Here is a 44,849-nt window from a genome sequence, read left to right on the forward strand (position 1 = left end):
ACCGACGATAAGCCGTTCCTGCATCGCCGGGGGCGTTACTACTATCTGTCCTGGGGATCCTATTACGCGATCGGGGAATCGCCCTATGGCCCGTTTGAGTGCAAGGGGCCGTTGTTCTTCGCGGAAAATGCCGATCCCGAATTCCTCGACGATTCCGCCGTCGTGCAACTGGAGGCCGCTTACAGGCCGCGTGACTGGCTGAATTTCGACCGTCACGGCTCATTCTTTGAATTTCGCGGCCAGTGGTATTTTGCCTGCAACGACCAGTCGCAGCCGGGAAGCGGTCCGTTTTTCCGCAATTCGGTGATCTGTCATGTACATTACCGCGATAACGGCGAGATCATGCCGCTCCGGCTTACGCGCGTCGGGGTGGGCCAGGACCATGCCCGGCGCGGTATCGCGGCGTGTGACTTTTTCGAGGCGGACTTGGCACGCGTGGAGGAGTGCGGCGATGCTCTGTGCGTTCGCTTTCAGGCCGGCGGATACGCCTGCTATCCCAACACGCGGTGTCTAGCAGCGGCGGCAACAGCGGTGGCGATCCTGCCTGGCGAGCATGGCAGTTCTGGCACACTGGAAATTCGCCGTGCACGGCCTGACGGCCCCTTGCTGGGCTCAATCGCCCTGAGTGATCGCGGTATCGCGCCGGACGGATATCGCACCCGGCTGTCTTCGGTGCGGGAGAACGAGGATTTGTGTCTGGTTCTGCAGGGCGCCGACGGCGTTGAAGCTGCCATCGAAAAGATCGTGTTCTTTTGAACGGCGTTCTGCAGAAACGTCTGTATCCGATTGATATAAAATTAGAATAAATTCCTGGAGTGCAACATCATGTCAGACTTCCAAATGTCCCGGCGCAGTTCGCTTATGGCGGTTGGTTTGGCCGGGGCGTGGATGGCCAGTCCGCTGCGCGCTGCGATGCGGTCCCATGATTCAGCCGCAGCGCCTGCCTTTATTGATGCATTGATCGCCAGGATGACGCTGGAGGAAAAGGCGGGCCAGCTCACACTCAATCCCGCAGCCATGCGGGTCGATGCTGCAGCTGCAGCGAACCCGAAAGAAGCGCAGCAGAAGTTCGAGGTGCAGCTGGCCGAGGCCGTGGCGGGCAAGCTGACCGGCGTTTTCAACGGCAGCGGCGCGGTCATGGCGAAGCGGATGCAAACCGCCGTCATGCGCGACTCCCGGCTGAAGATTCCGCTGATTTTCGCAGCTGACGTCATACACGGCTATCGAACCGTATTTCCTGTCCCGGTGGGGGAGGCGGCGAGCTTCGAACCGTCCCTCGCCGAGCGAACCGCGCGGGCGACAGCGGTTGAGGCTGCCGCTGCGGGCCTCGACTGGACCTTCGCCCCGATGGTCGACATTGCCCGAGACCAGCGCTGGGGCAGGGTCATGGAAGGCGCCGGAGAGGACGTGCGGCTCGGCTGCCTGTTCGCGGCAGCGCGTGTTCGCGGGTTCCAGGGCGACGATCTCACAGCCGATAATGCGATGCTGGCCTGCGCGAAGCATTTCGCCGCCTACGGCGCGCCCGAAGGCGGCCTCGACTATAATGGCGCCGATATCTCGGAGCGCACGCTGCGCGAAATCTACCTGCCGCCGTTTCGCGCGGCCTTCGACGCCGGCGCCCTGACGGCGATGTCGTCGTTCAACGCGATCGGCGGGGTGCCGGCGAGTGCGAACAAATGGTTGTTGACCGATTTGCTGCGCGGGGAATGGCACTTTCCCGGCATCGTCGTGTCTGACTACAAGAGTGACGAGGAACTGATTGTCCACGGTGTGGCGAAAGATGGGAAGGATGCCGCCCGCCTCGCGTTTCTGGCCGGTGTCGACATGAGCATGGCCAGCAATCTCTATGCTCTCCACCTTCCGGATCTTGTGCGCGAAGGTGCGGTCCCTGCAGACCTGCTCGATGCTTCGGTGCGGCGCGTGCTGATGCTCAAGGCCAGGATCGGCCTGTTCGACGATCCCTTCCGGCGCATCGACCCGGCCCGCGAAAAGGCGCGTTCCCGCTTGCCCGGCGCGATGGCGCTGGCGCGCGAGGCGGGTTGCAAGTCCATCGTGATGCTCAAGAACGACGGCGGCACGCTGCCGCTGAAGAAATCCGCCAGGGTGGCGCTGATCGGACCGTTCGCCTCAGGCGCACACGATCTGATCGGTGGATGGGCTGTTTTTGCCAGCGATGGCGAGGCGGTGGATCTGGCAACCGGAATGCGCGCCGCGGGCGGCAATATCACCGTTGTGGAAGGGTGCGGTGTAAACGAGGTCCGGCCCGGCCAGTTGGAGGAGGCCCTGGACGTCGCCAGGGATGCGGAAGTTGTCGTCCTGTCCCTTGGCGAGAACCAGAGCATGTCCGGAGAGGCCGCCTCGCGCACGGAGATAGTGCTACCGGCCGCGCAGCAGGAGCTTGCACAGGCCGTTGCCGCGCTTGGCAAGCCGACCGTCGTGGTATTGCGGAATGGGCGCGCCCTGGCGCTCGAAGGCGCGGTCCTCGATGTCCAGGCCATTCTGGTAAGCTGGTTTCTGGGAACGCAAAGCGGACACAGCATTGCCGATGTCCTCTATGGCAGCCATGGTCCCGCAGGCCGTCTGCCGATGAGTTTCCCGTTCAGGAGCGGGCAGGAGCCTTACCACTACGATCATGCCAGCACGGGGCGGCCTCAGCCGGAAGGGCCGATCAGAAAGCATCGGACGAACTATCTGGATACACCGCATGCTGCGCTCTTCCCGTTTGGCCATGGCCTGACCTTCGGGGCACCGGTCTATTCCGATTTTGCGATGGATGGTCCGGTGCTGTCGTGGCACGGAATGCTGCAGGTATCGGCGAAGATCACGAACACGGGCGGCAGAGCCTGCGAGGAAGTGGTACAGTGTTATGTCCACGATAATGTCGCGCGCGTTACACCGCCCGTCCGCAAGCTGATCGGTTTCCAGAAGGTGGCTCTCGGGCCCGGCGAGAGCAGGACCGTTCGGTTCGATCTGCAGCGGAACCAGCTCGAATATGTTGGCCCGGACAACACGATCGCCATCGAGCCGGGAGAATTCCGTGTCTGGATCGCCCCATCCGCCCAGGATGATGGTGCCAGCGGCACCTTTACGCTCACCACACCAGGCTGAGGGCAGGTTCCTGTCTTTCCTGCCCTTTCCGGTTTCGAACGAGGTCAATGAAGGTCGTACTGAAAGGCGAACGACAACAATGAAAACGCCCCGCCATCGAATGTCTCGATAGCGGGGCGTTCTCGTGGGAGAGGACAGAGTTCAGGTCAGAATTTCGTCCTGAGGCCAACCCTGACGAGGCGGCCGAGGGTTCCGGCAGCGGGGTAGCCGCTGGTGCCCTGCGCCGAGTTCCATGGCGGAGACACGTCGAACACATTGTCGACACCGAACTCCAGCTGGTTGCTTTCGTTACCGGCGATGCTGCCCAGATCAAGCGTGCCGGACAGGTTGAACACCGTGAAGGAGCCGATCTTGGTCTGGCCCACCGTGCCTGGCGGGATATCGTAGCCGCCGCTGTAGGTCATCGACACGCGCACCGTGGCAGGACCCGCAGTCGCGCCTGCGCTGGCCCGGAAGCCAAAGGGTGACGTCTGGGGATTGACAACCTTGCCGTCCAGATAGTCCACGAAGGGGGCCGTCGGTGTGGGTGCAATCTTCTTTTCCAGAATGTAGCTGCCGCCGATTTCGGCAAAGACTGTGCCGAACGAGACGAAGCGGTTGTAGCTCACCTGGAAGTCGAGGCCGCTGATCTTCTCTACGCCGAAATTGCCGCGGCGGGCGTCGATCAGAGTGGAGATGACGGTGCCCGACGAGAAGATGTCGGCGACACTGTTGATGCCTGCGCCGGGCTGGAAGTTGCCCGCTCCGAGCGTGTCCTGGATCATCTGGACTTGGGACTGGGTGCAGGCGCCATTGGCCGATGCCGAATACTGCGCATAGCCGACGCCGCAAAGCGCGTAAGGCGTGGCCGAGGCAAATGCACTGCCGCCGTATGCGGCGAGGGCCTGGCTGATGATGTTCGTCAACTTGGTGTGCCAGTAGGTGGCGCTGACTGCCAGGCCGGAAACGGCCTTGGGCGTCCAGTCGAAGCCGAGCGAGTAGGTCTTGCCCTTCATCGGCTTCAGATTGAGACCGGTGCCTGCCACGTACATCTTGATCACGCCTGGTGCGACCGGAATGACCTGCAGGATGTTCGCGTTGAGGCCGCTGTCGGCGAGGCTGGCCGCCGTGAACGTGGTCTGGTAGTTGGCCCGCAGAAGCAGGTCGTTGACCGGGCGGTAATTCACGCCGAAGCGCGGATTGAAGGTGCTGCCGAAGTCGCTGTAGTGGTCATAACGGCCGGCGATGGCGATATCGAGCGACCTCAGGCCGGGCTGGGCGTTGTCTGCCCCGAAGATCGGGATGTAGAGTTCGCCATAGAGGGCTTCGACTTTCCGCGAGCTGTCGAGATAGGTCGTCGAGGACGTGCCGATCGGGCCGCGCCGCGTTTCGGTTTCCAGCTTCTGACGCAGCAGTTCGCCGCCAACCGCGAGCTTCACATCGCCGCCGGGCAGGGTGAACAGCGACCCGTCCGCAGAAACCTGTGCGCTCTTCAGCGTGTTCACGCCGTAGTAGTTGTTCTCGAAATTGGCCACCGAGCCGATCAGCGCGGATGACATCTGCGCTGTGTCGTAGGGATTGACATTGGTCGGGGTGATCAGGGCCGTAGAGACCACGTTGCGGGAATGAATATCCGCACGACTGTACCCGTAAATGAAGTTGGTGCTGACCTTCCAGTTGCCATCAACGTCGTAGGACAGGCCCGGCGAGACCTGCCAGCTCGTCAGCTCCTGCGGGCTTTCGCGGTTCAGGCCAAGCGCGTTGGCATAGCTGAAAGCCACTGTCTGCGACGTTTCGCCATCGACAGGGTGGAAATACGGGTTGGTCGCGTCGATCGTGACCTGCGTGCCCAGGGCGTTCAGATCGGTGTAGAACGACGATTCACGGCGGGAATAGAAGCCATCGACGGTGAATTTCAGGCTCGGCGTGATTTCCTGTTCGATATAGCTGAACACGTTTACGCGGCGCTGCTTGGGCACCAGGCTGCTGTTGGCGTTCGGCTCGCACTTCGGCCGTTCGCTGAGGGCCGAGAAATCGGGTGCGGCGTAGGCGGTTCCGTTCACCGTGAACGAGCCGTAGGGGCAGAACGCCTGACGGTAGTCGGCGCCGCCGAAGCGTGTGTAATCGACGCTGGTCCACGACCTGTGCTTGTTCAGCAGGGCATTGTTGTTCGAGAAGTTGACGCTGACCAGCGCGCTGCCCGTATCCCAGGTCTTGCCAGCGGTGATCGTGGCGACGTTCGCGTGATAGTGATCGGCCTGGTTGGTCTGCAGGTGCACTTCGAGACCGTCGAAACGCTTTTTCGTCACGAAGTTGATCACGCCGCCGACGGCGTCCGAACCATAAGCGGAAGAGCCGCCGTCAGGCATGACCTGAACCGAACCGATGATGTCGGAGGGAATGGAGTTGGGATCGACGTCGGACGAGCCATAGCCGGTGAACACGACCCGGTGGCCGTTGAACAGGACCAGCGTGGCGGTGCCGCCCGAAGCGTTGCCGGCCGAGTTGCCGAAGCCGCGCAGGCCAAGGCGCGGTACCGTATTGACTTCACCACCCGAGCCAACCGCGAGTGTGTTGAACGTAGGCAGCTGCGAAATGGTCTGGTTCAGCAGTTGCGTGGCGTCGGTCGCGCCTGTCGCCTTGATCTGCTCGTCGGATACGGTGACGAGGTTGCTTCCTGTCGGCGCGGCCAGTCCGCGAATGCGCGTGCCCGTGACGATGATATCCGAGGTGTCGGCCTTCGCAGGCTGACGATCGGTTTTCTGATCGCCAGAAGTGGATTGATCCTCGCTCGCCTGCGCGAAGGCAGGTCCGGCCAGGCCGACCGCCAAAATCCCGGTCAAAGCTGTCGTGAACAACGCCCGATTGCGATGTGAAACCTTGCGTATGCAACTCTTCATAGCACCCTCCCAAATGAATTCTCATGGGGTGCGTTCGGCCCCCCTTGGGGAGGGGCGCTATCCCTGTGTAACCGTCTCGTCAACTTTTATATGATAAATTGAGTGATTGGAGATGATTGAGTATGACGCTATATAATTACGACAAAAATCACTTAAATGACATTATTACAACTAGTTATGTGATGCTGTGGGGGTGGTTGTGATTGAAGTGTGATTGAAACGTATTGCTTCTTGTGTCGTGTCTGCCTTGGTCGGAATCGACCGGTCGAGCAGGAGTCGGGGCTTCGTAGACTCGAGGCATCGGCACACATTGCAGCAGGGGTGTCGATCCATTCAGGCGGCTCTTTCGAGCTGTCATTTTTGGGAACTGCCGGATGCCGGAGCGCGGCATCAACGGGCTCGATTGCGTCCTTCCGCCAAGAATCTGGATCTGCACCCGGATCAGATCGACCTGACCCGGGTGCAGGCAGCACGCGACTACGTTGTGATGCGGCCAGGAGGCCGCAACCGAGCAAGTTCAGGCAAGTTGCGCGGTTTGTGCTCCGTCGATCGGAATGATCGCACCGCTGATGAACTTTGCGCGGTCCGAAACGAGGAATGCCGCCAGTTCGGCCACTTCCTCTGTGTGTCCGAAACGGCCCGCAGGAATGGAGGCCATGAGCTGGCTGGAAAGCTCTTGAGGCATTTGCGCGAAAGCCTCTGTTCTGATTGTCCCTGGAGCAATGACGTTGGCGCGAATGCCGCTGAGAGCGTTTTCAAGCGCCGCAGCCTTCGTGATCGCGACAACCCCGGCTTTTCCAGCGGAATACAGTCCCCAGTTTCGCGTTGCGCCGAAGGCAGCAACGGAGGCCCAGTTGAGGATCACACCGCCGCCGCTTGCGGTCATGGCGCGAATGGCGTGCTTGGTGCCATGGATGACTCCGCGCAGGTCGACGTCCAGCATGGCATCGTAGTCCGTCATTTCGGCATCGGCGAGAAGGCCGGGAATGCCAAAGCCCGCCACATTGAGGACGGCGTCGAGACGCCCGAAGTGTGCGGCCGCTTTCGCGATCATGGCCTCTACCTGGATCTCGTCGCGCACGTCGCAGCGATAGGGCAGGACGGCGTCCGGGAACAAATCTGCAAGTTCCGCCTCGGCTCCGCTGATGTCTGCTGCCACGACTTTCGCGCCGCGGCTGGCGAACAGGCTGGCCGTCGCGCGGCCCATTCCCGCGCCGGCACCGGTTATAACGGCAACCTTGCCGCTCAATTCGTTCATACCCGTCCTTCCAAGCTTGCTTTGCCGGCCGGCGTGATGCGCTCTGGTAAGGATCACGGATCGCTATGCGCCGGGGGCCTTACACTTGTCCGGCGCATCGACCGGATTTCCCCACTCTTACCAGCGCGCGCCGGCGCCGCCGATCACGTAAGGCCGATGATACGAGAGATCCTCGCGATCGCGCGTTCCCTTCAGGAAGCCCTTGACCGGGGGCCTGTGAAGCCAGGAGGCGTCGCCTTCCATGGCGGTCTCGACCGTCGACCGGCGCCACAGGATGCGCCATACACCGTCACGCTTTTCCAGTTGGTCGAGGTAGCGGCCTGCCGCCATCGTGCAAACCGAGCCGTCATGAGAGAGCATCGTGCCCACGACGTAGGTCTCGCAATAGGCGGTGTCCCCGTCGATTTCGCAGCTGTGATTGGCGAGGTTGTGCTGGTTGACCGAGAAAGCCCCGGCATGGCCCTTGTTGGCGATGTCTGGGTATTCGGTAGCCGGGAAGGGGACGGGGCCATGCTCATCCGCACCTTCGGGCCAATAGCAACTCGCGATCAATTCGCTGTCGTGGCGGTCGCGTCCGCGGGATTCGCGGACGATCACGTCGAGAATATCTTGCCTGTCCTGCAAGTGCCGCAGCTGGGCGCGCAGCGCCTCCAGTTCCTTTTTCACGTCTTCGTCCACGTCCTTCTCCCTCATCTTGGCGCTGCGGCACCCTGCTAATCAAACGACGAACGGCGTTCAAGCGGGGCGATCGCGCATATCAGCCTCGCGCTTTTATTGGGTGTGGCGGGACTCATGTCTGGCCGTTGTCCCGCCAAGGATAAGCGATTGCTCTGTTACAACGACATCCCGCCGCTGATTTCGATGTTCTGGCCGGTGACGTAGTTCATTTGCGGCGACACCAGAGAACGAACGACGCCTGAGAATTCAGACGGAACGCCGATGCGACCCAGCGGTGTAATCGACATCAGGTGCTGCTTGAGCTGTTCGTTTTCGCGCAGATCGGCATTGGCATCCGATTCGATCATTCCGGGCGTGATGCAGTTCACCGTGATGTTGCGCGGCCCGAGTTCCTTGGCCACGACTTTGGTGAGCGTCTCGATCGCGGACTTCGCACAGGCATAGATCACATAGTCCGGCAGGGCATTGCGCGCGCCGAGCGAGCTTACGAAGATGACGCGGCCGCCATCGCGCAGGCGCGGTTTAAGGACCTTCGTGGCGAAAAACGCGCCGCTGAAATTGGTCGAAAGGACCTGGTTGAAGATTTCCGGCGTGGTGGTGTCCAGGGAGTGGACGGGGCCGCCGCCGGCATTGTTGACAAGGATGTCCAGGCCATTGCTGCCAGTGCGCTTTGTCAGTTCTTCATCAAGCGCGGCGGCCATTTCCTCCGCTGCCTCGAAGCTGCCCTGCGGGCTCTTGATCAGGAATGCCTTGCCGCCGGCGGATTCGATCGCCTGCAGCGTATCCTGCGCAGCCTTGTCGTTGCTCGCGTAGTTGATCGCGACCAGCGCACCGCAAGCCGCCAGGTCTTCGGCCGTGGCCCGGCCCAATCCGCGCGAGGCGCCGGTGACGAGGGCTGTCTTGCCTTCCAGAAATTTTTCCATCTCAGGTCCTTGTTGATTTGTGCAAGCGGTCGAATGAGCGCGTTCTCAGACGTCGTAGGATTCGCCCTTCTCGACGTCGCCGGGAACGGCCTGGAGATAGACGTCTAGGTGCCGCAGCTTGCCTTCGTCGTTGTACTCGTAGATTGAGACCGAATTGACGGCGTTCCAATGTCCGTCGTGCTGCACGCGTTCCTCGAGTTCGAGGATCACGACGTTGTCATGTTCGGTGACGCGCTTGAACGAACCTTCCCATGCCGAGGTCGGGGCCCATGCTTGCAGGAAGGCGATCATCTGGTCGATCGTCATGACTTCCTTGAAGTTGCCGATCCTCTCGAAATCGTCGGTGACCAGGTCCTTCAGCCCCAGCCATTCGTCGGGCGAGTAGTCGGGAACCTGTGCGACCGCCCGGTCCATCAGGCGCTTCTGGAAACGGCCATAATCGATCGCCTTGCGGGCGAGGCCGCTGTAGCGCTCAGCTGCTTCGTCAATGTTCTCGAATACCTTGGCAACCATGTTTATTCTCCGCGTTCAATTGTCTTGGGGGCTTGTGATTGTTGTGCAGATCGGGGACGATCAGCTGCGTATTACCGTTCCGCCGTCCACGTTGATGACCTGTCCGGTGATGTAGCTGCCCTCGTCGGACATCAGCAGCGTACCGGCCGCTGCGATATCCCCGGGCACGCCGACGCGCGACTTGATGCAGGCTTTCGATTTGGCCGATTCTATCATTGTGGACGGAACCATATCGGCGATCCCTGGATGCAGCGTGAGGGCAGGGGCAATCGTGTTGGCACGCACCCCATCGGGGCCGAAGCGCCGTGCGACATGGCGCATCAGCGCCTGTCCTGCCGCCTTGCTCATGGCATAGGCGACCTGCCCTCCGCCAGAGTCGTATGCCGCCGCCGAGCTGGTATAGACGATGGAACCGCCACCGCGATCAATCAGGGCGGGCAAGGCGGCGCGGGTGCAGACGAAAAAGCCGCGCGCGTTGACGCGCTGGACCTCGTCGAAGATGTCGAAGGGCAGGTCGATGACGCTGAGCTGGGGATTGCTGTCGGCAAGGCTGGCGAAATTGGCATGGACGCCATCCAGCCCGCCATAAGTATCCCGGCAAAACGCGACCGCTTCCAGCGCCGAGGCTTCGTCGGTGCCGTCGAGGCGGATGGCCGCCGCTTCTCCGCCGCCGTCACGAATCTGTGTAACGACGCGCTCGGCGGCGGACTGATCGATGTCGCCGAGAACAACGTGCGCGCCTTCATCGGCATAGCGCTGGGCCAGACCTGCGCCGATCCCGCCGGCGCCCGCGATCAGAATGACCTTTTTTTCAAGCTTTCCCAAGGTTTCCAACCTCCTGCTGCGAGAATTTCCGGGAAAGCCTCAGGCCTTCGAAAATGTCACGTGGATGTTGCGAAGGGCGCGCTGCGTGTAGTTTGGTTCGTAATCGTACCGGCGGCCGCCTGCAGCGCCGTGAACCGTCTCGTCGATACGGATGTCCTTCACCCGGTCCAGCAGCTTGTTGAGCGCCAGCTTGGCTTCGACGCGGGCGAGCGGCGAGCCGATACAGGCGTGTATGCCAAGGCCGAACGAGACATTCTCGCGCGCGTTCTTGCGGTCGATCTTGAACGTGTTGGGGTCTTCGAATTTCCGGGGGTCGCGATTCATCGCGGCTTGCACCAGCATGACGATCTGGCCCGGCGCAATCTCCTTGTCGCCGACCCTGGCATGGCGTCTCGCCAGCCTGAAAACCGCCTTCGTCGGACCATCGAGCCGCAGCACTTCCTCGACGAAGTTGGGAATGAGGCTGCGGTCGTTGCGGATGGCTTCCTGAAGCTCGGGATTTTCGCCCAGGGTTTTCAGCATCGCCGCGATAAGGCGCACTGTCGTATCCTGTCCGGCACCGAAAAGGAGAGCCGCCAGTCCCGTGGTCGTCTGGATATCCGGCAGGTCGCCTTCCGGATAAGTCGCGTTGGCGAGAATGGACATGACGTCATTGCGCGGATTGCGCCGCCGGTCCTCGATGTATTCATAGAACAGCATACCGATCTGGGCGAGCGGGTTGCTGGACATGTCTTCATCTCCGCCGAGCCGTCCGGGCAAGGTGCCGAACAGGGGGAGGATCTTTTCATGCGCTTCTTCCGGCACGCCCATCAGGTCGGCGATCGCCAGAGTGGCAAAGGGGTGCGAGTAATCGCCGATGACTTCGATGCCGCCACGGTCGATGAATTTGTCGATCAGGCGATCGGCCAGCCCGTCCATGAACCCTTCGTTTTCGCGGAAGCGCTGCTGGGTCAGCAGGCCCATCAGCAGGCTCCGCGTGCGCGTGTGTTCGGGCTGATCCATCGCCACGAGCATCGAGCCGTAGGGCATCGTGGGGCGATGCTCCTCAAGCTGGGCGGAGATATCTTCCTCGTCGGGGACAAAGGGAAGCGGCGGAAAGGGGCCCTTGGCCGTGACAATCGACGAAAAGGTCTTGTGGTCCCGGTAGACCTCGAAGCCTTCCTTGTAGCCGGTCACGGCCAGGATGTTGTGCACGGGCAGGAGCGTTACGGGGTTTTGATTTCTGAGGTATTCGAAATAGGGATGGGGGTTCGGGATCAGATCGTAGCTGTTGAAGTAATCCACGCTGGCGAAATCCGTCATGCCAATTCTCCCGTAACTATATTCCGGCCCGGACCGGCCGCAGTCGATGACGGCGGAGGGGGTGGTTAAATGCGGTAGCACCAGGATAGTTTGCGGGCGCTGGTTGTGCGCGGTGCAAATTTCCTGGTGCTACAAGTAAGGTGTTACAATAAAACTTGAATTAGGTGCCAAAGTGCCAGCGAACCCGCACGCCGTACATGCGCGGTTGTCCGTAAAGCGCGGTTTCGTAGCCGTTTGACGCGTAGAGGCTGCCGACGCCGACACGATAGATTTCGTTCGTCACGTTCGTTGCGAAGGCTGCCAGATCGAAGCTGGATCCGCCGACGTTCTTCCAGTCGAAATTCAGATTCAGCAGGTTCCTGGCCGGCAGCACGCCAAGCGGCGATGTCACATCGGCAATCTGCTTGGCGGTATAGTTGTAGGTCGCGCCGAACGACACGGTGCCGAGGCTTTCATCGATCGGGAGCGTGTAGGTCGCCGAAACCGTCAGCCGGTGCTTGGGCGACAGGGCCAGCGGATCGCCAACGTTCGTTTGCGGGACAAGGGCTTCGAATGGACTGTCTGCGGGCAGGGTGGGAAGGTTGAATGCCTTCACTTCCGTGTGAAGGTAGGTGTAGCCCAGAGACAGGGCGAGGCTGTCGAACAGCGTTGCCGCCGCATCGACCTCTACGCCGTAGATCTCGGTCTTGCCCGCATTGGCGATGACGTTGCCGCCCGCAAGCCCGCTGCCCTCCTTGGCGATCGACCGGGTGATGACCTGTTGATCGGTGAAGTCATTGTAGAAGGCGGCAATGTTGAAATAGCCGGGGACCGCGCCACGGAAGGTCGCCTTCGCGCCGGCTTCATAGCTGTCCAGCTTTTCCGGCCCGAACGTTTCAAGGCCGGGATTGGTGAAGACGATGCCGCCCTGCCGGTAGCCCCGCGCCCACTTGGCGTAGAACATGAGATCCGGCGTGGGCTTGTATTCCAGATTGATCAGCCAGGTCGGCTTCTTCGAGGATTCCACCAGCTTGTAGTTGCACTTCGACAGGTCGTGGCTGCCGTCGCCGCCGGCGACCTGGCCAATGCCCGGGAAGATGATCGGATCGGAGATATCGACGCCGGCCCGAGGACCCGATTGTTCGTTGCACACCTGGCTTACAATTGTGGTGCCCAGGCCTGGGATCGGCGCGAAGGTGTAGCGCGTGCTTTCATCCTCGCCCCGGATCTTGTCATAAGTGTAGCGGATGCCGCCGGTGATGGCGAACTCGTCCGTCAGATTGTACGTGGCCTGGGCAAAGATACCCTTGTCGTCGAAATCAAACCTGTTTCGCGATTGCGATATGATGGCAAAGCCCAGCGGAGTGTTGCAGGTGAGGGTGCCCGGGTTGCTGCAGTCGCTGTAAACGGCGGTCCGGCCGCTGTTATAGCTGATTGGCCGGCTGAATTCCAGGTAGCCGCCGATCACATATCTCAGGCGGCCGTCCGGCGTGTTGCCTTGCAGCTGGAGCTCTTCCGTGAATGTCGATTCGCCCGCGGCCGGGTAGCCAGGGTAGCCATGAAAGTAGACGAAATTTAGGGGGGCGCCCGGCGTGACTCCGGGTACGCCGGTCAGAGCGTCCGACACCTTGAAATTGGTCGAGGCGATCGAAAAGGCCGAATGTTCCTGGAATTCACCGTAGCTTGCGATGTTCTTGACCGTCAGATTGTCGCTGGCTGTCCAGGTGGTGGTGTTGATGACCTGCCAAGTCTCCAGGCGGATATGGGAATCCGGGACGCCGTTTTCGATTTCCAGCGGACCGTCGCCGCGTGCGGTCTGGCGGTCGAGCTGATCGCACGCTGCCGTGGCCATGGCATATTTCGTAAATGACGCGGCGATGTTCGCCGGATTGCTGGCGAACTCGCGGTCGCAGGCCGCCAGCCTCGCGCCGTAACCGTTGGTGGTGGAGCGGCTGTAATGGAATATTGTGTAGTTTTCGAGGTCCGGGGTCAGATCAGCGACGATGCTGAGTCGGCCATAAAGGTAATCAACGTCGTAAAAATCCTTGTCGCCAATGCCGGACAGGTTCTTGACGTAGCCGTCACGCTTGTTGCGGTCGACGGCGAGCCGGACCTTGAACGTATCGGCAAGAGGCACGTTCAAAGCTGCCTGAAGGCGTTTCTGGTTGTAATTTCCGTATGTGCCTTCCGCATACCCCTCAAGAAAGTCGGTCGGTTTCTTGGGGACGAGAAGAATCGCGCCGCCCGTCGTGTTGCGGCCGAACAAGGTCCCCTGCGGCCCCTTCAGGACCTGCACGTTCTGCAGGTCGACAAAGGAACCGGCGCCGACGGTGTTACCGGATGTCGTCCCTCCCTGCGCGCGCACGCCGACCACATCGGCGAAATAGACGCCGACCGTCGGTGCTGTGTTCTGATCCTGATTGAACCCGCGCAGCGCGAAAGAGGATTTTTCCGGGCCATAGCGCATGTCAACGGAAAGCGATGGCGTATAGGTCGCCAGATCGGATGCAATAACGATGTTGCTTTTTGCGATCTGCTCATCGTTGAGCACTGTCATCGAAATCGGAACATCCTGGAGGCGTTGTTCGATACGCTGCGCAGTAACGATGATGTCAGTCGTGCTGGCGGTCGTGGTATCCTGCGCACTTGCCTTTGAAGAAGAAGCGGTGGCGATTGCAATCGCCAGACAAGCGCACGAAACCTGCGCAAAACAGTATCCGTGTTTCAACGTTCCATCTCCCAATTTATTTTTTTCGCCTTTTGACGCTTCAATTCGATTGCGATCCGCTTGTATTCATGTGCTGCAAGGGCAGGCAGCTACGAACTCGGATCAACATGATCGTCGTAATGTTAGCGCTGGTCAGTCATCTATGCAATATGGAATTACATAGATGACTGACCAGCGCCAATGGCCGCCGCGAGAGAGGGGATTTGCCGGTGGGATGTCTGCGGGTTCCGGCCGGCTGGATGCTTGCCTCTGCAGAGCCTCGCAGGCGGCGTTTCGGTAGCCGGACAGGGGCCGGGTCAAGGGCTGCTTGCGCGGGAAGGCTGGCGAAAGGGGGCGTTACCGGACGAACCGCCGGCGGGCCGCAGTGCATGGCCTGACCGCTTCGGCTATCGTTTGGCGGTCACGATGGCTGATCGCTGCGGTAAGAACTGTCATTCCGGGCCATGACAGGCGCGACCACGAGCTCATCATAGAATTGCGAAGCTCTTTCTGCAGGACAATCCTCGGGCTGGTTCAACCACCACGTCAATATCTCTATGATGCCGCCGGTAACGAGGGGGACAGCAAGGTCGATCGGCAATTTCGTCTCGGGATATTTTCGTGTTGCGGCGATCGAGAGCGATATGCGCATGAACTCGTCGCGTATCGCTGCCTTCGCGCCGCCGGTCAGCAATGTCTTCCAGAGCTTTCTTCGAGAGTTGACATAGGTGAACATGGCAATCGACGATGCCGCCTCGTCGTACTCGGCAATCGCGTGCTGCCCTAGCGACAGCAGTTTGCGCACCTCGTCGGTGGCGATGGTGTTGAGCAACTCGGCCTTGCCTGCGCATCGCCTGAAGAACGTCGGATAACTGACTCCGGCGAGTGATGTGATTTCCTTGATCGTTATCTGCTCGAACGGCTTCTGTTCGAGCAGTTCCAGAACCGCATCCTGCAACGCTGCCATCGAGCGTTGCGCGCGTGGGTCATTCGGGTTGATGGGTGACCTCTCGTGAAGAGTTGCCACGTTATGCATCGTGTCCGACGGTCATCATCCGTTTTAACCAGACGAATGGGGCGCATTGCAAGCCATCAAGGTCCACTACCAGCTGGCGCGACATGCGAATTCTGTTGAGGTCAGTTCGTTCCGGCCCCACCTTCGCCCAGTTTGGCAATGACCCATTCAACCAGACTGCGAAGGTCGTCATGTCCGGACCGGACGCCGAAGGCGTCCTCGTTGGACAGTATCCTTGCAAGGGCGACCAGTATTGTCGCCACGCACTCGGGCGAAGCGCCGGGGGGCAGATCTGCCACCCGGTCGAGCGATGAAGCAATGAGCCTGCACTGTGCAGCCCGGACTTCCTCGGTTTTCCGGGCGATCTGCTCGCGGATGCCCTTGCGGTGATTGGCCATGGCCATGAATTCCACGCCCATGACGGCATTCGCCGAGGCGTTCTGGAAGTTCCACAGGGCCATTACGGGATTGCCGCCCGGCACGAGCTCTTCGACCTCCTGTATCTGGCGATCGGCCATGCGGCGGTGCAATGCGATGAACAAGTCGTCGGTCGCTGCAAAATAGTAGTGCACCAGCGCGGGGGCGAGGTCCGCAACTTTTGCAATCCGCCGGGTGGTGACTGCGGCATAGCCTTCCTCGCGCATGATCTTTTCCGCAACGTCGAGGATGAGTTCGCGCGCTGCCTCGGGATTGCGTCGCAGCCGTTTGCGCCGCCGTTCTGGCGTTCCATCAGCGGAATTGTTTTCGACGTTCATGCCGTTGACCTGTTTTGGGATCACTATTAAACACCTGTTCAATAAATGCGCAATGGCTGCATGTGCGAGGTCTCATATGGGAGCAGGGATGGGAATGGCTGGAGTTTTGTCAGGGAAAGTGGCGTTGGTGACGGGCGCCTCGTCCGGCATTGGCGAGGCTATCGCGATCACGCTCGGGCAGGCAGGAGCGAAAGTGGTCCTTTCTGCGCGGCGTGCCGAGCGGCTGGCTGCGGTTGCTGCGCACATTGAGGCGGACGGCGGCTCTGTCTGCGTGATCCCGGGCGATGTGACCGATGAAGCGGTGGCGGCCCGGACGGTGGCGGAGACCGTTTCGCGCTGCGGCCGCCTGGATATCCTCGTCAATTCGGCCGGGATCATCCAGGCGGGCAGTGCGCGCCATGCCGACATGGATGAATGGCGGCATGTCATGGACGTCAACTTCTTCGGAATCGTCCATTCCTGCAAGGCAGCCCTGGAGCCGATGCTGGCGCAGGGTTGCGGTGATATCGTCAACATCTCCTCGACGTCCGGCCGGCGCACGGCCAAACTCTTCGGCGCCTACTCGCCCAGCAAGTTTGCGGTTAATTCCTATTCGGAAGCGCTGCGCCAGGAGGTTGGCGCGTCGGGCATCCGGGTTTGCGTGGTCGAACCAGGGGCAACGGAAAGCGAATGCGCGGAGAACATTTCCGATCCCGAATGGCGCGAGAAGATGCGCGAGCATGTGTCCAAGCCAGGTGCGCTCAAGGCCCAGGACATCGCCGATGCCGTGAAAATGGTTCTGGAACTCCCGCCCCGGGCGAACGTCTCGGAAATCCTCGTTCGCCCGACCATCGATGCCGCTGCCCAGTTCTGAGAAATCTAAGGAATAGAAGGAGTTTCGCGCATGGCGGGCAGATTGGAAGGCAAGACGGCGATTATCACGGGCGCCGCAGGAGGAATCGGGCAAGCGTCGGCGATCCTGTTCGCCAATGAAGGTGCGAAAGTCGCCTGTGTCGATCTCAAGCAGGATCTTCTGGAGGCGACCGTCGAGCAGATTTCGGCCGAGGGTGGCCACGCGCTGGCGATCGGTGCGGATGTGTCCAACCGCGAGCATGTGAGGGCAATTATCGATCAGACAATCGAAGCCTTCGGTGTGCCGAACATCGTATTCAACAATGCCGGCATCAATCCTGACAATCGCCGTCCGCTCACCGAAATTCCGGAGGATGATTTCGATCGTGCCTTCGCAGTGAACGTCAAGGCGCCCTGGATGATGATAAAGTATGTCGCACCGCACATGGCGAAAGCGGGCGGCGGTTCGATCATCAACACGGCCTCGATCTCTCCGTTTATTGTCGCCAGCACGGCAAGCTACAGCGCATCGAAAGCCGGCGTCGTGGCGCTGACCAAGGTCGCGGCTGTCGAACTCGGACACCTCAATATCCGAGTGAACGCACTTTGCCCGGGGGCCACCATGACGCCGCTCGCCGAAGAACAGCGCAAGGAACTCAAGGGCAGGGGGCTGCCTACGGCGGACGACATCATCGACCGGCTGTCAGTTCTCGGGCGGACCGCCGTTCCGATAGAGCAGGCGCGCATGGCCCTTTGGCTCGCCAGTGATGAGAGTTCTTTCGCCACGGGTTCTCCGTTCATTGTCGATGGCGGCTGGACGTGTATCGGTGGTTCCCAGGTCAGGGCCTGAGAGGCCAGACACGAGCTGTGGAACCAGGGCGGTACATGCCCGCCCGCCACCGGTTACGGCAAGGAACTGACTTCGAGCACGCTGAAACCCTGATAGGCTTTGATGGCTTCCTTGCCGACCCCGGCAACATAGCCATCGGGGCGCACGAGAATGCGCTCGCCATCGGTCATGACGATCTGCACCGGGTTTCCGTCGCGCATCGCTTCAAAAAGGCGTCGGCCGTCGCTGAGCCTCATGTCCGGCATCCGGTCGCCGGCCTGCAATCCCAATGGTCCAGCTGCCGCCTCGCTGCCGGCCAAAGGGCCGTTGCGATAGCCTATCGAGAGCTGATTGGTCATGTCGCCACGCTTGGTGGACGAGTTGAGGTGCAGTGTGCTCGTCAGGTTGAGCATGGCCGCCGCGATGGGGAGCCGTTCGGCTTCGTAGGTGTCCAGTATGCCGTTGTCTCCGCAACGCAGGGCTGAAACGAGCTTCCATCCAAGATTGAAGGCATCCTGCACGCCGGTATTGAGCCCCTGGGCGCCCGACGGAGGGTGCAGATGGGCGGAATCGCCGGCCAGGAACACATTGCCCACGCGATAATGCTCGACCATGCGGATCTGGTTCCTGAACTGCGAGCGCCAGGTGATTTTCGACGGGCGTTTCTTCAGCAGCCTGAAAAGGCCTTGTTCGAGCCCGTGCCGCGCAAGCTTTTCCGGTGCCTGCAATTGCCACATGCCCGCTTGCGGCAAAGGTGCAATCACGATGCGGCCGCAGCTGTGCAGGGGCCAGACGTGCCAGAAGTCCCGGTCGAGGCCCGCCAAGGCGAAATCGGCGACAATCATTGTCTTGTCACCCAGACTCTTCCCCACCAGTTGCAGTTCCAGGGCCTTGCGCGTCGTGCTGCGGCCGCCATCGCAGCCGGCGACATAGCGCGCCTCGATCGTTTCGCCGCTGGTGAGCGAGCAGAAGACCACATCATCGCGTTGCTCCAGCGTCTGTAGTCCGACGCCGAACTCAACGCTGCCGCCGAGCGCGGTCAGGTGCGCGCGCAAGGCCTGTTCGGTCCGCCATTGCGGGACCATTCTCATGTTGGGGTGAGGGCAGCCGACCGTCGGTTCGCAATGGGTGCCGAGTGACCTGATCTGTTTGGTGAACGGCCCGAAATGCAACTGGATCGGCTGGTACAGCGAACTCTCCGCCAGCACGTCGTCTGCCACCCCGATCATGTCGAAGATTTCCAGCGAGCGTGGCTGCAAGCCCTTGCCGCGCGATCCGCCGAAAGGACCTCCGGCCACGTCGATCAGGCGAAACGTCACGCCGCGCCGCTGCAATTCGATGGCAAGGGTCAGGCCTGTCGCGCCTGCACCGATGATAAGGACTTCTAGCATGTGCCTCTGGTATATATGTGCATAATGCACGGATATGACAGAGTCGGTCTTGAGGTGCAAGATAAATGTGTATAATGCACTAATTTATGCACTGGACCGACAAGCTTCACGCAATCCTGATGGGGGTCAGCGACCTTACGAACCGGATCGATATCGACGCCCGTTTGCTGGCGGCGAGCAACGTCAAGCTTGACCGCGCCTTGCTCCCACTGCTGTCGCGGCTTGCATTGCACGAGCAGATGAGCACCGTCGAACTTGCCAATCTGGTCGGGCGCGATCACTCGACAGTCAGCCGTCAGCTCGCCAAGCTTGAAGACTTGGCTCTGATTGAACGGGTTCCCAGTTCGGGGGACCGGCGCGTTCGGATGATCTGTCCAAGCGCCAAGGGGAAGGCCTTGCTGGGCGCCGTTGCGAAGGTCCGGAGGCAGTGGATCGAGGCGCACTTCCGGGACTGGCCGCGCGAGGACATCGATCAGCTGATTTCGCTGACGGGAAAGATGATGGAAGGCCTGGATGAGGTCTCCCTGGGAGGCATCGAAATGATTGAGACGCGGAGCGCTTGAAGTTGGCAAGGAGAAGGTTTGGCACGAAAAGCTCGGAAACGAGGGCACAGCTTCTGGATCTCGCCGAGCAGTTGATGCGCGACGAGGGGTACGCGGCGATCACGTCACGCCGTCTGGGAAGTTTCGCCGGACTGTCTCCGCAGATCGTCTATTACTACTTCAAGACGATGGATGAGCTTTTTGAAGCTCTCCTTCTCAGGATATTCGACGCGCACTACGCCGCGCTGGACGAGGCGGGCAGCGCCGATGACCCGCTGCTGGCCATGTGGCTGCTGAGCTGCGATCCCGCCCGTGCCACAATCACTGCGGAACTCATGGCGCTGGCCAACCATCGCAAGGATCTCAGTTCCCTGATCGGCAAGTTCAATGAAAAGTTCAGCGCGCGGCAGATCGAGATTTTGGATACCGAGTTTGCTGCGCGGGGAATCGAATTTCCCGGCTGGCCGATAGAGGCCATCGCGGCCGTCATGGAAAACACGGCGAGAGGATTTGCATTCGGCCGCAATTACGAGCTTGCGAACCAGATCGACGCGCAGTTGCTAATCACGCGCTATATCGAAAGCCTTCGCATTCCTTCGTCAGCAGTCGATCGCGAGGGGCAGGGCGGTTGACGCAGCGCCGAACCGGTTGATGTCCCTCGCGATCTCCCCGAGCGGGCCTGGCGTCAGGCGTAGGCGGGGTGAACCGCGTCCTTCGGGGCTTCCTGCATGTATACGTCGAGATGCCGCACTTTGCCGGCCGAATTGAAATCATAGACCATCAGCGTGTTCACGATGTTGGTCGCACCCTCGGCCGTCACGCGTTCTTCCAGCTCCAGGAAAACCAGGTGCCCGCATTCAGTTACGCGCTTGAATGAGCCTTCCCAGTCGGCGGTCGGCGCCCACTTGGCGTTGAAATCGATGTACTTCTTGTAATCCATCGATTCCTTGAAGATGCCGATCCGCTCGAACTCGTCCGGAGAGACATAGTCCTCGATACGCTCCCAGATCTCTGGCGAATAGTCCGGTTCGCGGGATGCGATCATGTTGTTCTTCATGAGCAGGGCGATTTCGAGAACCTTGCGGGAAAGCCCCGTGTAGTCGGCGATGACGTCCTCGATTTCCTTGAATACCTTGTCGGCCATGAGTGTCTCCTGTGCTGTCTGTTGATTGAATTCGTGGGGGTTGGCTGAGGCGCGCTCAGGAGCGCATGGTCACGCCGCCATCGACGCAGAAAACCTGGCCGGTGATGTAGCTGCCTTCCTCTGACATCAGCATTGCGCTGATCGCGGCAATGTCTTGCGGCCGGCCGAGGCGCGATTTGATCATGGCGTTTCCGAACAGCCAGTCCTTCATCTCCTGCGGCAATGCCTCTTCCCATTTCTCGTGCATGATTGCGCCGGGTGCCACGGCATTGGCGCGCACGCCCTGGGGGCCGTAGCGCGCCGCGACATGGCGCATCAGGGCATGGTCGGCGGCCTTCGCCATGGCATAGGCCACGCGGGTAGGCTCGCCCGTATAGGCCGCGACCGAGCTGGTATAGAGAATGGTACCGCCGCCGCGCGCCAGGATTGGGGGCAGCGCCGCCCGCGTGCAGAGATAGAAACCGCGCAGGTTGACCCGGAGCGTCTCGTCCAGGGCCTCAAGCGGCAGTTCCAGAACGCCCACATCGTTGCCGTTGTCCGCGAAGCTGGCGAAATTGGCGTGCAGGCCGTCGAGGCCGCCGAACGTGGTCACGGCGCGTTCCACGGCACTGGCAATGGATGCCTCGTCGGCGCCGTCGAGATCGACCCCGATAGCGGTGCCGCCGGCCTGTTCGATTTCGCTGGCGACGGCGCGGGCCGAGTCGCCGTTGCAGTCGCCCAGTATGACGTTTGCGCCTTCGCGCGCATAGCGATGGGCCAGCTCGCCGCCGATTCCTCCTCCGCCCGCCACGAGTATGGTTTTTCCTTCCAGTCTACGCATGTTTCCGGCTCCTCCGCTGCCCGTCATTCAGTGCCGCTCGACCGTCGCGGCGTTCTTGGGCTTGACCTCCGACGCCCTAATGCTAATCGAATGATTAGGACAAGCATTTTTCGCAATCCCCGATTGCGGGGGGCGAATGGGAAAGAGGAGTTTCGCCAGTGGCTGAAGCAACGCAATTGAACTTCGAGGTGATCGACGTCACGCTGCACACGGGCAGCGTGATCGCAACGGACAAGGAGACGCTCCTCGGCGGAGCCATGACCGGGAAGATTCGAGAGGTTCTCGAACGCCGCGGCGTGATCGTGTTCCCGCAGATGAACTTGTCGGACGAGGAGCAGATCGCCTTCACGCACACGCTGGGGACTTTCGCGCACGAGGCTGGTGAAGGAAACGACGGCGGCGATGCGGTCTACCCGATCACGATGGACGAGACGATCAACCCCGTTGCCGCCTATCTCAAGGGCGCGTTCTATTGGCATATCGATGGCACGATGTCGGACCGCCCGATTTTTGCGTCGGTCATGAGTTCGCGTGCGCTCGCGGCGGAAGGCGGCGATACCGAATTCTGCAACACTTACGCTGCTTGGGACGCAATTCCGGAAGATGAAAAGCGTCAGCTGGAATCGCTCAAGGTCAAGCACGCCTTCTGGCGCTCGCAGATCTATTGGAATCCGGAGCCCAGCCATGCCGAGTTTCAGAACTGGCTTTCGCGTGGCTCGAACACGCTGCCGCTGGTCTGGAAGCACCGTTCCGGCCGCAAGTCGCTGGTCCTGGGGGCGACCGCGCTGCAGGTCGAGGGCATGGATCTTACCGAAAGCGAGGCACTGCTGGTGCGTCTTCGCGATTGGGCGACGGAGCCGCGCTTCGTCTATCGCCACAAGTGGGGGCTGGGCGATCTCGTTGTGTGGGACAACACCGGCACGATGCACCGCGCCATGCCCTATGACCACAATAGTGGCAGGCTGATGCACCGCACCAAGCTGGAAGGTGAGGAAACTTTCGCCTGACCCGATCAGGGCACTGGAAGAATATGGGAGCAGGATCGTGATTACAGACAATGTCGCGGAACGCGACTTCTTCACCGACACGACACTTGTGCAGGAACCCCACCCCTGGGTCGAGGCTCTCCGGGCCCAGGGGCCGCTGGTGCGCGAGCATCATCACAACTCGATCGTCCTGACCGGGTACGACGAAGTGCAGGACGTCTATTCGCGTCCAGAGGATTTCTCGAACGTGGTTTGCGTGGGCGGCCCGCTGGGCGGCGTGCCGTTCACGCCTCAAGGCGATGATATCTGCGCGGCAATCGAGGCCAATCGCGACAAGTTCGTATTCTCGGAGCACTTCATCACCTTTGATGGCGAAGCGCACCGCGTCCACCGCGCGCTCCTGACGAAGCTGCTGACCTTCAAGCGCCTCAAAGCCAACGAAGCCTTCATGGACTCCTATGCGGGCGAACTGATAGAGGCCTTTGCTGCAAGGCGCAGCTGCGAGCTGGTGTCCGAATTCTCGCAGCCGCTGGCAACGATGGTCATCGCCGACCTGCTCGGGGTTCCCGAGGAAGACCGCGAGGAACTGCGCGCGAAGGTCCTCCCGGCGCCCGGCGGGGCGGATCAGGGCGAGGGTGCCGTGTTTGTCGACCCGCTGGCCGTCTTCACCGAGGTGTTCACCGATTACCTCAAGGACCGCCGGGCTCATCCGCGCGACGACCTCTTGACCGAGCTGGTCAATTCGCGGCTGCCCGATGGCTCGGATCCGGGAATTGACACCATGGTGCGGCTGGCGTGCTTCCTGTTCATTGGCGGGCAGGACACTTCGGCAAAGCTGCTGGCATCGGCGGTGCGTATCCTTGCCGAGCGTCCCGGCATACAGCAGGCGCTGCGCGCCGACCGCAATCTGATCGGCAACTTCATCGAGGAAACGCTTCGCTTTGAATCGCCGACGATGAACGATTTCCGCCTGGCGCGCCGCACCACCACGGTGGGCGGCGTCGAGGTCAAGGCGGGCACCATCATTACGCTCAGCCTGACGGGGGCCAACCGCGATCCGGACTATTTCGAGAACCCGAACGAGTTCGACATGAACCGCCCCAAGGTGCGCGATCACCTGGCCTTCGGCCGTGGTCCGCACGGCTGCCTGGGCGCGCCTCTGGCCCGACTTGAGGCCCGTACCGGCCTCAATCGCCTGCTCGATGCCTTCCCTGTCATCGAGATTGACGAAGAGCACCATGGACCCGCAGGCGCCAGGCACTACAATTATCTGCCTTCTTATATCCTGCGGGGACTGGAAGACCTCTATCTCCGCTTTCCATAAGCAGAAAATCCGCGGCCGGTTGCGCAGGGCTTCCGGCGGCGGACATCAAAACCGGGGCGCCATGGCAGACGATGCGTGGCGCTCCGGATCGAAAGGAACGACACGCAATGCTCGAAGCTGATCCTCCCGCTCGCATACCGCAAGTTACGGAGGCTGAATTTACGGATGCGACGCGGGCGTTCCTGGATCGGTGGACCGGCGGGTTCTTCAAGAACTCGGACAAGAATCCGCCGTTGCTCACTTTCGCGCACCACCCGCACCTCGCCGAGCTGTTTTCGCAGTTCAACATTCACCTGCTGACGACCAATACCGTGCCGGTGAAGCTGCGCCAGATTGCCATCATGCGCACGGCCTGGGTCTGCAAGGCCATCTACATGTGGTCGAGCCACCTCAACACCAGTCTGACCCTTGGTCTTGAGCCCGACATGTTCGATCCGGTCAAAGCGGGGGCGGACGATCCCTACTTCACCGATTTCGAACGCGTCGTGGTGCGGGCCACCGACGAATTGATCGCAGACCGGAAGATTGGACAGGAGACATGGACGGCGCTGGCAAGCGAATGGTCCTACCAGCAACTGCTCGATTTCATGTTCACGGTGGGCGCTTATGTGACCGTCGCCGGGGTGATGCGGTCATCCGGGATCGAGCGCCAGCCCGACTTGCTGGCTCTGGCGGAAAGATACGGAGCGCCGGAATAGGGTTTCAAGCCCCGGTAACCGGCGCCCTTGGTGTCACTGGCCGGCGATTTTGACGAATGCCTCGTCGATGGCGTGCAGCTTCTCTTCGGTGATCATGTCGCCGGCGTAATTCTGCAACTGCTTCAACGTCATGCCGCGCGCCATTTCGATCTGGTCGTTAGCGACCAGTTCCGGCAGGTATTTTTCGAGAATAGCCTTCGTTGCCGGGGTGTCGAGCAGGTCGCCCAGCGGTGTTTCCGCAGTCGAATACTTCGGCTTCGAGGGCTCGGAAGGGATCGCTGCTGCCGGCGAAAATGCCGCAGGAGCAACCGCAGCGGCGATGAAAGCTGCAAGGGCGGGGGCAAGAATTCTCTTCACGTTTCTCTCCACAATTCTGCCTGCCGTCGATCAGCAGGCCAGTCGATTTCTTATGCAGGGCGAAGCTGGTCTTGCACTTGCCCGAAGGCCGGCAAGACCTTTGCCACAAAGACCCGATCGTCCTGGGTTGGCCACCATGGTCCGCCTACAAGGCCACTCTCGCCGAATACGGCATCGATGATCCCGACTTCGCCATGGGTGGACCAGGCGCCCGCCAGCTCGCCTGCCAGAGGATCATCCACTTTGCGGACATCCCCGCGCACGTGTCGCAGCCAGGCGCAAAGTGCGGTCAGAATGGCCGGACTGTCAGCGCCCGCAGCACCTCGCACGGCAAGCGTTTCCAGCCAGCGCTGAGGGATCTTCTGACTGCCGTCCATGGCGATCTGAATCAGCCGGTGATTCAAGGCAGGATTGGCGAAGCGTTCGAGCAGGCTGGACGCGTAAGTATCGAGGTCCTGCCCGGGCGCTGCAGATATGGTCGAGGCGGCCTCTTCCCGCATGAGGCGTTCGACAAGAGGGCGGATCTCGCGGTCGCCCACCGCCTGGTGAACATAGTCGTGACCATGTTCGAGACCGAGATAGGCCAGCGCCGAATGGGCGCCGTTCAGCATCCGCAGCTTTGCAGTCTCATAAGGTGCAACATCTGCGACGATCTGCGCACCTACCGCATCCCAGGTGGGCCTGCCCGCGGCAAATCTGTCCTCGATCACCCACTGGCTGAATGGCTCCGTCATGACGGCGGCTTCATCCAGTATCCCGATTGTGCTTGTCAGCCTGATACGGTCCTGGTTGGTCGTTGCGGGCACGATCCGATCCACCATCGATGTGGGACATGCACACTCGTTTTCGAACCATGGCACAAGGTCCGGATCGTGCCGTCGAAGATACTGCCCCATCAACTGCTCCAGTTGCCTGCCGTTTTCAGACAGATTGTCGCAGGAGAGAAGCGTCAGGCCGCCGAGACCCGCGTCGCAGCGCTGCCGGAGGCCATGGGCCAGTAAGCGGTAGATGCTGCCGCTGTCCGCCAGTGCAAAATCGAGCGATCCATCTGCTGACCGGCAATAGCCCTTTTCAGTGATCGTGAAGCTGGCGATCCGTGTTGAGTCTGCTGCCAGAAGCCGAGCCACCGGGACCTTCATCGAACCGGCCGGCATCACGTTGCGGACGGACCCGACAATGCGGGTCCGTTCGCCATTTCCGGAACGCTCCGTTACCGAGTAGAGCCCGCTTTGCGGGTTGAGCTGGCAGGCCACCGCGCGCGATCGCAGCGAAATCCCGGTGATGAGCCAATTGCGATCTCCCGCGTTCAGCGCCGCATCGGTGTACCATGCCTGATGGGCCCGGTGAAAAGCACCGATGCCGAAATGCACGATTCCCACCGACTGCGCATCGCGGTCATAGGCATACCGCGCGACCTCCGGGATCAGCTTGTCGAGGCTGGCCGGCGAAAGCCTCACAGCCTGTAGGCTTTCTTGGGAAGATTGTAGGCAAGGTCCACGGCAACTTCCGCCGCCTCGTCCTCGTCCATGCGGTGCTCGGCGACCAGCCGCGCGAGAAAGCCGCAGTCGATCCGGCGAGCCACGTCGTGGCGCGCAGGGATCGAAAGGAATGCACGCGTATCGTCATTGAAACCCACAGTGTTGTAAAAACCCGCGGTCTCGGTGACTTGCTCGCGGAAGCGGCGCATCCCCTCGGGGCTGTCATGAAACCACCAGGCCGGTCCTAGCCGCAGTGCCGGATAATGGCCGGCGAGCGGTGCCAGTTCGCGCGAATAGGCCGTCTCGTCGAGCGTGAAGAGAATGATCGTGAGCCCGGCCTCGTTTCCGTAGCGGGAAAGAAGCGGGCGGAGTGCTCGGACATATTCGGTCGCCACTGGAATATCGGCGCCCTTGTCCCGTCCGAACTTCTCGAAAAGCGGCGCATTGTGATTGCGGAACGAGCCGGGATGGATCTGCATCACCAGCCCGTCATCCAGGCTCATGCCTGCCATTTCGGTCAGCATCTGCGCGCGGAACAGTTCGGCCTGTGCGGGCGTCGCCCGGCCTGTCGCGACGTCGGCGAACAGCGCCTCTGCCTCCGCTGGGGGAAGATCGGCTGTCGCGGCGGTGGGATGCCCATGATCGGTCGAGGTCGCGCCCATTGAAGCGAAGAAGGCGCGGCGCTGGCGATGCGCGGCAAGATAGCCCTGCCAGGTGCGGCAATCCTCACCGGTCAGTTCGGACAGGCGATCGAGATTGGCCTGAAAGCCCTCAAACTCCGGGTCGATGACCGGATCGGGGCGATAGGCCGTGAGAACCCGGCCCGGCCAGCCGCCATCCTTCGCGTTTTCGGTGCGGATGACCTGATGGTGCTCCAGCGTATCGAGCGGGCTTTCCGTGGTGGTGAGCACCTCGATATTAAACCGGTCGAACAAGGCGCGGGGTTTGAATTCCGGCCAGGCCAGCGCTTCCGCGATGGTGTCGTAGTAAAGGTCCGAAGTCTCTTCAGTAAGGCGCACGTGAATGCTGAAAACTTCGGCAAACACCCAGTCGAGCCACATCCGCGACGGCGTGCCGCGAAAAAGGTGGTAATTCGAGGCCAGGATACGCCAGGCTTCACGCGGATCGGTGTGACCGCCGCCGGGGCCGATGCCCAGATCGGAAAGCGCTATGCCTTGCGAATAGAGCATCCGGAAAAGGTAATGATCCGGCTGCAGCAACAACTCGCTGGCATTGCCGAAAGGCGCATCTGACGCAAACCATGCGGGGTCGGTGTGGCCGTGCGGGCTGATGATCGGGAGTTTGCAGACTTCCCGGTAAAGCACACGGGCAATTTCGCGCGTGTGGCCGTCTGCCGGGAACAGCCGGTCCGTCGACAAGCGTAGAGGCAGGGCCATCACCTATGCATTCCCCATCAGATCCGCGCCACGCTGCCGAAGCGCTGGCGCTGGCTGTCAACGGACCTGCGCGCTTCAGCCAGTGCCTTTTTCTCCACGGCGAAGAGAAGGTGCTTGATCACGGCATCAAGATGGGCGCGCATGGCCATCCTCGCCACCTGGGGCTTGCGGCTTCGCAAGGCTTCGACAATCGCCGTGTGCTCGTCGACTACAGGCAGTACATTTGCGGTTCGGGCCTGTTCCAGCAGCAGGTTGCACTCCGGCGAACTCCACCGCTGCAGCCAGAGATCCTCCACTGTCTTTTCGACGGCGGCATTTCGCGTGGCCCGGGCAATTGCCATGTGAAAGGCCATGTCGGCGTTCTCTTCCGCGATCTGGTCCGCGTTCTGTTCCTGAATCGCCGCCACGAGCTGTTCCAAACCGGCGATCTCCTCATCGGTGATGTGCACGGCGGCGAGTGCCGCGGCTTCTCCTTCAAAGACCAGCCGCGCTTCCAGGAGCTCGAAGGGGCTGACATTGAAGCGTGGCTCGTCGCTCTCGCCTGGCAGGCGCACGACGAACGTTCCCGCTCCCAGCCTGACCTCGATCAGACCCAGTACTTCCAGTGCCAGCATCGCTTCGCGAACGACCGGGCGGCTGACCTGCATTCTGACCGCGAGGTCGCGCTCGGCGGGCATCTTGTCTCCGATGGCGAACCTGCCCGATTGCAGCTCCTCGATCAGGGCGCTTGCGACCCGCTTGTAGAGCCGGGACTCGTCGGTGCCGAATGCGCCCAGTTCGGAATGCACCAGCGGCAGCTTCTGTGCGGATTTGCTCATCGACATCATCTTTCTATTGCGGTCTTACCACTTTCTTGCAAGTGGTAAAAACATGTTGCCGCACATCGGGCGGAACTTCGAAGAAGAGCATCGGAAAAAGCATGAAAATCCAGTCCGCGAAAGTCATCGTGACCTGCCCGGGACGCAATTTCGTCACCCTCAAGATCGTGACCGATCAAGGGGTTTACGGAATCGGCGATGCTACCCTGAATGGGCGCGAAAAGGCGGTTGTTGCTTATCTCGAGGACCACGTGATCCCCTGTCTGATCGGCATGGATCCACGCCGGATCGAGGATATCTGGCAATATCTCTACCGCGGAGCCTACTGGCGGCGCGGCCCGGTAACCATGCGCGCGATCGCGGCGGTCGACATGGCGCTGTGGGACATCAAGGGCAAGATGGCCGGTATGCCTGTCTACGACCTGCTCGGCGGCAAGAGCCGTGAACGGGTGATGGTTTATGGCCATGCCAATGGCTCTAACATCGACGAGACGGTCGACGCCGTCGGCCACTACATCGATATGGGTTACAAGGCGATCCGCGCACAGACCGGCGTGCCGGGCATCAAGGATGCCTATGGGGTGGGACGCGGCAAGCTCTACTACGAGCCGGCCGATGCCGCCTTGCCGTCGCTGACCGGATGGGACACGCGCAAGGCGCTCAATTACGTGCCCAGGATGTTCGAGAAGCTGCGCGCGACCTATGGTTTCGATCACCACCTGCTGCACGACGGGCATCACCGCTACACGCCGCAGGAAGCAGCCAATCTGGGAAAGATGCTGGAGCCCTACCAGCTGTTCTGGCTGGAGGATTGCACGCCTGCCGAAAACCAGGAAGCGTTCAGGCTGGTGCGCCAGCACACGGTCACACCGCTGGCCGTTGGCGAAATTTTCAATACGATCTGGGACGCCAAGGACCTGATCCAGAACCAGCTTATCGACTATATCCGCGCCACCGTGGTGGGCGCGGGCGGGCTGACGCACCTGCGCCGCATCGCCGATCTGGCCGCCCTGTACCAGGTGCGCACCGGCTGCCATGGCGCGACCGATCTTTCGCCGGTCACGATGGGCTGCGCGCTGCATTTCGATACCTGGGTGCCCAATTTCGGTATCCAGGAATACATGCGCCACACCGAAGAGACCGACGCGGTCTTCCCGCACGACTACCGCTTCGAGGACGGTCATCTGATCGTCGGCGAAACGGCGGGGCATGGCGTCGATATCGACGAGGACCTCGCCGCGAAGTATCCCTACAAGCCCGCCTATCTGCCCGTTGCGCGGCTGGAAGACGGGACGATGTGGAACTGGTGAAGACCGGCTCGGGCGGATAGAGAAAACATGGCTCGGATCGTCTGTCTTGGCGAAGGTATGCTCGAACTCTCTCAGGAGGGTGAGGGCTGGTGCATGGGGTTCGGTGGCGACACGCTCAATACGGCGGTCCATCTCGCCCGGGCCGGTCACGACGTCGCCTATATGACGGCACTGGGATCGTGCCCCTTTAGCATGGACCTTCGCGCAAGCTGGCAATCCGAAGGGATAGACTGCGGCCTGATCGTAACGCATCCCTCACGGCGTCCCGGCCTCTACGCCATCACGGTCGATGGACAGGGCGAGCGCACCTTCACCTACTGGCGCGAAGCCAGCGCAGCGCGGGCCATGTTTGAGGTGCCCGAAATCGACGATGCGATTGGCGGTGCGGAGACGGCGGACCTTTTCTATTTTTCCCTGATCTCGCTGGCGATCCTGCCGCCGCAGGGCAGGCAGGACTTGCTCAGGCTGGCAGCCAAGGTGCGCATCAACGGCGGATTGGTCGCATTCGATGGCAACTACCGGCCCAGCCTTTGGGAAACGCCGGAGGCAGCGGCAAGATGGCGCGACCGGGCCATTGCCGCCTCCGACGCCGGTTTGCCCACGCTGGAGGACGAGGCCGCTCTGGGTGGCCCTGGAACGGCTGAGGCGGTGGCAGCACACTGGCAGGAGCTCGGGTGCCGGGAAGTGATCGTGAAAAAGGGCGCGCAAGGCTGCCTGCTGCCGGACCTTACCGTCTGTCCCCCGCCGCGGGTTCTGCAACCCACCGATACCAGCGGGGCCGGCGATGCGTTCAATGGCGGCTATCTGGGCGCACGATTGAAAGGCGCCCCGGTTGCCGAGGCTGCGCGGGCCGGGAATGCGCTGGCCGGATGGTGCGTGATGCGGCGCGGCGCGATCCCGGCCAGGGATGCCGCCGCGCCCTATTGAGCCTGGCCGGGCGCGGTCAGCCAGACCACTTGCGCAAGAGCAGCCAGAGCGCGGCCGCGCCGATGATGTCGAGCCCGGCAAGGGCAACGAACAGCGGACTGTACCCATATACGTCGGCGCTTTGGCCAATGATGAGCGTGAAGACCATGCCGCCGATCCACGCGATCGTGCCGGCCATTCCGCTGGCTGTGCCGACTGTGCGCGGCTCGAACAGATCGGAGCACAGGGTGATCAGTGCGCCGTTCAGCATCTGATGGGCAAAGCCGCCCACGCAAAACAGCGCGATCGCCAGCCCCGGCGACCCGGCAAGGCCGATGCAGGCGGGGCCGGCCATGCATAGTGCCCCGAACGTCATCGTAAGTTTGCGGGAGGCAATCATCCCGGACCCGCGTCGCATCAACGCAGACGGCACCAGGCCCGCAGCCAGCGAACCGAAGTCGGCAGCCAGGAACGGGAGCCAAGCCCACAAGGCCACGCTCTTCAGATCGAGATGCCAGACGGAAACCAGATAGAGCGGAATGAAGAAGTTGAAGGTCTGCCATGCCGGTTCGGCCAGGAACCGCGGCACGGCAATTGCCCAAAACCCGCGCGAGCGCAGGACTTCCATGCGCGTGGCGGGGCGCGATCCGGCGCTGTGCGCCGCCTTGTCCTGGGCAATCATCTTGCGTTCTGCAGCACTGATGCGAGGGTGATCTTCGGGGTCGCGATAGCCGAACCACCACAGGGCTGCCCAAAGAAGGCTAAGCGCGCCGGTCACGTAGAAGGCGGATTGCCAGCCCCAGTTGAGGATGCAGAATACGACCAGCGGCGGTGCGACCATGCTGCCGACACTGGTGCCCATCTGGAAAGCGCTGGTCGCAAGCGGGCGTTCGCGGGCGGGGAACCACTCGGAAACTGTCTTGGCCCCGGCGGGTATTGCAGCGGCCTCCGTGGCACCGAGCAGGCCGCGGAAGAAGGCAAGCCCCTGCCAGCTTGCCGCGAGACCGTGGGCCATGTTGGACAGTGCCCAGCCCAGCGCGAAGATGAAAAAGCCAAGCCGGGTGCCCAAGGCGTCGAGGATGGCGCCGGCGACTGTCTGCATGATCGTATAGGCTGCCTGAAAGGCGAGAACGACCCAGCTGTACTGCTCGGTCGACATGCCGAAGTCAGCCTTGATGGTGGGCGCCGCGACCGAAAGCGTCGAGCGGGCGAGGTAGTTGAGGATCGTGCCGAGGGTTACGAGCCCGATGATCCACCACCGCAGTTTTCCGATCCGCGCGCTCATCGTGCGACCTCTATGGCTGCGAGTGAAACGTTACCACCAACGGCATTGAAATCGAGCGAAAGCAGGCCGCCCGATACCTGGACGGGGAAGCTTCGCACCAGTTCCTTGCGCGATCCCCCCGCGGCCTTTGCGACGTTGAGAGCATCGAGCACGTTGGTTCCGTTCGCCTTGACGGTCACCGCCTGCGTTTCCGGAGGAACTGCCGAGGGCTCGAACAAGTGCAGCGTAACCGTCCAGTCTCCGTCGGGCACGGGTATGCCGTAGGAGAAGTCAGTGCCCTGGCGCCAGTAGTCGAACAGGCGGAGCTCGGCGGCCTCCACTGTGCGTGGCGGACCACTCGTCATTTTCCCGAAACCGCCGAGATTGAGGACCATCGGCTTGCCGCCGGTGACGAACGTATCCGAACCAAACTGGCGCTTGCCCAGAACGCTGCCGGCCAGATTGCCAGCATCTATGCGGATGCCCTGTTTCATCGGGTCGGGCCCGGTCCAGGTCATTTCGTCGGACACTGTCTCGCCGTTGGCCGTCGCCGTGACGACCGCCTTGTTCGGGCCCGGCGCGAGTGGGACCTGCTTCCATTCGCACACGTTATCGGGGCAGGGCGCTTCGCCGATCGTCCTGCCATTGATGACGAGCCGGGCGGCGGGCGCGTTGGCATAGGCCTTGACGGTCATCACCGGATAGGCGCGCGCAACATAGTGCTTGCCCGCGAAATGGATGGCAGGCGTGTCGCTCCAGGCCACCTTGTAGAACCAGAAGGCGTCCTTCCTGACCTTGCGGTCTGCGGTGACGAGACCCTTGTCGTTCAGGTCTATGGAATCGCCTTCGCCCCGCAGGTCACTGGCGAAGTCGAACATGTTCCAGACCCAGCTCGCGAACACGAAATCGCGCGCGGCGATGGCAGGCCAGGTCTGTTCGTGGACCCAGGCTTCGTATTCCTCGGGATGGGGGCGGCCGATGAAGTTCACGAAGCCGCTCGTCACATCGTCGCTGTGCTGGCTTACCGCGCCGCCCGCGCCATATTCACTGACGGAAATCGGCAGCTGCGGGTGCTTGACGTGGAATTTGTCGAGCTGGGCGCCCAGTTCGGCGCGTGCTTCCAGCGGCTTGGGGTAATACCAGCCGTAATAGCGGTTGTAGCCTACCAGGTCCGCGGTGCCGACAACCTGTTCTCCGGCGGTTTTGGCCATCATCCCCAGATCCTCGCAGCAATCCGCCATTGTCGTGGGACGCGAAGGATCTTCCTCCTTGGCGACTTCCTGCAGGCGCTTGAGCAGGGCCAGCGGTTTGGTGGGCTCCTTGCTGACGCCCAGCATGGCGCTGCTGTCGACCTCGTTGCCGATCGACCACATCATGACAGCCGGGTGGTTGAAGTCCTGCCGGATCAGTTCCCGCAGCTGCTGCTCGGCGTTTGCCCAGAGTTGTGGCGTGCCTTCGCCGCCGGTCAGCGAGGGGCCGCTGACGTAGGGGATTTCGGCCCAGACCACCATCCCGGCCTCGTCGGCAAGGTCTGACCAGGCGTCCGCGTGCTGGTAGTGGGCCTGCCGGATCGTGTTTGCGCCAAGCTCCTCGATCAGTTCCATGTCCTTGCGGTGCTGTTCCGGCGTGAGCGCCCAGCCGGAACCGAGCCAGTCCTGATGGCGCGAGACGCCCTTGAGCTTGACGTGCTGCCCATTGAGGAAAAAGCCGGCATCGGGATCGAAGCGGAAAGTGCGGATGCCGAGGGGCTGGGTCACCTTGTCGAGCACGGTGGCCCCATCGGAGAGTGTGGCCGATACGGCGTACATGTAGGGATCGGCCCGGCCATTCCAGCGGTGCGGAGACTTGATGGTCAGGCGCTGGGCTACGTCGGCGGTCCCCTTTTCGAGGCTGACGGGCTGTGCCGCAGTGGCCACGATGCTGCCCTTGGCGTCGGTGATTTGCGTTGTGAGAGTGAGGTTCCTGCCGGTGCCCGCATTGCGCAGGCGCGTGCGCACATCGATGACAGCCTGACTTTCCGTCACTTGTGCGGCGCGGGCATAGGTGCCGGGGCCGCCGTAATCGAGGGGATCGATCGAGGCCGATGGCAACTGGAGAAGCGAGACGTTCCGGTAGATGCCGCCATGAACGAAGAAGTCGCCGCCCAGCGGAATGACGCTTGAGGTGGCGTTGCCCGGTTCCGGTTTGGAATTGTCGGCACGCACCACGATCAGATTGTCAGCCCCTGCCTTCCACGCGTCGGTAACGTCCAGCCTGAAACGGGAAAACGCGCCCTTGTGGGTGCCGACGTGCTTGCCGTTCACCCAGACGTCCGCCACTGCTCCGACCGCTGCGAAATCGAGATATTGCCGCATGTCCGGCGCTGCGGCAGGGGCTGCCACGGTCAGGCGGTACCAGCCGGTTCCTTGCGCGTTGCCGGTATCCGGTGTCCGCGCGGGCGCATAAGTGCCGATACGGTTCCAGGTATGGGGAACCGAGACTGTTTGCCAGCCATCATCCTGGAAATCCGGCGCGGTGACAGCAGGCGTTTCGGGCCCGAAGTGAAATTTCCATCCTTGGGAAAGCTCCGTGACTTCGCGTTCGGTCCCGGATTTCTGTGACAGTTTTACCGTTTCCGCCTGCGACGGACCGGCCACCGCCGCCAGGCTGCCCAGGGCGAGAGTTGCGGCCAAACGGGTAAATCGCACTTGCATTTCCGGTGAACCTCCCAGCAGTCACCGGACTGCAGGCCGGCGATCTATCATACCAATGCAGCCTAGGTGGTCTGACCGCATGATGCGAGTCTGAATTTTCCGGTAAGCCGGTGCGCGTCATTTCCGGCCGCAGTGCGGCAGGGCACTAAGGGTGCGGCAAGCGCCGTTAATCGGGCATTTCGCTGGCAATGATGAGTTTGATGCCCGCTTCGGCAAGGGTCTCACGCATCGCCTGCGGGATGCCGGGATCGGTAATCAGCACGTCGATCTCTTCCAGACCGCACACGATCGCGCCCGAGGAAGACTTGAACTTGGAACTGTCGACCATCAGGATCACCGTTTCCGCGCGGTCAATCAGGCGCCGTTCGGCGGCGACCAGAATGACGTCCTGCTGCATCGCGCCCTGCGGGCCTACGGCAGCCGCCCCCATGAACAGCTTGGGGGCATGGAAGCGGGGCATGGATGCTTCGCCGGCCGGTGCGAGGACAATTTTCTGCTCGCGGAAAACGGTGCCGGAGGGGAGGAGCACCCGCGTATCCCGCTGCGCCAGCAGGGCATCGACGATGTGGAGCGAATTGGTGAGCACCTGCAAGCCCATGCCCCCCAGGTGTGTGCACATCTGCAGGGTCGTGGTGCCCCCATCCATCATTATGCCTTCACCCGGTGCGCACAAAGCCGCGGCCGCGCGGCCGATCGCCTGCTTGGCCGGAAGGTGTTCTGTGATCGCCTGTTCGAATGGTGTTCCGGAAAGACCTGGCACGTCGCCGCTGCGATCGGCGTCGGGCAGTTTCGCTCCGCCATGCACGCGCAGGATATGTCCTGCTTCTTCAAGGCGTGTAAGGTCACGCCGGATCGTCGCGGGCGACGCATCGAGCCGCGCTTCGAGGTCGCGATAACTGATGAAACCAGTCGCATGCATGGCGTCCAGTATCAGCTTCTCGCGTTCCTCTGCGTGCATGGGCGTTTTTTGTCCTTCCTTCAGGCCGATCCGCGTTCGGCTTCGAGCTGTTCGAGCGACTTGCCCTCATTGCGCGGCGCCCAAGCTATCCCGATCAGGCCGCTTATGACGAGAAAGCCAGTAAGAATCCATGCAAGGTTCGTAAAGCCCGTGGCGGTCAGCATTGGCACGAAAAAGCTGAACACTCCCAGGACGATGCGGACAATGGCAAAGCAGATCCCCTGAGCGGTTGCGCGCACAGCTGTCGGAAACTGCTCCGCGCTCCAGAGCTGAAAGAAGCTCTGCGCGCCGAAGCCGCCGCCAAACTGAAGCAGGAAGACATAAAGCAGGGCGACCGGGATCGTCAGCGGGAATACCGCCAGAAGCGCCATGCCCGCAATCTGGATCACGGCGGAGGCCGCGAACAGCATCCGCTGGTTCACCCGGTCAGACAGCTTCATGAAGACGAAGTAGATCGAGACCATGCCGATGAAGAACGAGAAGGCCTGGATGGCGACGCTCTGGGCCTGCGTGGCAGCGCCCACCGTGCGCAGGATGTAGGGGAAGAAGAAGCCGTTGGTTCCGGCCCACAGGTTCCAGAACCCGTACATGCCGACAAGGCCCAGGATCGACGTCAGATACTTCGGCTTCAGCAGCGTCGACAATCCATGGGTCGGGCCTTCGGGCTTTTGCGATTCCACCCAGCGCCTCGACTCGGCCATGCGCGAGCGCAGCAGAGTCAGTCCGAGGGCTATGACCACCAGATGTGCGAACACGATGCGCGCACCGAGTTCTCCCAGCGATGTCAGGGCAAGGCTCAGCAACAGAACGACCACAGGGCCGAGGTACCACAGCACTTGCGCCACGCCTGAGTGCTTGCCACGCCTCGTGTCAGGGGCCTGTTCGGCGATCAGCGACCAGCTGGCGGGAATATCGGCGCCGACCGCCAGGCCAACGATCAGGAAGCCGGTAATGATCATCCACGGGGCTATCGCGAAAACCAGCATGCTCATGCCGAAGGCGTAGATCAGCATGTCCCACTGGTAGATCTTCTTGCGGCCCAGCTTGTCACATAGCCAGCCACCCAGCAGCGCTCCGACGCCCGCGCCGATGGCGTTGGGGCCGAACGCGCCGATCAGGCCGATGGTGTCGTTGGAAAGGTGATAGCTTTCCTGCCACAGCGCGAGGGCAGCGGCCCCCGAAACGATGGAACCGGCATCGATGTAATTGGCAAGGCCGGCGAGAATCGTATCGCGCCAGTTGTCGCCGGTATCCAGGTGTTCGCCAGCAGCCGTGGCCATGATGTCAGTCTCCCGCAAGGATTGTTCTGTTGATTTCGGTGATTTTCGTGGTGCCGGTCAGCGCCATGGCGACCCGCATTTCCGCTTCGATCAGGTTCAGCATTTTCACGATGCCCGCTTCGCCGCCCGTGGCCAGGGCCCAGGCCCAGGCACGGCCCAGCAGGACGCCCCTGGCGCCAAGCGCCAGCATGCGCACGACATCGAGCCCGGAGCGGATGCCGCCATCCGCGAGTACGGTCAGCCGGTCGCCCACGGCCTCGGCAATAGGGGGCAGGGCGCGAGCGGTGGACAGGACGCCATCCAGCTGGCGGCCGCCGTGGTTCGACACGACGATCCCGTCCGCGCCAAGCTCCGCAGCTTCCTTCGCATCTTCGGGATCGAGGATGCCCTTGATGATGAGCGGGCCCTTCCATTCCGAGCGGATGAAATCGAGGTCGCGCCAGTTGATCGAGGGATCGAAATTATTGCGCATCCAGGCGAAGAAATCCTCGATGCCTGTCCTGCCCTGCAGCACCGGGGCGACATTGCCCAGTGTGTGAGGGCGGCCCCGGAGGCCGACGTCCCAGGCCCAGCCGGGGCGCAGCATGGCTTGTCCCACGCGCCAGGCTGCTCCCTTCAGGCCGCCCGAACCGGCAAGACCGGTGTGGTAATCGCGATAGCGGCTGCCCGGGACCGGCATGTCGACAGTGAAGACGAGGGCGGAACACGCGGCGTCTACGGCCCTGGCCAGCAGGTCCTTCATGAAGGTGCGGTCCCGGATCATGTAGAGCTGGAACCAGAACGGCTGGCTGGCGGCGGCGGCCACTTCGCCGATCGGGCAGGCGCCGACCGTGGAAAGCGTGAAGGGCACGCCGGTTCTTTCCGCGGCGCGCACGGCCTGGCATTCGCCCCGCCGCGCATTGAGACCGGCGAGGCCGATCGGGGCAAGCGCGAGTGGCAGGCTCAGCCTCTGGCCGAACAATTCGGTCGAAAGGTCAAGCCGCGAGACGTCGCGCAGCACCCGCTGGCGCAGGGCAAGGCCAGAGAGGTCCTCGACGTTGCGGCGCAAGGTCTGCTCGGCGTAGGAGCCACCGTCGATATATTCGAACAGGAAGCGCGGCAGGCGGCGGCGCGCGGCCTCGCGGTAATCCGGAACAGATGCCGTGATCATCTCGAAGCTCCGGAAATATGCTGGTGCCATTTCGCCTTGTAGGCAACGAGGTCTCCTTCAAGCGGCTCCACCTGCCGCAGTCCGCCGCTGGGCTTCAGCAGTGGATTGATCAGGCGAAGGGCTCCGAATGAGACATCGTTGTGCGCGTTGGCGACATAGACCTGCGTCGTGGGCCGAAATGCTGCGAGCGCGCGGACGAACACTTCGGCTTCGGCAAAGCGGCCTTCGACCAGCAGCCTTTCCCTGGATCCGATCAGATCGAGCGAGGTGTCGGCCACCAGCGCGGCGTAGAGGCAGATGGCGGCACGGCGTGCATACCACGTGCCCGCCCATTCGACCGGCGCGTTGATCCAGCATGCCTTTCCATCCGGGTACGGACCGAAGCCCGGCGCCAGCGTGGGCATCATCATCGTCCCACGCTCGAGCAATGCGGGAACGGCTTCCATCAGCTTGGGCTGGTCGGGCTTGATATCGACCCGGCGCGTGTCGAGCTGGATGACCGTCTCGATTTCGCGGCCGCCCATGAAGCGCGCCGAAGGCACCGGCCAGCCGTAGGCGTCGACATTGACAAGTGTGTCGCGCGCTTCGGAAAGATCGGCAAGGGATACTGTCTCCGCTGCCAGGCGCATGGCGATGAACCACGTGCCCGTAGACAGGATTGTCGCTTCCTTCCTTGCGATTTCGGCAAAACCCCGGGCGGCAAGAAGGGCGGCATTGGAATCGTGCAGGCCGGCAAGGACTTGCGCTGTCCCGGGAAGGCCGCTGGCAGCTGCAATCTCGGGCCGGATTGAGCCGACAACATCACTGGCCTTGGCAAGCGGTGCAAACCGTTCGGCCCATCCGAGGCGCTGCGCCACGGACGAAAAGCGACCCTCCTCGGGGATCCACAGGTCGCTGTGGCAGCCCAGACTGGTTACTTCGCTGACGGCATTGCCGGAGAGAAACCATGCCCAGTACTGGGCCCAGGGGAGCAGTGTCGCACGCTCCATCTTGTCCGGGTGCAGCTGCGCGGCCCAATAGACCTGAGAGCCCAGGTTGAGTCCGTCCGGCAGGGCGGGGGAGCCGGTCCTGGCAAAGGGATCGCGCTCGGCGCGATATGCCTGCATCGTTTCCGGCGGGATGGGCTGTTCGTAGTCGAGGGGCGGGAAGAGGACCCCTTCGACTCCCAGCGCCACGAACGCCGCGCCGTGGGCTACCGGGATGATCGCTTCGATCGGGTGGCCCCGGTAGGCCGCAAGTGCCGAACGGATCCATGTGCCGATGCCGTCGATATCGAGCCGCCGGACGCCCTCCAGAATGCAGGATTCATTGGCGCGCACCTGCCGGTCAAGCAGCCGGCCCCCACGGGACCATGCCGTCACCTTGCTCAGGGTCTTGCCAATGTCGACGACGATGGTGGTGGCGGCCTGGGACATGCTCTCCAAAACTTCTGTCAGGGATCTGATTGATCATTAATGATCGTTTGATATCGAAAGAGATTGAAAATGGAAAGAGGGAATGTTAAAGGCGCGGCCATGGATACGACCCTTGCCCCTTCGCTCGATACCGCAATTCCCTTCGTTGTGCCTACCAGCCGGTGGGACGACTCGGTGGCGGCAGGTCTCTCGCCCGCCGAACTGCTTCTGTACCGTTCCAACCTGCTCGGTTCGGATCTGACGGTTACGAACTTCGGAGGCGGCAACACGTCGGCCAAGCTGGCAGGGGTCGATCCGCTCACGGGTGAAGGCACCGAGGTCTTGTGGGTCAAGGGCTCGGGCGGCGATATCGGCTCAATGAAGCTCGACGGCTTCGCGACGCTGTACCAGGACAAGTTGCTTGGTCTGGAGAAGCATTCCGGCGGGCCTGAAGATGACGACAAGATGGTTGGCTATCTGCCCCATTGCACGTTCAACCTGAATTCGCGCGCGGCCTCGATCGATACCCCGCTGCATTCATTGCTTCCTTTCGCGCATGTCGACCATGTCCACCCGGACGCGATCATTGCCTTGGCGGCTTCGTCGGGGGGCGAGGCTGCCACGCAGGAAATCTGGGGCGGAAAGATCGGCTGGTTGCCGTGGAAGCGGCCTGGTTATTCACTTGGAGTGATGCTTCGTGACTACGTCGAGGCCAATCCGCATGTCGAAGGTGTCATGCTGGCCGGCCACGGGATCATCTGCTGGGCCGACAGCGCGAAGGCCTGCTACGAACACACCATCGGCCTGATTGCCGATGCCGCAAACTATCTGAATTCAAGGCTTGCCGGGAAACCGGCATTTGGCGGTGCGCTCTCCTTCTCCAACTCCTCCGGGGAGCGTGCCGCAGCCGCAGCCGACCTTATGCCACGTCTTCGCGGTCTCATGACCGGTGCGCGGCGTAAGGTCGGCCATTTTTCGGACGATGCCGAGGCACTGGAATTCGTGAACTCTGCCGACTTCGAACGGCTGGCAGCGCTTGGGACCTCATGTCCGGACCACTTCCTGCGAACCAAGATTGCGCCGCTGACACTCGATCCGGCAAAGTTGCAGGACGATGCCTACCTCGCGCAGAAGATTGCGGACTATCGCGATCTCTACGCAGCCTACTACGAGCGCTGCAAGCGGGGCAATTCGCCTGCCATGCGTGACTCGAACCCGGTTGTCGTACTGGTGCCTGGCGTGGGGCGGATCACTTTCGCAACCGACAAGACAACCGCGCGGCTCGCGGGAGAATTCTATGGCAACGCGATCAATGTGATGCGGGGCGCCGAAGCGATCGGGGAATATATCGCGCTTGATGAGCAGGAAGCCTTCGACATCGAGTACTGGCTGCTCGAGGAAGCCAAGCTTCAGCGCATGCCCGCGCCAAAGCCGCTGGCCGGTCGTGTCGCGCTTGTCACCGGCGGGGCTGGCGGCATCGGGGCGGCTACGGCTGCCCGCCTGATGGCCGATGGGGCCTGCGTGATGCTGGCCGATCGCGACGGCAAGGCTGTCGAGGAAGTGCGGGCCGGTTTTGCCCGGCAGTTCGGGCATGATGTCGTGCGTGCCGCCGTCTGTGACGTCACGGATGAAGGGCAGGTCGAAGCGGCCTTCGAATCCTGTGCCCGCGAGTTCGGCGGACTCGACATTCTTGTCGCCAATGCGGGTATCGCTTCCTCTGCACCTATCGAGGAGACCACGATCGAACTGTGGAGCCGCAACTACGACGTGCTTGCGCAGGGCTATTTCCTGACATCGAAGCACGCCTGGAAGCTGCTCAAGGGCATGAAGGAACAGGGCGGCACGTCCGTTGTCTTCATCGGCTCGAAAAACGGTGTTGCCGCAGCGACCAATGCCAGTGCCTATGCGTCCGCCAAGGCAGCAGCGAACCATCTGGCCCGCTGCCTTGCCCTTGAAGGGGCGCCTTTCGGCATTCGCGTGAACACCGTGAACCCGGACGCCGTGATCAAGGGCAGCCGCATCTGGGATGGTGACTGGCGCAAGGAACGCGCCGGTGCGCATGGCATTGATTCCGGCAAGGAGCTGGAGGAACATTACCGTCAGCGTTCCATGCTGAAGCGCGACGTGCTGCCTTCGGACATTGCCGAGGCCGTGTATTTCCTGGCTGGCGATCAGTCGGCCAAGTCCACCGGCAACATGATCAATGTCGATGCCGGCAATGCGCAGGCATTTACCCGCTGACAATAGATTGTGGAGAGGGAAAGCTGAAAAAGATTGGAGTGATACCGGCAATCATTGCCCTGCTGTCGGCCTGTCCAGGGTCGGCGCAGGAAGGCCGGACACTTACGATTTCAGTCGAGGCGCCGGCAGAACCCGGCGCTATCCCGCTCTATGGAGACGAGACTCCCGGCTCTGCCAGCACCGAAGACTGGACAAAGTTCCAGGGCGAATACGTCGTGCGCAATGTCACGCGGCCGACGCTGACGCCTTTCCTTCCTGATGCGGCCAAGGCCACCGGGGCTGCGGCGGTAGTCGCGCCAGGTGGTGCATTCATGCAGCTTTCGATGGAAAGCGAGGGCTGGAAAGTCGCCAAGGCGCTGGCAGAACGGGGCATAGCCGCTTTCGTTCTCAAGTACCGGATCCTTCCGACGCCAAAGGACAACGATGCGGCGGCCGCCGCGCTGCGCCAGCGTTTGAGGAATCAGCCGAAGACCGCGGCGCCGGGCGCTCTGCCGGCGGATATCATCGCGCCGGAGGATGCGCTTGCGGCCCTGGAAATGGTTCGCGGCCATGCTGGCAGCTGGGGGGTGAATCCGGCGCGGGTCGGCATGATCGGCTTTTCCGCCGGTGCCATCACAGCGCGCCGTGTCGCACTCGATGCTCCGCCGGCAAGTCGCCCCGCCTTTATCGGTTACATATATGGACCCCAGGTTGCCGAACCCGTGCCGGCCGATGCACCGCCGCTCTTCGATGCGATTGCGCTAGACGACCGTCTGATCCCGGCGGATGGCTTTGCCATCGCGAAGCAATGGCTCGATGCCAGGCGTCCGGTGGAGATCCATGCATACCAGAGGGGAGGTCATGGTTTTGGCACCGGCGCTCCCGGTACGACCACGACTCTCCTTATCGATGAATTCACCGCGTGGCTCTCGATGCAGGGCTTTCTCGCGCGAAAGGAAGCACCATGACTCTACCTATTTCCGCCGAACTTATCGCCGAGGCAAACGAGCGCGAGCTTGATGCGCTGAACGACGATTATGCCGCACTCGGCCGCAAGCTTGAACGATCCGGTATCTCAATCGACGCGATCAAGGAGCGCGTCGCCGGTTTCTCGGTTGCGATCCCGACCTGGGGCGCTGGCCGCGGTGGCACGCGCTTCGCCAAGTTCCCGATCCCCGGCGAGCCGACGAACATTCACGAGAAGCTGGAGGACTGCGCGGTCATCAACCAGCTCTCCCGGCTGACCCCGCGCGTCAGCCCGCATTTCCCGTGGGACAAGGTGTCCGACTACAAGGGGCTGCGCGAAGAGGCTGCAACATTTGGCCTGGGCTTTGATGCGGTCAATTCGAACACCTTCCAGGACCAGCAGGGCCAGGCACAGACCTATGCCACCGGCTCGCTGTCTTCCACGGTCGCCGCCACGCGCCAGCAGGCGGTGGAGCACAACATCGAATGTATCGAGATCGGCCGCCAGCTCGGCTCCACCGACCTTACCGTGTGGGTGGGCGATGGCACCAACTTCCCCGGCCAGCAGGACCTTGGCCGCAGCCTTGACCGCTATCTCGATGCCGCAGCCCAGGTCTACGCCGCGCTTCCGGATGACTGGCGCATGCTGCTGGAACACAAGATGTTCGAGCCGGCGTTCTACTCCACCGTCATCAGCGACTGGGGCTCCTCGATCCTCGCCGCGCAGGAACTGGGCCCCAAGGCCAAGTGCCTCGTCGACCTTGGCCACCATGCGCCCAACGTGAACATCGAGCAGATCGTGGCGCGCCTCCACCGCTTCGGCAAGCTGGGCGGCTTCCACTTCAACGACAGCAAGTATGGCGACGACGATCTCGATTCCGGTTCGATCAACCCGCACCAGCTGTTCCTCGTCTTCAACGAGCTGGTCGAAGCCGAACTGAGCCCGCGGGACGGTTTCAAGCCGAGCTACATGATCGACCAGTCGCACAACGTGACCGATCCGATCGAATCCATGATCTCGTCGGCCGAGGCCATCGGCCAGTGCTTTGCCAAGGCCCTGCTGGTCGACCGCGAGGCGCTGCATCTGGCGCAGGAAGCCAACGATACGATGATGGCCTTCCAGGCGCTGCGCCGGGCCTACAACGTGGACGTCTCCCCAATCCTCGCCAAGGCCCGCCTTGAGGCCGGCGGCGCGATCGATGGACTGGGGGTCTATCGCGAGAGCCGCTGGCGCGACCGCAAGGCGCAGGAGCGCAAGGCGGTGGGGCTGGGCGCTGGAATCGTATGAGGACGCGAAGCGGGGATTGACGAGGGAGATCGACAGATAGAGCTATTCCCAAAGGGCGCAGGATTGTGTCCCGTCCCTTTGGTTAACGCGCCGCTGTCGTCCCTCTTCATGGTATCGCATGGAGATCGCAGGGTGGGGTCCGGTGCCTGGTCAAAGTCAGGCTTTCCTCGGCCAGGCAAGACCGCTCAGATCGATGCATGTTCGAACAGGCTTAAGTCACGTTGAAGCCGTGGAAATTTTTGCATCTTTGCTTGATTGCCTGTTCGCCTGTCAGGAATCTCGATCAATGCAGGGGGTGCGTGAAACGCACGTCGGGCCTGGACTTCTGGGTTCGCATTGCGACGGTATCAGTCGAACAAGTTCGTCAATGTGTTAGCATTGTGCCCTGCAATAGTGCCTAGCGCTGCTAATGCGTTGCGTAACAGCCCTGCAGTTATCCCGATGCGGCAAATCTTGCCGTATCAGGGATGTGAATTGTGAAAACGAAAACACTGCTTTTGATTGCTACAGCCTGCCTCCTTCCGTCGCCGGTCGTGGCAGCCGAGGGAGAGAGTAAAGCCGCAGCCACGCAGACGGATTCCGGGCAGCCAGCCGAGAAGCGCGTCAATCTCATGACGACGGGCGTGGCCCGTGCCCGGGACCGCCTCGACAGCGCCACTTCAACCAGCACGCTGTCACAAAACGAAATCGAAAAATTTGGCGCTCGTTCGGTAGCCGAAATCTTCCGTAACATTCCCGGTATGCGTTCCGAGAGCACCGGCGGCGAAGGGTTCGGCAATATCTCGATCCGCGGCCTGCCGATTGCACTGGGTGGCGCCAAGTTCCTGCAGATCCAGGAAAACGGCCTGCCAACGCTGGAATTC

At 61.8% G+C, this 44,849-nt stretch carries 38 protein-coding genes and 1 pseudogene; 16 read left to right on the forward strand and 23 right to left on the reverse strand.

Annotated features, from left to right (window positions below; translation table 11 throughout):
- Both MTR64_RS16840 and MTR64_RS16845 read left to right on the forward strand, forming a co-directional pair.
- Positions 1-756, forward strand: a pseudogene (locus tag MTR64_RS16840) (hypothetical protein); the annotation flags it as partial.
- 105 nt (positions 757-861) lie between these two features.
- Positions 862-3,108 carry a glycoside hydrolase family 3 N-terminal domain-containing protein gene (locus MTR64_RS16845; protein WP_243995675.1) on the forward strand — a complete coding sequence of 749 codons (2,247 nt, stop codon included), beginning with the start codon at positions 862-864 and terminating at the stop codon, positions 3,106-3,108.
- A gap of 146 nt (positions 3,109-3,254) precedes the next feature.
- On the opposite strand, the gene MTR64_RS16850 is transcribed toward MTR64_RS16845, so the two are convergent.
- The 8 genes from MTR64_RS16850 to MTR64_RS16885 form a co-directional block, all read right to left on the reverse strand.
- Positions 3,255-5,930, reverse strand: coding sequence for a TonB-dependent receptor plug domain-containing protein (locus MTR64_RS16850; RefSeq protein ID WP_243995676.1), 2,676 nt, complete (start codon positions 5,928-5,930; stop codon positions 3,255-3,257).
- Positions 5,931-6,504: 574 nt separating this feature from the next.
- Positions 6,505-7,245: an SDR family NAD(P)-dependent oxidoreductase gene (locus MTR64_RS16855; protein ID WP_243995677.1), complete on the reverse strand. Its 741-nt coding sequence runs from the start codon at positions 7,243-7,245 to the stop codon at positions 6,505-6,507.
- 117 nt (positions 7,246-7,362) lie between these two features.
- Positions 7,363-7,938: a nuclear transport factor 2 family protein gene (locus tag MTR64_RS16860; RefSeq protein ID WP_243995678.1), complete on the reverse strand. Its 576-nt coding sequence runs from the start codon at positions 7,936-7,938 to the stop codon at positions 7,363-7,365.
- Positions 7,939-8,078: 140 nt separating this feature from the next.
- Positions 8,079-8,846 (reverse strand): SDR family NAD(P)-dependent oxidoreductase, encoded by a 768-nt coding sequence (locus tag MTR64_RS16865; protein ID WP_243995679.1) that lies wholly within the window; start codon positions 8,844-8,846, stop codon positions 8,079-8,081.
- Positions 8,847-8,891: 45 nt separating this feature from the next.
- Complete coding sequence (locus MTR64_RS16870; protein WP_243995680.1) at positions 8,892-9,359, reverse strand: hypothetical protein; 468 nt, start codon at positions 9,357-9,359, stop codon at positions 8,892-8,894.
- A gap of 60 nt (positions 9,360-9,419) precedes the next feature.
- Positions 9,420-10,184 (reverse strand): SDR family NAD(P)-dependent oxidoreductase, encoded by a 765-nt coding sequence (locus tag MTR64_RS16875; protein WP_243995681.1) that lies wholly within the window; start codon positions 10,182-10,184, stop codon positions 9,420-9,422.
- A 39-nt stretch (positions 10,185-10,223) separates the two neighbouring features.
- Positions 10,224-11,486, reverse strand: a complete 1,263-nt coding sequence (locus MTR64_RS16880) for a cytochrome P450 (protein WP_243995682.1) — start codon at positions 11,484-11,486, stop codon at positions 10,224-10,226.
- A 160-nt stretch (positions 11,487-11,646) separates the two neighbouring features.
- Positions 11,647-14,022: a TonB-dependent receptor gene (locus tag MTR64_RS16885; protein WP_243995683.1), complete on the reverse strand. Its 2,376-nt coding sequence runs from the start codon at positions 14,020-14,022 to the stop codon at positions 11,647-11,649.
- Between MTR64_RS16885 and MTR64_RS16890 the strand changes: the two genes are divergently transcribed.
- Complete coding sequence (locus MTR64_RS16890) at positions 14,009-14,356, forward strand: hypothetical protein (RefSeq protein ID WP_243995684.1); 348 nt, start codon at positions 14,009-14,011, stop codon at positions 14,354-14,356. The two genes, MTR64_RS16885 and MTR64_RS16890, sit on opposite strands and share 14 nt — an antisense overlap.
- Before the next feature lie 237 nt (positions 14,357-14,593).
- On the opposite strand, the gene MTR64_RS16895 is transcribed toward MTR64_RS16890, so the two are convergent.
- Positions 14,594-15,139, reverse strand: coding sequence for a TetR/AcrR family transcriptional regulator (locus MTR64_RS16895; RefSeq protein ID WP_243995685.1), 546 nt, complete (start codon positions 15,137-15,139; stop codon positions 14,594-14,596).
- Positions 15,140-15,309: 170 nt separating this feature from the next.
- The gene (locus MTR64_RS16900) at positions 15,310-15,942 is read right to left on the reverse strand and encodes a TetR/AcrR family transcriptional regulator (RefSeq protein WP_243995686.1); all 633 of its coding nucleotides are present in this window, start codon (positions 15,940-15,942) and stop codon (positions 15,310-15,312) included.
- Between the two features lie 94 nt (positions 15,943-16,036).
- Between MTR64_RS16900 and MTR64_RS16905 the strand changes: the two genes are divergently transcribed.
- Complete coding sequence (locus MTR64_RS16905; protein WP_243995687.1) at positions 16,037-16,795, forward strand: SDR family oxidoreductase; 759 nt, start codon at positions 16,037-16,039, stop codon at positions 16,793-16,795.
- Positions 16,796-16,825: 30 nt separating this feature from the next.
- Positions 16,826-17,623 carry an SDR family NAD(P)-dependent oxidoreductase gene (locus MTR64_RS16910; RefSeq protein WP_243995688.1) on the forward strand — a complete coding sequence of 266 codons (798 nt, stop codon included), beginning with the start codon at positions 16,826-16,828 and terminating at the stop codon, positions 17,621-17,623.
- 53 nt (positions 17,624-17,676) lie between these two features.
- On the opposite strand, the gene MTR64_RS16915 is transcribed toward MTR64_RS16910, so the two are convergent.
- On the reverse strand, positions 17,677-18,993 hold the full coding sequence (locus MTR64_RS16915) for an FAD-dependent monooxygenase (RefSeq protein ID WP_243995689.1): 1,317 nt from the start codon (positions 18,991-18,993) through the stop codon (positions 17,677-17,679).
- Between the two features lie 86 nt (positions 18,994-19,079).
- Here MTR64_RS16915 and MTR64_RS16920 point away from each other — a divergent pair, with 86 nt between their 5' ends.
- Together MTR64_RS16920 and MTR64_RS16925 are read left to right on the forward strand one after the other, a co-directional pair.
- Positions 19,080-19,556, forward strand: a complete 477-nt coding sequence (locus MTR64_RS16920; protein WP_243995690.1) for a MarR family winged helix-turn-helix transcriptional regulator — start codon at positions 19,080-19,082, stop codon at positions 19,554-19,556.
- A gap of 2 nt (positions 19,557-19,558) precedes the next feature.
- Positions 19,559-20,167 (forward strand): TetR/AcrR family transcriptional regulator, encoded by a 609-nt coding sequence (locus MTR64_RS16925; protein WP_243995691.1) that lies wholly within the window; start codon positions 19,559-19,561, stop codon positions 20,165-20,167.
- A gap of 53 nt (positions 20,168-20,220) precedes the next feature.
- Here MTR64_RS16925 and MTR64_RS16930 read toward each other — a convergent pair whose 3' ends face one another.
- Positions 20,221-20,679 (reverse strand): hypothetical protein, encoded by a 459-nt coding sequence (locus MTR64_RS16930; RefSeq protein ID WP_243995692.1) that lies wholly within the window; start codon positions 20,677-20,679, stop codon positions 20,221-20,223.
- Positions 20,680-20,734: 55 nt separating this feature from the next.
- Positions 20,735-21,499 (reverse strand): SDR family NAD(P)-dependent oxidoreductase, encoded by a 765-nt coding sequence (locus MTR64_RS16935; protein ID WP_243995693.1) that lies wholly within the window; start codon positions 21,497-21,499, stop codon positions 20,735-20,737.
- Positions 21,500-21,657: 158 nt separating this feature from the next.
- Here MTR64_RS16935 and MTR64_RS16940 point away from each other — a divergent pair, with 158 nt between their 5' ends.
- From MTR64_RS16940 to MTR64_RS16950, 3 genes are all read left to right on the forward strand, one after another.
- Positions 21,658-22,506, forward strand: coding sequence for a TauD/TfdA dioxygenase family protein (locus MTR64_RS16940; protein ID WP_243995694.1), 849 nt, complete (start codon positions 21,658-21,660; stop codon positions 22,504-22,506).
- Between the two features lie 37 nt (positions 22,507-22,543).
- On the forward strand, positions 22,544-23,809 hold the full coding sequence (locus MTR64_RS21510) for a cytochrome P450 (RefSeq protein WP_243995695.1): 1,266 nt from the start codon (positions 22,544-22,546) through the stop codon (positions 23,807-23,809).
- Between the two features lie 107 nt (positions 23,810-23,916).
- A complete protein-coding gene (locus tag MTR64_RS16950; RefSeq protein ID WP_243995696.1) occupies positions 23,917-24,507 on the forward strand; it encodes a carboxymuconolactone decarboxylase family protein in 591 nt (196 codons plus the stop codon).
- 33 nt (positions 24,508-24,540) lie between these two features.
- Here MTR64_RS16950 and MTR64_RS16955 read toward each other — a convergent pair whose 3' ends face one another.
- The 4 genes from MTR64_RS16955 to MTR64_RS16970 are packed head-to-tail and all read right to left on the reverse strand — an operon-like array spanning position 24,541 to position 28,563.
- A complete protein-coding gene (locus MTR64_RS16955) occupies positions 24,541-24,864 on the reverse strand; it encodes a hypothetical protein (RefSeq protein ID WP_243995697.1) in 324 nt (107 codons plus the stop codon).
- Between the two features lie 50 nt (positions 24,865-24,914).
- Entirely contained in the window at positions 24,915-26,321 is a 1,407-nt protein-coding gene (locus MTR64_RS16960; protein WP_243995698.1) for a mannitol dehydrogenase family protein, read from the reverse strand.
- On the reverse strand, positions 26,318-27,739 hold the full coding sequence (uxaC, locus tag MTR64_RS16965; protein ID WP_243995699.1) for a glucuronate isomerase: 1,422 nt from the start codon (positions 27,737-27,739) through the stop codon (positions 26,318-26,320). The genes MTR64_RS16960 and uxaC overlap by 4 nt, the downstream gene beginning before the upstream one ends.
- Before the next feature lie 17 nt (positions 27,740-27,756).
- Positions 27,757-28,563 (reverse strand): FadR/GntR family transcriptional regulator, encoded by an 807-nt coding sequence (locus tag MTR64_RS16970; RefSeq protein WP_327194285.1) that lies wholly within the window; start codon positions 28,561-28,563, stop codon positions 27,757-27,759.
- Positions 28,564-28,658: 95 nt separating this feature from the next.
- Here MTR64_RS16970 and manD point away from each other — a divergent pair, with 95 nt between their 5' ends.
- Complete coding sequence (gene manD, locus MTR64_RS16975) at positions 28,659-29,867, forward strand: D-mannonate dehydratase ManD (RefSeq protein WP_243995700.1); 1,209 nt, start codon at positions 28,659-28,661, stop codon at positions 29,865-29,867.
- Between the two features lie 27 nt (positions 29,868-29,894).
- A complete protein-coding gene (locus tag MTR64_RS16980) occupies positions 29,895-30,794 on the forward strand; it encodes a sugar kinase (protein WP_243995701.1) in 900 nt (299 codons plus the stop codon).
- A 16-nt stretch (positions 30,795-30,810) separates the two neighbouring features.
- Here MTR64_RS16980 and MTR64_RS16985 read toward each other — a convergent pair whose 3' ends face one another.
- From MTR64_RS16985 to MTR64_RS17010, 6 genes are all read right to left on the reverse strand, one after another.
- Positions 30,811-32,058 carry an MFS transporter gene (locus MTR64_RS16985; RefSeq protein ID WP_243995702.1) on the reverse strand — a complete coding sequence of 416 codons (1,248 nt, stop codon included), beginning with the start codon at positions 32,056-32,058 and terminating at the stop codon, positions 30,811-30,813.
- Positions 32,055-34,730, reverse strand: coding sequence for a glycoside hydrolase family 2 TIM barrel-domain containing protein (locus MTR64_RS16990; protein WP_243995703.1), 2,676 nt, complete (start codon positions 34,728-34,730; stop codon positions 32,055-32,057). Before MTR64_RS16990 ends, MTR64_RS16985 begins: the two co-directional genes overlap by 4 nt.
- Positions 34,731-34,896: 166 nt before the next feature.
- Complete coding sequence (locus tag MTR64_RS16995) at positions 34,897-35,688, reverse strand: DeoR/GlpR family DNA-binding transcription regulator (RefSeq protein ID WP_243995704.1); 792 nt, start codon at positions 35,686-35,688, stop codon at positions 34,897-34,899.
- Positions 35,689-35,708: 20 nt separating this feature from the next.
- Entirely contained in the window at positions 35,709-36,968 is a 1,260-nt protein-coding gene (locus tag MTR64_RS17000; protein ID WP_243995705.1) for an MFS transporter, read from the reverse strand.
- A gap of 4 nt (positions 36,969-36,972) precedes the next feature.
- Positions 36,973-38,118: an FMN-dependent L-lactate dehydrogenase LldD gene (lldD, locus tag MTR64_RS17005; RefSeq protein WP_243995706.1), complete on the reverse strand. Its 1,146-nt coding sequence runs from the start codon at positions 38,116-38,118 to the stop codon at positions 36,973-36,975.
- Complete coding sequence (locus MTR64_RS17010; RefSeq protein ID WP_243995707.1) at positions 38,115-39,533, reverse strand: FGGY-family carbohydrate kinase; 1,419 nt, start codon at positions 39,531-39,533, stop codon at positions 38,115-38,117. The genes lldD and MTR64_RS17010 overlap by 4 nt, the downstream gene beginning before the upstream one ends.
- Positions 39,534-39,632: 99 nt before the next feature.
- On the opposite strand from MTR64_RS17010, the gene MTR64_RS17015 reads away from it, so the two are divergent.
- The 4 genes from MTR64_RS17015 to MTR64_RS17030 form a co-directional block, all read left to right on the forward strand.
- Positions 39,633-41,753: a bifunctional rhamnulose-1-phosphate aldolase/short-chain dehydrogenase gene (locus MTR64_RS17015; RefSeq protein ID WP_243995708.1), complete on the forward strand. Its 2,121-nt coding sequence runs from the start codon at positions 39,633-39,635 to the stop codon at positions 41,751-41,753.
- Between the two features lie 38 nt (positions 41,754-41,791).
- A complete protein-coding gene (locus MTR64_RS17020; RefSeq protein WP_243995709.1) occupies positions 41,792-42,700 on the forward strand; it encodes an alpha/beta hydrolase in 909 nt (302 codons plus the stop codon).
- Entirely contained in the window at positions 42,697-43,986 is a 1,290-nt protein-coding gene (locus tag MTR64_RS17025) for a TIM barrel protein (protein WP_243995710.1), read from the forward strand. Before MTR64_RS17020 ends, MTR64_RS17025 begins: the two co-directional genes overlap by 4 nt.
- Before the next feature lie 476 nt (positions 43,987-44,462).
- Positions 44,463-44,849 (forward strand): TonB-dependent receptor plug domain-containing protein (locus MTR64_RS17030; protein WP_243995711.1); only part of this gene is annotated, 387 nt, incomplete at its 3' end.

Source organism: Novosphingobium album (ex Hu et al. 2023) (assembly GCF_022832385.1).
Taxonomy (GTDB): Bacteria; Pseudomonadota; Alphaproteobacteria; order Sphingomonadales; family Sphingomonadaceae; genus Novosphingobium; species Novosphingobium album.

Bases quoted from the DNA above. Each gene is read 5' to 3' on its own strand.
- MTR64_RS16845 (WP_243995675.1), top strand. From the start codon at position 862: ATGGCGGTTGGTTTGGCCGGGGCGTGGATGGCCAGTCCGCTGCGCGCT.
- MTR64_RS16855 (WP_243995677.1), bottom strand. From the start codon at position 7,245: ATGAACGAATTGAGCGGCAAGGTTGCCGTTATAACCGGTGCCGGCGCG.
- MTR64_RS16860 (WP_243995678.1), bottom strand. From the start codon at position 7,938: ATGAGGGAGAAGGACGTGGACGAAGACGTGAAAAAGGAACTGGAGGCG.
- MTR64_RS16865 (WP_243995679.1), bottom strand. From the start codon at position 8,846: ATGGAAAAATTTCTGGAAGGCAAGACAGCCCTCGTCACCGGCGCCTCG.
- MTR64_RS16870 (WP_243995680.1), bottom strand. From the start codon at position 9,359: ATGGTTGCCAAGGTATTCGAGAACATTGACGAAGCAGCTGAGCGCTAC.
- MTR64_RS16880 (WP_243995682.1), bottom strand. From the start codon at position 11,486: ATGACGGATTTCGCCAGCGTGGATTACTTCAACAGCTACGATCTGATC.
- MTR64_RS16885 (WP_243995683.1), bottom strand. From the start codon at position 14,022: ATGACAGTGCTCAACGATGAGCAGATCGCAAAAAGCAACATCGTTATT.
- MTR64_RS16895 (WP_243995685.1), bottom strand. From the start codon at position 15,139: ATGGCAGCGTTGCAGGATGCGGTTCTGGAACTGCTCGAACAGAAGCCG.
- MTR64_RS16900 (WP_243995686.1), bottom strand. From the start codon at position 15,942: ATGAACGTCGAAAACAATTCCGCTGATGGAACGCCAGAACGGCGGCGC.
- MTR64_RS16905 (WP_243995687.1), top strand. From the start codon at position 16,037: ATGGCTGGAGTTTTGTCAGGGAAAGTGGCGTTGGTGACGGGCGCCTCG.
- MTR64_RS16910 (WP_243995688.1), top strand. From the start codon at position 16,826: ATGGCGGGCAGATTGGAAGGCAAGACGGCGATTATCACGGGCGCCGCA.
- MTR64_RS16915 (WP_243995689.1), bottom strand. From the start codon at position 18,993: ATGCTAGAAGTCCTTATCATCGGTGCAGGCGCGACAGGCCTGACCCTT.
- MTR64_RS16920 (WP_243995690.1), top strand. From the start codon at position 19,080: ATGCACTGGACCGACAAGCTTCACGCAATCCTGATGGGGGTCAGCGAC.
- MTR64_RS16930 (WP_243995692.1), bottom strand. From the start codon at position 20,679: ATGGCCGACAAGGTATTCAAGGAAATCGAGGACGTCATCGCCGACTAC.
- MTR64_RS16935 (WP_243995693.1), bottom strand. From the start codon at position 21,499: ATGCGTAGACTGGAAGGAAAAACCATACTCGTGGCGGGCGGAGGAGGA.
- MTR64_RS16950 (WP_243995696.1), top strand. From the start codon at position 23,917: ATGCTCGAAGCTGATCCTCCCGCTCGCATACCGCAAGTTACGGAGGCT.
- uxaC (WP_243995699.1), bottom strand. From the start codon at position 27,739: ATGGCCCTGCCTCTACGCTTGTCGACGGACCGGCTGTTCCCGGCAGAC.
- MTR64_RS16970 (WP_327194285.1), bottom strand. From the start codon at position 28,563: ATGTCGATGAGCAAATCCGCACAGAAGCTGCCGCTGGTGCATTCCGAA.
- manD (WP_243995700.1), top strand. From the start codon at position 28,659: ATGAAAATCCAGTCCGCGAAAGTCATCGTGACCTGCCCGGGACGCAAT.
- MTR64_RS16980 (WP_243995701.1), top strand. From the start codon at position 29,895: ATGGCTCGGATCGTCTGTCTTGGCGAAGGTATGCTCGAACTCTCTCAG.
- MTR64_RS16985 (WP_243995702.1), bottom strand. From the start codon at position 32,058: ATGAGCGCGCGGATCGGAAAACTGCGGTGGTGGATCATCGGGCTCGTA.
- MTR64_RS16990 (WP_243995703.1), bottom strand. From the start codon at position 34,730: ATGCAAGTGCGATTTACCCGTTTGGCCGCAACTCTCGCCCTGGGCAGC.
- MTR64_RS16995 (WP_243995704.1), bottom strand. From the start codon at position 35,688: ATGCACGCAGAGGAACGCGAGAAGCTGATACTGGACGCCATGCATGCG.
- MTR64_RS17000 (WP_243995705.1), bottom strand. From the start codon at position 36,968: ATGGCCACGGCTGCTGGCGAACACCTGGATACCGGCGACAACTGGCGC.
- lldD (WP_243995706.1), bottom strand. From the start codon at position 38,118: ATGATCACGGCATCTGTTCCGGATTACCGCGAGGCCGCGCGCCGCCGC.
- MTR64_RS17010 (WP_243995707.1), bottom strand. From the start codon at position 39,533: ATGTCCCAGGCCGCCACCACCATCGTCGTCGACATTGGCAAGACCCTG.
- MTR64_RS17015 (WP_243995708.1), top strand. From the start codon at position 39,633: ATGGATACGACCCTTGCCCCTTCGCTCGATACCGCAATTCCCTTCGTT.
- MTR64_RS17025 (WP_243995710.1), top strand. From the start codon at position 42,697: ATGACTCTACCTATTTCCGCCGAACTTATCGCCGAGGCAAACGAGCGC.